This is a genomic window from Opitutales bacterium (genome assembly GCA_013215165.1).
Classification (GTDB): Bacteria; Verrucomicrobiota; Verrucomicrobiia; order Opitutales; family JABSRG01; genus JABSRG01.
The window spans coordinates 1-57671 of sequence record JABSRG010000007.1; the positions used below are offsets into that span (position 1 = coordinate 1).

General features: G+C 50.3%; 43 protein-coding genes, 1 tRNA gene and 1 pseudogene. 14 read left to right on the forward strand and 31 right to left on the reverse strand.

Annotation, left to right across the window (positions count from 1 at the left end; translation table 11 throughout):
- Positions 1–33 precede the first annotated feature (33 nt).
- The 10 genes from HRU10_01875 to HRU10_01920 form a co-directional block, all read right to left on the reverse strand.
- Positions 34–801, reverse strand: coding sequence for an RHS repeat-associated core domain-containing protein (locus HRU10_01875; protein NRA25980.1), 768 nt, complete (start codon positions 799–801; stop codon positions 34–36).
- A 21-nt stretch (positions 802–822) separates the two neighbouring features.
- Entirely contained in the window at positions 823–1041 is a 219-nt protein-coding gene (locus HRU10_01880; protein ID NRA25981.1) for a hypothetical protein, read from the reverse strand.
- Between the two features lie 241 nt (positions 1042–1282).
- The gene (locus HRU10_01885; GenBank protein ID NRA25982.1) at positions 1283–2914 is read right to left on the reverse strand and encodes a hypothetical protein; all 1632 of its coding nucleotides are present in this window, start codon (positions 2912–2914) and stop codon (positions 1283–1285) included.
- A gap of 757 nt (positions 2915–3671) precedes the next feature.
- Complete coding sequence (locus tag HRU10_01890) at positions 3672–5429, reverse strand: hypothetical protein (GenBank protein ID NRA25983.1); 1758 nt, start codon at positions 5427–5429, stop codon at positions 3672–3674.
- Positions 5430–5469: 40 nt separating this feature from the next.
- Positions 5470–12333, reverse strand: coding sequence for an RHS repeat protein (locus HRU10_01895; protein NRA25984.1), 6864 nt, complete (start codon positions 12331–12333; stop codon positions 5470–5472).
- 590 nt (positions 12334–12923) lie between these two features.
- On the reverse strand, positions 12924–15074 hold the full coding sequence (locus HRU10_01900) for a TonB-dependent receptor (protein NRA25985.1): 2151 nt from the start codon (positions 15072–15074) through the stop codon (positions 12924–12926).
- A 305-nt stretch (positions 15075–15379) separates the two neighbouring features.
- Positions 15380–16669, reverse strand: coding sequence for a citrate synthase (locus HRU10_01905; GenBank protein ID NRA25986.1), 1290 nt, complete (start codon positions 16667–16669; stop codon positions 15380–15382).
- A gap of 162 nt (positions 16670–16831) precedes the next feature.
- Positions 16832–17251: a YjbQ family protein gene (locus HRU10_01910; GenBank protein ID NRA25987.1), complete on the reverse strand. Its 420-nt coding sequence runs from the start codon at positions 17249–17251 to the stop codon at positions 16832–16834.
- 8 nt (positions 17252–17259) lie between these two features.
- Positions 17260–18336, reverse strand: coding sequence for a DNA polymerase IV (gene dinB, locus HRU10_01915; protein ID NRA25988.1), 1077 nt, complete (start codon positions 18334–18336; stop codon positions 17260–17262).
- Positions 18337–18460: 124 nt separating this feature from the next.
- Positions 18461–18841, reverse strand: coding sequence for a hypothetical protein (locus HRU10_01920; protein ID NRA25989.1), 381 nt, complete (start codon positions 18839–18841; stop codon positions 18461–18463).
- A gap of 174 nt (positions 18842–19015) precedes the next feature.
- Here HRU10_01920 and HRU10_01925 point away from each other — a divergent pair, with 174 nt between their 5' ends.
- The 3 genes from HRU10_01925 (at position 19016) to HRU10_01935 (ending at position 21291) form a co-directional block, all read left to right on the forward strand.
- On the forward strand, positions 19016–19528 hold the full coding sequence (locus HRU10_01925) for a CinA family protein (protein NRA25990.1): 513 nt from the start codon (positions 19016–19018) through the stop codon (positions 19526–19528).
- Complete coding sequence (locus HRU10_01930) at positions 19512–20666, forward strand: putative C-S lyase (GenBank protein ID NRA25991.1); 1155 nt, start codon at positions 19512–19514, stop codon at positions 20664–20666. The genes HRU10_01925 and HRU10_01930 overlap by 17 nt, the downstream gene beginning before the upstream one ends.
- Before the next feature lie 199 nt (positions 20667–20865).
- Entirely contained in the window at positions 20866–21291 is a 426-nt protein-coding gene (locus HRU10_01935; protein NRA25992.1) for a hypothetical protein, read from the forward strand.
- 220 nt (positions 21292–21511) lie between these two features.
- Here the strand turns inward: HRU10_01935 and ychF are convergent, their stop codons facing one another.
- The 3 genes from ychF to rpsB form a co-directional block, all read right to left on the reverse strand.
- Positions 21512–22615 (reverse strand): redox-regulated ATPase YchF, encoded by a 1104-nt coding sequence (gene ychF / locus HRU10_01940; GenBank protein NRA25993.1) that lies wholly within the window; start codon positions 22613–22615, stop codon positions 21512–21514.
- Between the two features lie 129 nt (positions 22616–22744).
- The gene (gene tsf / locus HRU10_01945; protein NRA25994.1) at positions 22745–23338 is read right to left on the reverse strand and encodes a translation elongation factor Ts; all 594 of its coding nucleotides are present in this window, start codon (positions 23336–23338) and stop codon (positions 22745–22747) included.
- Positions 23339–23374: 36 nt separating this feature from the next.
- On the reverse strand, positions 23375–24304 hold the full coding sequence (gene rpsB, locus HRU10_01950; GenBank protein NRA25995.1) for a 30S ribosomal protein S2: 930 nt from the start codon (positions 24302–24304) through the stop codon (positions 23375–23377).
- A gap of 584 nt (positions 24305–24888) precedes the next feature.
- On the opposite strand from rpsB, the gene HRU10_01955 reads away from it, so the two are divergent.
- Both HRU10_01955 and HRU10_01960 read left to right on the forward strand, forming a co-directional pair.
- A complete protein-coding gene (locus HRU10_01955) occupies positions 24889–26835 on the forward strand; it encodes a TonB-dependent receptor (protein NRA25996.1) in 1947 nt (648 codons plus the stop codon).
- A 64-nt stretch (positions 26836–26899) separates the two neighbouring features.
- Complete coding sequence (locus tag HRU10_01960; protein NRA25997.1) at positions 26900–28027, forward strand: PepSY domain-containing protein; 1128 nt, start codon at positions 26900–26902, stop codon at positions 28025–28027.
- 29 nt (positions 28028–28056) lie between these two features.
- Here HRU10_01960 and dnaE read toward each other — a convergent pair whose 3' ends face one another.
- Both dnaE and HRU10_01970 read right to left on the reverse strand, forming a co-directional pair.
- Positions 28057–31920: a DNA polymerase III subunit alpha gene (gene dnaE, locus HRU10_01965; protein NRA25998.1), complete on the reverse strand. Its 3864-nt coding sequence runs from the start codon at positions 31918–31920 to the stop codon at positions 28057–28059.
- Positions 31921–31951: 31 nt separating this feature from the next.
- On the reverse strand, positions 31952–32542 hold the full coding sequence (locus HRU10_01970; protein NRA25999.1) for a DNA-3-methyladenine glycosylase: 591 nt from the start codon (positions 32540–32542) through the stop codon (positions 31952–31954).
- Positions 32543–32666: 124 nt separating this feature from the next.
- Here HRU10_01970 and HRU10_01975 point away from each other — a divergent pair, with 124 nt between their 5' ends.
- Positions 32667–32924, forward strand: a complete 258-nt coding sequence (locus HRU10_01975; GenBank protein ID NRA26000.1) for a type II toxin-antitoxin system PrlF family antitoxin — start codon at positions 32667–32669, stop codon at positions 32922–32924.
- Positions 32921–33349: a PIN domain-containing protein gene (locus HRU10_01980; GenBank protein NRA26001.1), complete on the forward strand. Its 429-nt coding sequence runs from the start codon at positions 32921–32923 to the stop codon at positions 33347–33349. The genes HRU10_01975 and HRU10_01980 overlap by 4 nt, the downstream gene beginning before the upstream one ends.
- A 131-nt stretch (positions 33350–33480) precedes the next feature.
- Here the strand turns inward: HRU10_01980 and HRU10_01985 are convergent.
- The 4 genes from HRU10_01985 to pseB form a co-directional block, all read right to left on the reverse strand.
- A tRNA-Arg gene (locus HRU10_01985) sits at positions 33481–33557 on the reverse strand.
- 55 nt (positions 33558–33612) lie between these two features.
- Positions 33613–34689, reverse strand: coding sequence for a UDP-2,4-diacetamido-2,4,6-trideoxy-beta-L-altropyranose hydrolase (pseG, locus tag HRU10_01990; protein NRA26002.1), 1077 nt, complete (start codon positions 34687–34689; stop codon positions 33613–33615).
- Positions 34686–35849 carry a UDP-4-amino-4,6-dideoxy-N-acetyl-beta-L-altrosamine transaminase gene (pseC, locus tag HRU10_01995; GenBank protein NRA26003.1) on the reverse strand — a complete coding sequence of 388 codons (1164 nt, stop codon included), beginning with the start codon at positions 35847–35849 and terminating at the stop codon, positions 34686–34688. The genes pseG and pseC overlap by 4 nt, the downstream gene beginning before the upstream one ends.
- 12 nt (positions 35850–35861) lie before the next feature.
- The gene (gene pseB / locus HRU10_02000) at positions 35862–36860 is read right to left on the reverse strand and encodes a UDP-N-acetylglucosamine 4,6-dehydratase (inverting) (GenBank protein ID NRA26004.1); all 999 of its coding nucleotides are present in this window, start codon (positions 36858–36860) and stop codon (positions 35862–35864) included.
- A 29-nt stretch (positions 36861–36889) separates the two neighbouring features.
- On the opposite strand from pseB, the gene HRU10_02005 reads away from it, so the two are divergent.
- Positions 36890–37684, forward strand: coding sequence for a 5'/3'-nucleotidase SurE (locus HRU10_02005; protein ID NRA26005.1), 795 nt, complete (start codon positions 36890–36892; stop codon positions 37682–37684).
- A 10-nt stretch (positions 37685–37694) separates the two neighbouring features.
- Here HRU10_02005 and HRU10_02010 read toward each other — a convergent pair whose 3' ends face one another.
- From HRU10_02010 to greA, 6 genes are all read right to left on the reverse strand, one after another.
- Positions 37695–38630 (reverse strand): ADP-ribosylglycohydrolase family protein, encoded by a 936-nt coding sequence (locus HRU10_02010; protein NRA26006.1) that lies wholly within the window; start codon positions 38628–38630, stop codon positions 37695–37697.
- A 568-nt stretch (positions 38631–39198) separates the two neighbouring features.
- Positions 39199–40101 (reverse strand): polyprenyl synthetase family protein, encoded by a 903-nt coding sequence (locus HRU10_02015; protein NRA26007.1) that lies wholly within the window; start codon positions 40099–40101, stop codon positions 39199–39201.
- Complete coding sequence (locus HRU10_02020; protein NRA26008.1) at positions 40098–41624, reverse strand: AbgT family transporter; 1527 nt, start codon at positions 41622–41624, stop codon at positions 40098–40100. Before HRU10_02020 ends, HRU10_02015 begins: the two co-directional genes overlap by 4 nt.
- Before the next feature lie 218 nt (positions 41625–41842).
- Entirely contained in the window at positions 41843–43177 is a 1335-nt protein-coding gene (locus HRU10_02025) for a cytochrome P450 (GenBank protein ID NRA26009.1), read from the reverse strand.
- A gap of 549 nt (positions 43178–43726) precedes the next feature.
- On the reverse strand, positions 43727–44443 hold the full coding sequence (gene rph / locus HRU10_02030) for a ribonuclease PH (GenBank protein NRA26010.1): 717 nt from the start codon (positions 44441–44443) through the stop codon (positions 43727–43729).
- Between the two features lie 85 nt (positions 44444–44528).
- The gene (gene greA, locus HRU10_02035) at positions 44529–46394 is read right to left on the reverse strand and encodes a transcription elongation factor GreA (protein NRA26011.1); all 1866 of its coding nucleotides are present in this window, start codon (positions 46392–46394) and stop codon (positions 44529–44531) included.
- A 62-nt stretch (positions 46395–46456) separates the two neighbouring features.
- Between greA and HRU10_02040 the strand changes: the two genes are divergently transcribed.
- Complete coding sequence (locus HRU10_02040) at positions 46457–47776, forward strand: RsmB/NOP family class I SAM-dependent RNA methyltransferase (protein NRA26012.1); 1320 nt, start codon at positions 46457–46459, stop codon at positions 47774–47776.
- 2 nt (positions 47777–47778) lie between these two features.
- Here the strand turns inward: HRU10_02040 and mraW are convergent, their stop codons facing one another.
- The gene (gene mraW, locus HRU10_02045) at positions 47779–48366 is read right to left on the reverse strand and encodes a 16S rRNA (cytosine(1402)-N(4))-methyltransferase (protein ID NRA26013.1); all 588 of its coding nucleotides are present in this window, start codon (positions 48364–48366) and stop codon (positions 47779–47781) included.
- Positions 48367–48478: 112 nt separating this feature from the next.
- Between mraW and HRU10_02050 the strand changes: the two are divergent.
- From HRU10_02050 to HRU10_02070, 5 genes and pseudogenes are all read left to right on the forward strand, one after another.
- Positions 48479–48915, forward strand: a pseudogene (locus tag HRU10_02050) (diacylglycerol kinase).
- 91 nt (positions 48916–49006) lie between these two features.
- A complete protein-coding gene (locus HRU10_02055) occupies positions 49007–49459 on the forward strand; it encodes a response regulator transcription factor (protein ID NRA26014.1) in 453 nt (150 codons plus the stop codon).
- A gap of 4 nt (positions 49460–49463) precedes the next feature.
- Positions 49464–51032: an HDOD domain-containing protein gene (locus HRU10_02060; protein ID NRA26015.1), complete on the forward strand. Its 1569-nt coding sequence runs from the start codon at positions 49464–49466 to the stop codon at positions 51030–51032.
- Between the two features lie 64 nt (positions 51033–51096).
- Positions 51097–52266 (forward strand): type II secretion system F family protein, encoded by a 1170-nt coding sequence (locus HRU10_02065; protein ID NRA26016.1) that lies wholly within the window; start codon positions 51097–51099, stop codon positions 52264–52266.
- A 66-nt stretch (positions 52267–52332) separates the two neighbouring features.
- On the forward strand, positions 52333–53094 hold the full coding sequence (locus HRU10_02070) for a HAMP domain-containing histidine kinase (GenBank protein NRA26017.1): 762 nt from the start codon (positions 52333–52335) through the stop codon (positions 53092–53094).
- 53 nt (positions 53095–53147) lie between these two features.
- Here the strand turns inward: HRU10_02070 and HRU10_02075 are convergent, their stop codons facing one another.
- The 5 genes from HRU10_02075 to HRU10_02095 all read right to left on the reverse strand — a co-directional run bounded on the left by HRU10_02075 (position 53148) and on the right by HRU10_02095 (position 57669).
- Positions 53148–54527, reverse strand: a complete 1380-nt coding sequence (locus HRU10_02075) for an AAA family ATPase (protein ID NRA26018.1) — start codon at positions 54525–54527, stop codon at positions 53148–53150.
- On the reverse strand, positions 54524–54883 hold the full coding sequence (gene speD / locus HRU10_02080; GenBank protein ID NRA26019.1) for an adenosylmethionine decarboxylase: 360 nt from the start codon (positions 54881–54883) through the stop codon (positions 54524–54526). The genes HRU10_02075 and speD overlap by 4 nt, the downstream gene beginning before the upstream one ends.
- 23 nt (positions 54884–54906) lie before the next feature.
- The gene (locus HRU10_02085; protein ID NRA26020.1) at positions 54907–55596 is read right to left on the reverse strand and encodes a PspA/IM30 family protein; all 690 of its coding nucleotides are present in this window, start codon (positions 55594–55596) and stop codon (positions 54907–54909) included.
- Positions 55597–55614: 18 nt separating this feature from the next.
- On the reverse strand, positions 55615–56025 hold the full coding sequence (locus HRU10_02090) for a CesT family type III secretion system chaperone (protein ID NRA26021.1): 411 nt from the start codon (positions 56023–56025) through the stop codon (positions 55615–55617).
- 90 nt (positions 56026–56115) lie between these two features.
- On the reverse strand, positions 56116–57669 hold the full coding sequence (locus HRU10_02095; GenBank protein ID NRA26022.1) for a polyamine aminopropyltransferase: 1554 nt from the start codon (positions 57667–57669) through the stop codon (positions 56116–56118).
- Positions 57670–57671 lie beyond the last annotated feature (2 nt).

Below are 57671 nucleotides of genomic sequence, written 5' to 3' on the forward strand. Positions count from 1 at the left end.
TAGACACGATCAACCGCTACAGCCCATCAATACTCAGGTTTGATCTCCGCCATCAGGTCTTATGGGATGGCTGTGATAGTTTTTTTGAGCCTCATGGATGCGAGCATTCGCATTACTTGAATAAGCTGCACTCCTCATATCGCCTACTGGGCGTATCTCTTCTATTCGTTGTTGGGGGCCATAAGCCTCAGCCTGGGTCACTTGATTAAGCTCAATCTCTGCATTGATCGAGGTGATGGCACCGTAGAGTGCGAGCCCATGGCCGCCGACGAAGGCTGCTGCCGCTACTAAGGGTAGGATGGCAACGTTTCCACTCGGATCGATATTGTTAACTGGATCTCCCTCAGCATAGGTATAGCGATTTCGCGACTGGGGACGTTCGGGGAAGCCGGAAAAATCGTCCCGCTGCATCCATCGCCTCAATCTCGGATTATAATGCCGCGCGCGTATCCAGATGAGTCCGTCGGCCGTGCCTACGCGCTCACCGTTGTAGCCGAGTGTGGTCCAACCATTGCCTTCTTGATAGGTTATGTTGCCGTAGGCGTCATATTGGCGGTTGAGGATGGTTTCTCCGTCGCTGCGGACGAGGCTCATGATCGAGCCGTTGTGATCCGCCTGTGGGAAACTGATTTCTTCCGATTCAATCTCATCGAACGCATCTCCGCTGTAATGGGTAACTTTCTGCGCAGTCAGGCCGAGTGGGCCGTAAGCGTAGCGTATCTCTTTGCGCTCACGGAGCGTATCGGGGGTCAAGGTCTGATGCTCAGACTCATGCTGATATGTGTAGCGATCTTCTCCCACGACTCTGGGATACTCCGCAAGCTAATCGATGACTAGATGGCTGATGATCGTTGTAAACCCCGAAGCTTCTCCACCATATTTGACGACCTCTTTTGAAAGCCATCCCGAGCCATCGTATGAATAAGAGGTTTTTGCAAATCTATTAGTTTTTATAAGTCTTCCGGTCGCATCATATGTGGCTGTGATTCCATCTGAATCGTGAGATGAGGCATTGGCATCACCCAGTGATATGAATATCATGTTGGAGGCCAGAAATATCAAATTTAACTTCACGAATAGGGCTCTGTTTATTGTGCTCATTTAAAAGTGTTGTAAAACAAGTTCTGGTATCCTACTTTGATAAAAAATTATTCGATTGTTTCTAGAACTATAAGAAATTTATTAAAATACTAATTTAGAGATAATCATCATTCTTATTAAATTTTAAAATTGAAATTTAAGCAGCGTAAAAACATGAGTTAATTTAATAAATAAATGCAATTTATGGGTTACGTCTGAATTTTGGATTTATTACCGAATGAGGATAATAGGTGAATTGATTTATCTCCCAAGCATACCATCTTGTTTTCCCGAATGGATAAAAGGTGACTCCATAGATATCTTCGGGATAAACATGCCCCCATATCGCAACCTCATGCTCAAACGCACTTGGCGTTACGCCACGCATTGTTTGAACGACGTCGGCTCCATTTCGTGGACGTATAACAAAAACATGATCAGCTCTGCCGGCAACATATCTCAGGGCAATGTCGAGATCGTGTGTTGTCGGTACAAAAGCGCTTGGTGGATTCTGGTTTCCTTGAACATGTTTGAAAAGGTCATTTGAGTCGCCTCTGGGTTGAAAGCCCCTAGCCATACCTGTGAAGGCGTCTACTCCTGGATCGCCTCGATATACAATGTCGTCGAGTGAAGCATAGACAAAGTTACTCGGTGCTATGTATTGATAGGGAGCATCTTGCCAGGCATTGGGGTCGTTGTACGCGGGGTGTTGCGTCTTGGCGTCGTAGTATTTTAGTTTTGGGTTGGCAGGGAAGAGGAGCTTTGACCGATTGCCTGTTATTCCTCTTCCAGTTGTTCTAGGCACTGAGCGACCTGAAATTGGCTGGGCAACTCGCGTAGGTTTATCAGCCAAGGTGGTCATGATCTGGCTTAATTGGGCCGAAGCTGTTCTAAATTCCACCTCTCTACGTAGTTCATTTATTCTTTTTCGGATAGTCGGTGAATAATGGGCACTCCGCTCAATGCCATCTTCTCTCCTGAGATAGGTATTTTCCATCTCCGTGAGTTCCAGCTGGGCATCAAATCCTTCTCCGGCACTAATCCAGCCCCAAATTGATGCACCAGCAAATACTGCGGCAGCGACTCCATGCCCAATCGCATTTCCACTGGGATCGATATTGTTCACCGGATCTCCCTCAGCGTAAGCATAGCGATTGCGCGATTGTGGGCGTTCAAAAAAACCTGGAAAATCGTCACGCTGCATCCATCGTCTTAACATCGGATTGTAGTGCCGTGCTCGCATCCAGATGAGTCCGTCGGCCGTGCCTACGCGCTCACCGTTGTAGCCGAGTGTGGTCCAGCCATTGCCTTCTTGATAGGAGACATTGCCGTAGGCGTCATATTGGCGGCTGAGGATGGTTTTTCCGTCGCTGCGGACGAGGCTCATGATCGAGCCGTTGTGATCCGTCTGTGGGAAACTGATTTCTTCCGATTCAATCTCATCGAACGCATCTCCGCTGTAATGGATTACTTTCTGCGCAGTTAGACCGAGTGGGCCGTAGTTATAGAGAATTTCTCTGCGCTCACGGAGCGTATCTGGAGTCAAGGTCTGATGCTCGGACTCATGCTGATATGTGTAGCGATCTTCACCTACGACTCGGGGATACTCCGCAAGCTCATCGATGACTAGATGGCTGATGATGGTGGTGAACCCAGAGGCTTCTCCACCATATTTGACGACTTCTTTTGAAAGCCATCCGGAGCCGTCGTAGAGATAGTGAGTCTCTGCAAACCCGTTAGTTTGAATTAGTCGACCAGCTGCGTCGTATGTGGCAGTGAGGGGATCGTTGTTAGAAATCGAAGCATGTACTACAATCGACGGAAATGTGATCAAAATTGCGTATTTAAATGAACGTATGAAGAGTTCATTAACGATTTTTTCTATCCGAGTGAGCGTTCAAAAATGAGGTTTAATTTATTTATAAGTACGTTTGAGTAATAAGATGAATTATCTCCTCTCAAATATGTATTTGACGTTGCCATCAAATCTGGCCCAATGACGATTTATTTCCGGAATTTCTGTGGATTTCATTCTTAAATAAAGATTGGTTGCCAAGTGGGTGCACAATTCCAGTAAACGGTTAAGGCCTATATTCGATACTCTCTTTGGAGCTACTTGATATAGGTATTGATAGGAAATCTAATTTGTAGTTGTTGCTAGCTCTTTTATTTCGAGATAAAATAGAGCGTGGATTTGATTTTCCTGTGAAAATCTTGGCGACTGAACTAGTGGTAGTTAAAGCATTTAAATTTGTAATCCTGTTCTTATAGCAATCCAGGCCATCTCTGGCAGCCACCTTGTGTTTCGGCGAGTAAAGGTGATAGTCACTAATTGGAAATCGATCGCTTCCGATATCTAATAACTGAGTTTTTTTCGGGAAAGAGAAAGCATCCGTGTTACAATTTTCAATCTTATGCTGTATTTCGATTTTCCGGAGATCATTAAGGGCATCTGCTGAAATACTTGCTCCGACGGTTTCGACAAATCGGCCACAGCAATCCACATTGTCGACTGGATATCCTTCTGTGTTGGCATAGCGACTATCTGAGATTAATCCGAGAAACACGGTGTATAACACTAAAGCTGCGTCCTAATATGTTATATCATCGACGATACATTCCGATAAGCAGCCATAGAAACTTATGTGGCCTTGATTGCTGCGTATAAGTGCACTTAAGGAGGTGCGCTTTTGAACGGTCATGGGGTAGCCCCAGTCTCGCATATTCACCGGGTCGCCAGGTCTGAGTGGGCTTACTAGATAATCCGGCATCATTGAGCCAGAGAGGTATGTGCGTGAGCCAATATAACTGCTATCAAGATCTTCAACTCGTTCGGGGCTTTCAATGCGTATTTGATCAATGAGCGAGAATGGGATGGTATTTCCATGTTTTGTCATCACCGTCACCGTCGTGTTAGGCGGCACGCGGTATTGTCGATTATACGAATTTGACGGAAACCAATCTGAATCTGGATGGACTTGTCGGTTGAACTGTAATTCTTGTTTATTTACCAAGCCGTCTGTGATCAGCAACGGTAACCCTCCGTGACCGACAATTGCCTTTTTATCGACTGGATCGACCAGGGGTGGTGCTATCCCTTCATATGGAAGTAAGAACATGACCTCTCCTCCTCTGTTTGTCTCTCCAAACATACCAAAGATACCATCCTGTGAATTTAGTGGAAATTTTGGTCTGTCTCTTCCCGCTGCAGTTGGGCGGCGTATAGAACTTGATCTTACTTTATAAGGATGGATCGGAGTTCCTGTGCTTTTGCCGCGGTAATCTGCTAAGTCAGTTAGCGCGTTGCCTAACTGCATGGCTGCAACACCGACTTCAATATCACGGTTCGCTGCTCTCATAAAATCGTTTACAGGATAGACACGCTGCCCCAAATCGTTTTTCCCGCCGCCATAGGATTCCCGCTGTATGCTGGTAAGTTTCGCATGTCCGTTACTCGCACGAATGAATCCGTATGTGGATAAAGCACTTCCGCTCAGAAAGACTCCAAGGACCGCTAAGGGCACAATTGCAACGTTTCCACTGGGATCGATATTGTTTACCGGATCTCCCTCGGCGTAGGCGTATCGATTGCGAGACTGTGGGCGTCCGGGGATACCGGAAAAATCGTCTCGCTGCATCCATCGTCTCAATCTCGGATTATAGTGCCGTGCTCGCATCCAGATGAGTCCGTCGGCCGTTCCTACGCGCTCACCGTTGTAGCCGAGTGTGGTCCAGCCATTGCCTTCTTGATAGGAGACATTGCCGTAGGCGTCATATTGGCGGCTGAGGATGGTTTTTCCGTCGCTGCGGACGAGGCTCATGATCGAGCCGTTGTGATCCGTCTGTGGGAAACTGATTTCTTCCGATTCAATCTCATCGAACGCATCTCCGCTGTAGTGGATGACCTTCTGCGAAATTAGACCGAGTGGGCCGTAGTTATAGAGAATCTCTCTGCGCTCACTGAGCGTATCCGGAGTCAAGGTCTGATGCTCGGACTCGTGCTGATATGTGTAGCGATCTTCTCCTACGACTCGGGGATACTCCGCAAGCTCATCTATGACTAAATGGCTAATGATCGTGATGAACACCGAGGCCTCATTGCCATAGCGAACAGTTTCCTTTGAGAGTAATCCAAGACCATCATAGGTGTAAGCCGTATGAGCAAACCCCATCGTTTCTGTCAATCTGCCCGCTGCATCATAACTGCAAGTGAGAGGCTCGGAGTCTGCGAGACTTCCCCAGAGGTTCGCCAAATTCAGAACTAAAACAACGAGGAGTGATCGTGCTGAAGTACGAGTTGGCTTCATGGCTAAGGTCGGCCAGGCATGTAGACATCCTTTGATCTTCATTTCGTTCCTTTCTGTAAGGGAAAGATAGAAGTTGTTTAACTTACTCGCCCGGTTCTTCCTCCGGAGGCTCTGGCAATTCGGCGCGTGGATCTGCTACGTTGATGTAGAGGTTATTTATTTGAGGGGCATCACCAAAATCTTCCGCAATATATACAACATACCGGCCATCATGCGAAAGTGCGATAACCTGCGATCCCACATCGCCAAAAAATGGCCGTGTGCCGGCTCCGTAGTCGAGGTCTAGGTCTAGAGATACTGCCGTCGGTATCCATAAGTTGTCCCCAGCTCGGGTAAGGACATAGACGTCATCAGCGAAACCGTCATCACGGCCAAGCATATCAGGGTTTTCAATCCATGCTGTGCTCATGGCAATGTATTGTCCATCGGGAGTGCTAGTCATACTTAAATAGTCGAAATGCTCTATAGGTCCGCTCGGTGTTTGTAACACCTCTGCCTGAGTACCATTGCTGCTGTATCTTACCGCTTTGGTGAACATGTCGCCATAGAAACCAGAGTCGTCAAAGATATCGGTTTGCCCGAAGACTTCGCCTGAGTTGGTAACTGCCGATGCAACATAAAAGCGAACGTCAGTTTCAGGCACGGGGCGGCCGGCAATCTCTTTGGTGAGCGTGAACTGGTCTCCCGTGTCGAGATTGACGAGGAATCCGAAGTCTTTCTCTTTTCTGGACTGTGACCTATCCAAAAAGTCCGCGTGTGTGGTGAGCCACGTGCCATCTGAAGAAATACTGAAGTCGCTCAATTTGACAAGCGGGTCTACTTTAAAAGTGGTCTGAGTCGTGGGTGATCCGCCGAGAAGGTTGGCAACTTTCCGGTCCTCTGTGGTGTGCACTGCAATGTAGTCATTGACGAAGCCAGGTTGGACAAGGGATCGTTTACCATCGTCACTGGCATCGATTTCTGTTCGCAGCGAATATGTGTTTGGGAAGCGGGTGACGAGACCTGTGTGTCGGTCCCAACGATGGAGGCTGCCGCCGGGAGAACCTTCAGCGATGTTGAGGTTCGTTGCTTCTGAAATGAATGTGACATATCGTCCATCTGAGGAAACTCGGGCGTTTTTGCTATTTCCGTTCGGGGGCCTTCCGTCCCGTGTTGCCGACACGTGATAGTAACGGTTTTCAAGTTGATCCAAAAGATAGACTTGTTTTCTCCCCTGAGCATCGTAAGCGCTTTTGAAGAAGTATTCGCCTTCGATGGTCATTGCAATATATCTGCCGTCAGCGGAGATATCTGCGGAGGTCGCGCGTGCTTCGAGGCCTTCATAGGTTACATTTAACTGTCTGCTCAATGGGGCTTCTCCAGTGCTAGTTATTGCTCCAGCTCTGTCGTAAGTAACGCCTCCTGAAAGGATTCTACTTGAGCCTGAGCTGATATTCCAGCTCTCTCCGTTGGGTCCAACTGCGTATTCCACAGCAGTCATGTCGCCAGCTCCATTGTAGGTATACGTAATGTCGTTCGGGACGAGGGTGATTTCTGGTGTAAACTCCGTACTGAGACGGCTGAGGGCATCATAGATGTATGAGCTGGTGCCCATGTCGTTGGTCTTGGTGCTGATGCGACCATTGCCATCATAGGTGTAGTCTATGCTGAAATCGTCGCTGTCTTCTCTGTCTATGCTTTGTTCAATGGACTCTGTTTCGCCCTTTATATTTCTTTTATGATGCGTAACTAAGGCTGTCTCGACTTCGACCATCTCTGATTGCTCATTTTCAGTCTCGATAAGCAGGGTGCGCGTCATGACTGGCGTGCCGTAGTCGTCATAAGCGAAATGGGCGCTTTCTGAGGGAGATATTTCCTTGTCGTCGGGAGATGTGAATAAGGATAGTGTCTCTACTTTGCCGTCGTCGTAGCGACTGGTGACCGCGACTTCTTCTCCATTCCAATAACGAGTCCCTGTGTGTCGACCGAGGTCATCATAGAGGTAGGTGAGGGTCCTGCCGTCTCGCGTGCGTTCTGTAATCTGGCCGCGATGATTATAGACATACTCCGTTCGGCCAGTTTCTTGTCCCAGCGGGGGGAAGTCATTTACGGCAATGAGTGCGCCATTTTGTGAATATTCGTGGGTCGATCTCCATTCAGGCACTCCATCAACTAAAATCGTAGTTTCGATCAATTGGCCCCATTTGTCATAGGAATAGATCGTTTTACGACTGGCTTGGTCCGTGTATTCGGCGAGCTGTCCGTCGGGGCGCCTCAACCAGCGTTCGGTGCCTGTTGGGTCAGAGAGAACGACTTCTCGATTTTCCAAGTCGTAACTGTATGTCGTGCGTTGTCCCAGAGGTAGGTTGGCTTCTGCGAGCCATCCAAGCCCATCATATTCATATGTGGTGACTTGATTCAAAGCGTCGGTGATTTTAGAAATCTGACCTTCGATGTTATACTCAAATTTTGTGGTATGTCCGAAAGAGTCGGTGACCTCTGATGGCTTGTTTAAGCTGTTAGAATGGTCATAAGCCAGGCCTACCGCGGATTCTGGTGTCGTTGAGCCACCGCGCCAAACTTGGGTTTGACGGCCAAAGGTGTCATATTGAGTGTTTCCGACCACCTGGCTTTCGTTCTTGCCGGAGGTTTGGCGGATGGGATAAAGGGACTCAGGGTCGTAGCTGATGGTCGTCTTAATCTCATCTTGGCGAACGATTTCTTCGAGCGCTAGGTGCTCGTCATTGTAGGTGTAGCTGCGGCTCGTCCCATCAAAGTTGGAGACTTGATCGGGTCTATCCAGGAGATCGTGGGTTGTGGCTACTGAGTGAGACTCGATTACTTGATCGCTCCCATCGAGTACTTCTAAAATTTTTTCGGTGACGAGGCCAAGCGGATCTATAGTTACCCGAGTCATCAACCAGTGGTCATCTTGTGCACTGGCAACCCCACTTGCGACTAAGCGTCCAATTTCATCATATTCGAAGCGGGTGAGTTGGCGTTCAGAGTCATCTTCGGCCACTTGATATACACCTAAGACACGGCCTGCCTCGTCATATTCGGTGCGGGTTCCAATGAATTTGCCATCAGCACTGAGACTTTTTGATAGAAGCAGGTCTCCGAAGGCGTTGAACTCACGAATCTCCTTACTTCCATCTGGGTATTCCGTTTCGAGCGGGACGTATCCCCCTTGTATGCCTACCTGGGACCATTGTGAAAATGTGGTCGTGGCTGCGGCACCCTCGGGATCACTGATGATTTCGACGAGTCGGCCGAGGTCGTCATAGACATACTCTGTGCGCCGCTCTTCTTGGCCGCGCACAGAGGTTACGCTGAGTAGCTCATAAGTGGTGTCGTTATACTCCCATGTCGTTACTAGGCCCGTGGTGCTGGATTGCTGGAGCGGGCGTCCGAGGAAGTCGAATTCTGTCTCAACAACGACATCTTCAGTCCCAGGTGCTTCTACTTTTGATGAAATGGGGAACCCTAAGTCGTTATATTCGAATGTCGTTTTGATGCCATTTGGTGTCACCATGGTCTTGGGCAGTCCGCTACTCAGATAAGTATAGATCGTTTTTCTGCCATCATTACCCTCACGCTCGATGGGCAATCCACCAGCGTTGTAAGTATTATTTACCTGCCAGAGCTGTTGGTCATCTCCGCTGCGCGTCGACTGAGTGACTGCGCCGAAATTTCCGCGATTTAGATCGATCGTTCCTTTCGTATTACCATCGACGAAGCGCTCGACGCCGTCGAGATCGCCGTTGGCAAGATTATAGTCCATCTCCATGGATGCGCCTGTAAACACGTTAGAAATGGAAGAGAGCTGGAAATTCTCATTGTATGTGTTGAGCGACACCCTGCGCTCGGGTTGGAGGCCGCCCTTTGGAACGTAACGTTGAGCAACACGCCCCGTATTGAGTCCTGAGTCGTCGATGTCGAAAGCATACGTCATATCGCGTGTTTCTCCTTCTGACTCATAACTGACGACTAGTCTGCCGGCTGCATCCTGCCAGTCGTAAGAGATGGAATTTCCATTGGTGAGCGTCTCCTGGGAGACGCGACGAAACAGATCCTCTGAGGCCGTGAGATAAGTAATGTCGACACCGGTGTCCTCCTGGTCTCGGCGTCCGACTAGGAAGCCATCGGGGCCGTAAGTGAATGTAGTGAGCCGTCCAGATGCATCGGAGATGCCGGTGAGTTGTCCCGCTCCATTGTAGATGATGCGTGCTGAACGCAGTGGCGTGGGGTCGTCTGCTAGACGATTAGCTGTGGCATCGCATACTGTGCTCAGGCGCCAGGCGGAGGAGCCATCGGCTCGGGTGATTTTTTTGTGAACCAATTCGATAGCCTGGTCGGTTCTGTTGTTTTTGTAGGTCTTGATTCCAGTCAAAGGGTCGAATGAGATTTGAATCCGGTTGCCCAAGCGGTCTTCCACCTCGTAGAGCACACCTTCCTCATCAAACCTCAGGGTATTTCCATCGCGGAAATTCATGACCCACCTGTCCCCCAGATCTAGCAGAGTCACCATGGCTCCCCGGGGCTTAACATAGGTGCCGTTGTCATTTGAGTTGAAGCGGTAGACTTGGCCGTCTTCCTGCCAAAAGTCGACGTCTCCGAAATAATTTTCTTTAAGGCACATGTCGTAGGAGACAATCCAGCCCTCCTGGCCGATCGAATTGCTGGATTGACCATACACTTGTGAGCGCGAGGTATAACTGAGAACAATATTTATGGGAATGCCCGCTCCCCCGAGTGCCATGATGGGCTGTGCTGCCAGGAATGCGCCATCTTTTAGGCGGACGGGATCGCCCACCAGTTCACCGAAGTCCATGGGCTCTCTCAAGCGTCGATACGGTGTGGCTTCCATGCCCGGTGCTCCTTGGGCAAGTTCGGGGCGCAAGATCGTCATGCCAAAGGGATCCTCTGGTTCGCCGCTCACGGGTGCCTCGATGGTGATGCTAATACTTTCTTCGAAGACCTGCCCATTCGATAGGGTGGCTATCGTGGTGAGTGTGCGTTCACCGACTTGAGGGTCCCAATCAAAGCTATTAAATGGAGACGTGGCGCTCGCGACAAGCACCCCGTCTACACTCAGTGTAAGGGTATCAATTGAAACACCAGAGTCTGGGTCCAAGCCTGAAACCGATATGGCCAGTGGCGAAAGTTCCGTGGAAAGGTAGGTTTCCCCAGCTACGAGATCAACAAAATCCAGGTCTAATTCGATCGGAGGAACCACCGGAGGTCGGATAGAGAAAAGAACCTCATTAATATTAAATGCAGTGAGTGGTTGAGGGGTAGCTGAGGCGATGCTCAGCTTTACCCACATCAGTTCTCCTTCGCTCGTATCAACGTTGATGGGTATGTATAACCAATCATTTTCAACAGATAGTCGCACATCGGTTTCAGGTCCATATTCATCCAGCCGGGTAGAGTATTGAAAACTCACATCAAAGGCGCTTGGGCTATTTGGGTCAGTCTGAGAAGGTATATATAACCAAACGCCGTCGACGGGATGCCCTTGATGATTGGACAGCGCAAGGAATGCACTGCCATTATTAAAAGATTCTCCGGTTTCTGGAAATTGGTCTACGAGCTTCTCAACGCGGTGGTTGAGAGTCTGTAACTCTGTTTTGCTAGGATCAAACGATCTTCCATGCGATGTGAGTGTTCCTAGGGGCCAATCCGGATTGGTATCAGTCAATACCAACATGGGAACCACAGTATCCGTGACTATGTCTTCAAACTTGAATTCCTGCCGTTCACTTTCCGCGATAATTACTGTTTGTTCGAGCGTTTCGTCGTATACGCCTACCTCGAATTGGTAATACCATCCTTCGGGATTTTCATGATAGTTTTGGGCGTAGTCAGGACTGGAGGATGGGCTTTTATCCTGCCAATAGTATTGTGTGAAAAAGCTTTGTAATGTGGGGTCATTCTGAGCGTCAGAAAAGTTTGCTCTGTACCAGGCCATATACGCCTCCCGATAGAGGAAAGGGTCATCTGTAAAATTCCTTCCGTAATGAAATGACACCGTTCTATTTGCCTTAGGTGTTATAAGCCATTGATGATAAAATAGATCTTTTCCTAGATGCCCGATTTTAGCACGTATCCAGCTAGCTTTGTCGCCAGTATCTACGATTTCTGCGCGGGCTAAGAATGATCGTGCAGTCTTTGCTGATGGTGCATGGACTAAGATCTGCGGTTGTGTGGGAGCGTTATTTGAATGGAAAACCGCGGTCTCAAAGACGACTGGGCGCACTATAAAGTCCTCATAGTGGCTGCTGTGGTAGACGACTCTGAATTGTCCCGGAGCGCGTCCGCGGGTGCGGAGTCTTTTTATCTGCCTTGTTTCGCTGAGTGGATGCTCAAACATACCGGGCTTATCATTCCAGGCATTCAACTGAACAAACTTCAAAAAGTCTGTTGTATCATCTCCGACGCGCTGCCAGTCAGAGTTGCCCTGGGAAGTCGGGCTCGTTTCAATCTGGAATTCAATTCGATCTAACCAGCCTTGATAGCGGCCGATTGAAGCATTGAGAGAATAGCTATCCTTACTTAACGATTTCTTTTCATAACCCAACGCAAGTCGCAACCTGTCTGAGTTTATTCCATCAGGAAACTCTTGTACCAGCCAGGTAGACCATTGGTCAGAGCTTTGGCTGTCGCTGGTTACTGCATAACTGCCGCGTTGGTAGCGCTGAGCATTAAATTCTTCTCTTGATAGGTGTGCATAAGCCGCATGGATACCATCTGCCGATTTTTCTGGATGCTCCCATTTTCCACCCGGTGCCTCGGCTTGAATGGGGGAGACCCATTGAGATACCATAGGGTCAAATTCGTTGTTCTGGGACGATACCTGGCTGCCCATTATGAGTGAGGCGATCAAACACATTTTAAGTAACAAACCGATGAGCGGAGGCGCGGCGCGGGAAGCGATCGAATTAATAATAACGTTTATTTTCATAGGTTTTTTGAGGTCGGGTATCTATATAGTGCGTTGAGTTGGGTCAAAAATTGGGGTTTATTCTGTGAGCCTAGAGCTAGGCAGACGGGGACTTTATATAATCACATTCAATGCGTTAACATTATGCGCGCTGATGTTGATAAGCCTGAAGAATTTGCCCGTGAATTCGGCTGATTGGCGGCTCAAAGAATCAAAAGATGTCATATCCTTTATCTCCTTTTCAGGATAACGTTTCGTGACGTGAATAACGTGAGGTTTTAGTGTCGGTAGGATAACTATCGGTAAACCCTGTTAAATTTTTTCGATGTCAAATAAAAATAGAAAATACTTGCTAGATGTCATTGAGATGGCGGGGACTTCTAGTCTTTTCAGAGCGTGCCGCTTATTCAAAGACGCACGTTTCAAAGGACTGTTGGCTAACGTGTGACTGTTTTTTCAAGCGTGCTCGAAAATCGAGGCCGGGTTTTTTTTCTGGTTAGACTCAAAATGGCAAGCCGACGGGAAGGCTCCAACATAAGGGATTATTGATCAGTCTTCTATTGCTCGGCTCTAACTTTAATGGGATTATGTGTGGAGTGCTTGGGGAGAATCTAAAAATGCATCCGCGCGCTTACGAAGAAACTGCGCGGAAAACGGGGGCCATAGAAGTAGGTGGTGTCTCGGTCTGGACCTGAGGTAAGGTCGTCTTGGCGCTCATCGAATAGATTCCGCACTCCGACGGTTAGGTCTAGATGGAAGTCCTGGCCGGGTATGTTGATGTGTTTGGTGATGGAAAAGTCGACGACGAAGAAATGATCGGTCGATTCGTTGAGCCTGCCTTCCCCTTCTGCAAGCACGACCATGGGGCCGGTGTAGATGAGGCCTAAAAAGGCATCGAAAACCTCGTGATTGGTGTAGTTCAACTGAGCGACACCCGTCCATTCAGGATTCTCGAGAAAGCGATCTTCGACAATGCCATCGAGTACCTCTTGGCGCTCGTCAAATCGCGCATCGTTGTAGGCTACACCAGCATCGAACCAAAACTGGTCGTTGATTCGATACATGACATTAGCCTCGAATCCTTGGACTGCAGAACCTCCGGCATTTTCTCGCAGTTTGAACGCATCGCCGTTTGAGTCAGTAAATACGATATCGCTTACGTTAAAGGTGTCCTCAATTTCGGTGCGGTAGAACTCCACGTCGATTTGTAGCTTATTGTCGGCAGCGCTAGGTATCCACACGAATCCAGCGCCCCAAGAGGTGGATGACTCCTCCGTTAGCCCAGGGACATTTCGGGTGCGTGTGGGATCATCAAGGATTTCGATATGGAAGTCTTCATTGAAAATTTCTGGTGCACGAAAACCTGTGGCAACCGATGCTCGGAATGTGAGGTCTGATGTAGCGCGATAGCGCACGGCTGCTCGTGGCGATAGAATCCAATCATCGATGTCGGAATGTTTGTCTGCACGTACACCGGTGACGAGCGTCATGGCGTCAGTGGGGTCCCATTCATTTTGAATGTAGATTCCGAGGTTATCGAAATCCCCCTCGGCGATAGGATCTTCTCCCGAACGTTCAGCGATCGTCCCATCCGTGCGCAATGGCTGGCCTAGATCATCGCGCTTTTCGTCAAATACTTCATCTTCCAGATACTGCAGTCCCCAGATGAGGATGTGCTCACCAAAATCATAGCTAAACAGAGAGTCGAAGTAGATGCGCGTCGTCTCAGTAAACCCATAAAGAAGTTTAGCTTCTTCTACGGCAGCGGCATAGGACACGGGATCAAAACTCGGCTGACCAGGTAGAGATTCAACACCTACGCCCCCGTAGTAGCTGTCGCGGGAAATGTCACTGAACGATGCAGCGAGACGGTAGTTGAAATCTGGGTTCACTTGATGATCCCAAGCAATGCCACCGCGGTGCCATGCATGTTCTAAGGCTTCGGTGATTTGTGTTTCGTGAGGAACCAGATCGAAGCGGTCGCCTCCACGGCGATCCTCTTCGGTGTAGGCGTAATTCAGTGAAAGTTTTCCATCGTCGATGGGGTAGGCCCAGAGGTAACCTCCGACAGTAGTCAGCTCGCGGTCAGTGATGTCACTGAAACCGTCATCGTTGAGATCGGCGGCGTCACTTTGGCGATATTCGCTATAAAAACTTGCCGCGTAATTTTGATCGCTAGATACCCAATCCAGAACGCCTGAGCCGCGATAGGCGGGTTCTCCATCGTAAGACTCAAAGGATGCTTCGAAGTCTATTCGGCTTACCACAGGTTCGTGAGGTATAATATTGATAACACCTGCTACAGCCCCGGGTCCATAAAGGGTCGATGCCCCGCCTTTTACGACTTCGATGCGATCAATGAAGGCAGTAGGTATTTGTTCCAGACCGTAGACTGAAGCGAGCCCACCAAAGAGGGGCTGAGAGTCGAATAGGATTTGGTTGTAAGCCGCGCCGAGACCCTGGAGTTTTACCTCAGCAGTCCCGCAATTTTGGCAGTTGGCTTCTACGCGCGCTCCGGAGAGATACTCAATGGCAGCGGAAAGATCAGGTGTGCCCGCGGCGGCAAAAATTTCGGGCGAAAGTAGCTCGGTGCGTATAGGCACGTTATTGAGAAGCCGCTCAGAACGTGTTGCGGTGGTCACCGTCTGCATGGCTTCAAGTTCATCGGGGCCTCGTGTGTCTGGGATCGCCGGCTGAGCAGTGGCCAAGAGAGTGGAGAAATAGATAAATGATAGATATTTTGAGTAATCAAAATAATGCATATGCAAATATCAAAATTTATATGCGTTAAAAGTAAAACACATAAAGTTTATATCTCAAAATATGTAGCGGAGCTGTTTTGTCGGCCCGTTGGTATTTTTATAATTATGACTTCGGCGTGCGTGGACACAGTGCTTGCGAGTGCTCGGCTATATGAATAGGCCACGAGATTTTTGCGTAATCTGGGCTGTTCTGCGATGCTGGCTAACGCAAAACGCGTGCTCTCCAATTTTGGTGGGTATTGGAGTGGAGGTGGAGGGCGGTGCTTCGTCGCCGCCTTGTCTGTTGCTGCCCGAGCGAGCTGTGATTAGCGCACTTCTATGGACGGAAAGCTCTGAAGCGTAGCTCCGGTGTAAACTTGGCGCGGGCGGTGGATGCGGCCCTTTGGATTTGCCGCGATCTCTTTCCAGTGTGCAATCCAGCCCGGCATGCGCCCGATGGCGAACATGACGGTGAACATGTCGACGGGGATGCCGGCTGTTTTGAGGATGATACCCGAGTAGAAGTCTACATTGGGATAAAGTCTTCGTTTGATGAAATACTCGTCATGGAGTGCCGCTTCTTTGAGGCGGTTGGCAATGTCGAGGAGCGGGTCACTGACGCCGAGGCTGCTCAACATATTTTCACAAGCTTCGCCCAGGATTTTAGCTCGGGGATCAAAGTTTTTATAAACGCGGTGTCCAAAGCCCATCAGGCGAGCTCTGCCGTTTTTAGCATCTTCAATAAAGCGAGACCCATCGTCACCGGAGTTATGAATCTCAGTGAGCATGTCTATGACCGCCATGTTGGCTCCACCGTGTAAGGGACCCCAGAGTGCGCTCACACCAGCGGAAGCAGATGCAAACATGTTGGCTCCGCCGGATGCCACCATGCGAACCGTGGAGGTGGAACAGTTCTGTTCATGATCTGCATGCAGCATCATAAAGAGGTCGAGGGCTTTCACTACGCTTTCGTCGGCTACGAACTCTGCGTAGGGTTTCGAAAACATGAGATGGAGGAAGTTCTCTACATAGCGTAGGTTTGGATTTGGGAAATTGTAGGGGAGGCCGCGTTTGGCGCGGAAGGACATGGCTGCAAGCGTGGTAATCTTGGCCATGAGCACAGCTGCCGCGTCGTCAAAGTGTTCCAGATCTTGTTCGCGGTCGTTCGATGCCATGTCAGGATAATAGCATCCCAGCGAATTGAGCATGGCTGAGATGACCGCCATGGGGTGAGAGGAAGCTGGAAACCCGACATAGTGCGCTTCCATGTCAGTATGGATCGCGAGGTTATCGCGAATCTTCATTCGGAATGTGTCGAGTTGAGCAGGGGTGGGCAGCATTCCATATATGACAAGGTAGGCGACTTCTAGAAAGGTCGACTTCGCTGCGAGCTCTTCGATCGCGTAACCGCGGTATCGGAGGATGCCCTCCTCCCCATTGATAAATGTGACCTCGCTTTCGCAAGCCCCTGTGTTGCCGTATCCGTCATCGAAAGTAATGTATCCCGTGTCCTTCCTCAGAGCCCGCACGTCGACGGCTTTTTCGTTTTCAGTGCCCGTAATCACGGGCAACTCGTATTCTTTTCCAGATAGGGTCAGTTTGGCGGATTCTTCCATGACAAGGACAAGGGATGAGGCGGTCTCAGATCTAAATATTTAAACGGAATAGGCATGGTCAGATCCTGAGTATTGTCTACCAAAATGCGTAGTTTTACTGATTACGCTCGAATGAATCTACTCGGATTAGTTCGGCTAATCTTTATTTTGTTTATCCGGCACCTAGGAACCGATGGCCGTCAGCGTGAGTTTTCGCGTATGCGGTGCTGTCCGATGTTCCCAAAGGAAAATACCTTGCCAAGTGCCGCGTTCGATCCGTCCGTTGTGGATTGGAAGGGTCTCGCTCGTCCGCGTAAGGGCCATCTTTATATGGCTTGGCATGTCATCGGGCCCCTCATAGGTATGTGTGAACTGCGGGTCGTTTTGGGGAACCAGGCGATTGATAAAGGCTTCCAAATCTCGCCGTGCAGAGGCGTCGGCGTTTTCCATGATGACGAGGCTTGCACTGGTGTGCTGACAGTAAATTGAAACGAGGCCTTGTTTGATTTCTAACCCTGCGATGAACGTGTCGATGAGATCGCTAATTTCATACGTTCCCTGACCTCGGGTTGCGATAGTGAGTGTCGTTTGTTCTATCTGCATGGATTCAATCAATCATGAAGGAAAGTATCAAAGAAGTCTAATTGGTGATGGACTGCAGCCTTATCATCGAGGCGAATCCCAATGCCAATGAGTCTTACTGGCAGCGGGTTGCGGTGAAACGCTTGTTGCAGCAGGGATTGGTAGTGTTCCAGGCTGAAATCTGAGCCCGTGGTTTCTATGCTGGTTCTTGAGAAATCGGAAAACTTCAGCTTCAGAAACGCTTTATTGGCACGTTCGAAATAAGACTTGTTCTGCATGTCATCAAAGAACTCTGCGTGGAGATCTGCCAAAATGCCCGCAAGTATTTCCACTTCTGTGCAGTTTTCAGATAAGGTGCGCTCGGTGGATGCGGATTTGCGAGCACGGTCTGGATTTACTGGGCGTTCATCAATTCCACGACACATGTTATATAGGTCGTTTCCGTATTTCCCAAAACGCTGGATGAGCATAGCTAAATCAACAGCCTGCAGGTCTCCACAAGTATGGATGCCGTGATGCTGCATCCATTTTGCTGTTTTGGGACCAATACCCCATATTTTTTGAATAGGGAGACCCTTCATGAAGGCGTCGACATCTTGCGGCGAGATTGTGAATTGACCGTTGGGCTTATGCCAATCGCTCGCGATCTTGGCTAACATTTTATTGGGCGCTATCCCTGCAGATGCATTTAGGTCTAGCTCGTCGTGTATTTGTTTACGGATCGTATGGGCAATGCGTGTCGCAGTCGATGTGCTGTCAGTCACATCGAGGAATGCTTCATCGAGTGACAAAGGCTGGATCAGCTGAGTATGTCTGTGAAAGATCTCTCTTATTTGTTTCGATACTTCAGTATAAACTTCAAAACGCGGTCTGACTAAAATTAAATGAGGGCATAAATCGAGTGCTTTCCAAGTGGGTTGCGCAGATCTCACGCCATAGGCACGAGCAGGATAGTTTGCTGTCGTCAGTACGCCACGGCGGCCCGTGCCGCCCACTGCAATCGGCTTATTGTGCCATTCTGGGTGCTCTCTCATTTCCACTGATGCATAAAAGCAATCCATGTCGATATGGATTATTTTTCGGGCCTTTGGCTTGAGAGGGTTCACTACAATTGGGTGAAATAATGTTTATGTATATGGCAAGCGAACATGTATCAGCCGACTCGTGCAGGCATAAAAAAAGCGCAGTCAGTGGACTGCGCCTTTGGACTCTTTGAGAGAACCGTATAAATTAAAGGGCGTCGTAAGCTCCGTCTACGATTTTGTTTACGACAGCATAAGAGATCTCGAAGTTTTTTGATACTTGATTCTTTGAATATCCTTCGGCGACGGCACCTTTGACTTTATCGCGAAGATCAGCAGTGACCTTGGTGCGTTTGCGGCGTTTGCCACTGGTTGCAGAAGTGCTGATCAGGGATATGCGTACATTGAACTTTTGGACAAGGGCTTCTACCAGTTCTTTGGCTGTGCCGTATTCGCTTTCCTCAAGAAGTTTATCCAGCTTAGCTAAGCGTTCGGCCTCAAGCTTTTGTTGTTCAAGGAGCTCTTCTTTGCGTTTTGCGAGAAGCTCGAGTTTCTTTTCGAGATCGAGGAGTTCGTTATTGATTGTCATTATTTTTTGTAGGTTGGAATGCTTATTAGGAATTTAATGCGACTTAGTAGTCAATGGTAGAATAACAATAGTTTCTATATTTATTTGATCGCGTGGAGTTGTGAATATTTTTACTAAAATTCTGTATGATCTATTTTCAAAAGAACACAGACTAATCGAATTTTTTGACATGGCATGAAAACAAGCGGGCAGGCGGATTGGGGTGTGGAGTGGGTAAGGGCTCTACATAAACGGCTGGTGAGCGAAGGGCGCACGGTTATAACATGTGAGAGCTGCACAGGGGGGTTGATTGGAGACTGGATCACTAATTTTCCTGGCTCTTCTGAAGTATATTTGGGCGGTGTCCAGTCCTATTCAAATGAGTTGAAGATGAATTTGTTAGGGGTGCCGGAGGCAGTGCTGAACGAATCTGGTGCTGTGAGCGCAGTGTGTGCTCAAGCTATGGCCGAGGGCGGTCTTAAGTTGACGGGAGCAGATTATGCGATTGCTACCACGGGTATTGCTGGTCCAGGAGGTGGCTCAATTGAAAAGCCTGTGGGCCTAGTGTATTGTGCTGTAGCTGGGCCTAAAGGCACGGTGGTCGAAAAATCACTCTGGGAGGGGGATAGAATAGCAAACAAACATGCCTCTGCACTTGGCGCATTGAAGCTCGCAGTTCATTATCCCGAAAATGGTGAATTGCTATGATTTTGAGACGCTGCCGGATCGCACACAAACGGGTAGCTTAAAATGGGATAAATACGCGGGGCGTGACATCCTTCCGTTTTGGGTGGCGGATATGGATTTTCTGTCAGCTCCTGAAATAGTCTCTGCGTTGGAAGCGCGTGTAGGACAGGGTGTGTTTGGCTATACGAAACCTTATGCTTCTGTCGAATCTGCGGTAACGGAATACCTATCGACCTCGCATCAGGTCAAAGCTGCTGCGAATGATTTGGTGTGGTTGCCGGGCTTGGTGCCCGCTCTGAACGTAGCAGCCCGGGCATTTGGCAGTGATGTCTCCTCCATTCTTGCGTGCACTCCAGTTTATCCTCCGTTTTTGACGGCGCCGGGAAACCAACACAAACGTTTGGTCACGGCTCCGCTCTCTTGGAGTGGTACACGTTGGGAATTTGATTTTGACGCTATGGAGGCAGCGCTGACTCCGGATAGCTCGATGTTTATTCTCTGCAATCCACACAACCCGGTGGGGCGTGCTTTTTCCCGAAGCGAATTGATGAGTTTGGCAGATTTTTGTCTTAAGCATAATCTGGTGTTGTGTTCAGACGAGATCCACTGCGACTTGATTCTCGATGAGGGAGTGACTCATGTGGCTATGGGTTCGTTAGATCATCCAATCCGTGAGCGCCTTATTTCACTGTTTGCTCCTAGTAAGACTTATAATTTGCCTGGTTTAGCGTGTGCTTTTGCGCACATAGAAAATCGCAGTCTGCGCAATCAGTTCAAACGTGCGGCGATGGGTACCATCACTGAGGTAAATGCTTTTGGTTATGCAGGATGTGAGGCAGCTTATCGGTTTGGAGAGCCCTGGAGACAGGAGTTATTGACGGTGTTGCGTGAAAATAGAGATCGTCTCTACAAGGCTTTAGAACCTTATGCTGACAAGGTGTCCGTGTATCCGATGGAAGCGACATATTTGGCGTGGATGGATGTGAGGAGCCTGGGGGCAAAGGATGCTCCAGGTCATTTCGAAACACATGGAATCGGTCTTTCAGACGGTACACCTTTCGGAAATCCTGGTTTTCTCAGATTTAATTTCGGCTGTCCATTGTTGCACCTTGAAGAAGGGATTCGACGCTTGGTTTACGGGATCGAATCTGTCTCGTGAAACGCGTGGTAAAAGAACAGTGAATTGCGATACTGGGTTATTATCTGTCACTTTTTGAGGACGATGATTGGACCAAAGAAGTGGAGGTAAACTCTTAACTGAATGGAGGTTCAATATGACAATAAGCCCGCATCCCTTAGCAATCTGGTTCGAACATTATACTGAGCAGCAGAGACGACCGTGGATAGATTTGTTTGTCATGGAGCTTTCTTGCTCGGAGTTCCAAGCTCCTCATTTTCTTGATGCAGTCATCGAGAGGTTGGTCGATTCAATTAATGATCTTGAGGCTGACTATCATCCGTTCTTTGAAACAGAGTCTACCGCGTATGGTGAAGTCGACCCCGAGGCGCTCGTCTGGATATTGAGGCGTTTAGAATCTAGCTGTTTTGATCGATTGGTGCAAGATGTTGCACCTCTTCAGCATTTTGAACAGTGGAAGGAGATGCTAACACTGGCTTTCGAACGTGTGATACATCGAGAGTTGGACGCTTGTCTGCGGTCTTGTGCGGTTCAAGAGCGTTTTCATGGTTTTGGTTTGTTCGAAAACAATAGAACGACAAATCGGTCCGACTTGAGGCATCAATTTTATCGGGACCAGGCCTATCCGTGGATGACACGAGGTTAAGATCAATTTCTCGCAAACGAAACGAGGCCTATCCCATATCTGCTCTGGAATGAAGATGCGGTGGACCAGGTTTTACACCAAACATCCACGCCCGTTAAAGTTGGAGACTGGTATGAGGTTATGACCAGAAGTACGGGGCGCGTGGATGTTTTGAAGGGTGATCGCGAGAGCGATTGCCGTCGTCCGGATCAAAGCTCAAGCCAAGCAATGGCTGACTGGCTCAGCTATTAAAACGGAATTCAGTAACGTCACCGTCCTTGAAAAGATAGTCCTTGCCCTCAAGCCGTAATTTCCCGGCTTCTTTTGCGGATGTTTTTGAGCCAGCTGCGATCAAGTCTTCGTAGTGCACGACCTCAGCTTTAATAAAGCCCTTTTCGAAATCAGTATGGATTACTCCAGCGCACTGCGGTGCTGTCATGCCCTGAATAAATGTCCAGGCTCGGGCTTCTTTTTCTCCGGCGGTGAAATAACTGGCTAAGCCTAGTAGATCGTAGCTGGCGCGAATCAGCTGAGTGACCCCTGAATCTGTAATGCCTAAATCCCCTAGATATTCGGCGGCTTCTTCGTCATCAAAATCGATTAATTCTTCTTCTACGCGAGCAGAGATGACGCAAGATCCAGCGCCGTGATGTGTTGCAGCGTATTCGCGGACCTTCTGAACGTATGGATTGTCGTCGGGATGAGCTAAGTCGCTTTCTGCGACATTACAGGCGAATAGGGTCGGTTTAGCGGAGAGGAAAAAGAGGCGCTTCAGAATTTCCCGTTCATCATCGTCCATCTTTAGGGTGAGGGCGGGTTTCAACTCATTGAGATGGGGTAGCAGGCGCTCCATAAGGGTTACCGAGGCGGCGGCTTCCTTATCATTTCCTCGTGCCTTCTTCTTGGCCTTTTCCAACTGAGACTCAATGGAAGCGATGTCTGCCAACACGAGTTCTGTCGCTATCACCTCGATATCGCGAATAGGGTCTACACTACCCATGTTGTGGATGACATCCTCGTCTACGAAACAGCGCACTACATGAACAATGGCATCCACTTCCCGTATGTTTGCTAGGAACTTATTGCCCAGGCCTTCGCCTTTAGCCGCGCCCTCTACGAGGCCGGCTATATCCACAAATTCGATTGCAGCATGAATAATAGTAGATGTGCCGACAAGTTTGGCGAGTTTTTCGACACGCTTATCCGGTACTTGAACGACGCCAACATTAGGGTCGATCGTGCAAAAAGGATAATTTGCCGCCTCAGCCTTACGCGTTTTCGTAAGTGCATTAAAAAGCGTGCTTTTGCCCACATTGGGGAGTCCGACAATTCCAGCTTGAAGCATAAGCGATAGAGCGTGAGAACAAAGGTCACGAAGATCAACCCGTGAAGGGCTGGATTTTCATTTGGGTATCAAAAAGCCCGGACCAAATTGATCCAGGCTTATGATAATAAGATTTTGTTAGGCAGTAGCTTATGCTCCAATCTGGAAGCGGGCGAAACGGCGTATAATCAGGTTTTCCCCGATCGTGGCAATCTTCTCAGTGAGCAGGTCCTGGATAGTTTGATCCGGGTTTTTGACGTAAGGCTGCTCTAGGAGAGCGATGGTGCCGTAGTATTTATTAAGCTTACCTTCGACGATTTTCTGAATCGCCTGTGCTGGCTTACCCGCGGCTTGTTCTGTTGCGATTTCCTTCTCCTTCTCGACCAGAGCTGGGTCAACCTCGTCTCTGCTGACGCAGATGGGGCCAGCAGCTGCTATGTGCATGGCGATGTCGCGGACGAAAGCCTGAAAATCATCATTCTTGGCGACGAAGTCAGTCTCGCAGTTTACCTCTATCAATACACCGACCTTACCGCCCGTGTGGATATACGAAGTCACAATGCCTTCGGCGGCTTCGCGGGTTGCTTTCTTAGCTGCAGAAGCGACGCCTTTTTTGCGAAGAGAGTCGAGTGCTGCATCGACGTCGCCACCGGATTCAACCAGCGCTTTCTTACAGTCCATCATTCCGGCGCCAGACCGTTCGCGGAGGTCAGCTACCATTCTAGCAGTGATTTGAGTGCTCATCAGTAAATGTATGTGTGATTAGGATGAAAGGAATGCTTACTTCTCTTCTTCAGTTTCTTCGGGCGCTGGGGTTGTTTCTTCCGTAGCCGGAGCGACAGCTTCCTCAACTACAGGAGCGGCTTCTTCAACGACGGGTGCGGCTTCGACAGGTGCTTCTGGGGTTGGGATTGTCTGGCTGTCGTAACCTTCGGGAAGAGAAACCTCTGCCTCTTCGTCGGTGAAGAAGTTGGTCTCTTGCACGAGGGGTGTGATTGCTTGAGGTTTATTCGCAGTCGCGTTGAGATCGCGCTTTGCAAGTCCATTTTGGACAGCTTCAACAATGACGTCCACGATGATGCGGATCGACTTCACCGCGTCATCATTGCCAGGTATAGGGTAATCTATGAGTGTCGGATCACTGTTTGTATCAACAAGAGCAATGACCGGGATGCCCAGACGGCGTGCTTCAGCAACAGCGATATATTCACCTTTAGTGTCAATAACGAAGAGGGCGGCGGGACGGTCCTTGATTTCGAGTAGGCCTTCGAAATTACGATTCATTCGCGACATTTGGCGACGGATAGCAGCGCCTTCTTTTCCAGGAAGTTTGTCGAGTGAGCCGTCCGCTTCCATGGCCAGAAATTTCTTATACTTAGCTAGACTGGACTTGATGGTTTCGAAGTTGGTCAGTCCACCACCCATCCAGCGGTTAGCGCAGAAGGGCATGTTTACCGCAGTGGCGGCTTCGCGGACGACTTCCTGGGCTTGTTTTTTAGTTCCAACAAAAAGCACGTCTTTACCCTTAGAAACCAGATCTTCCAAGAAAGTGGTAGCCGTCTCTAGACACTGGTAGGTCTTCTCCAGGTCAATAATAGATACGCCGTGGCGATGGTCGTAGATAAAGGTCTTGGATTTTGGGTTCCAACGACGCGTTTGATGACCGAAATGCACGCCTGCGTCCAGCAGGTCTTTAGGAGTGATATTCATTTTGTGTTTAAAGCCCTAGCGCAGTGCCAGGGAGAAACCGGTAAAGGTTTCTTTTAGTGGTTTGAGTTTAGTGTGGATCGTGGCCTATCGGTAATGAAACTGAAAAGGACGAAGCACGGGAAAATGATTATCGTGCCAGCTGAGGCAAGCTTTTTAGCCGAGAGATTTCTGAAATGGAGTGAACAGACGTGGGGGGGGCGCTGATGTTTTACAGGACAATCGAGCGAACGATTGTTGTAGAGTGGATCAAAGCCCAAGAGCAGCAATGACTACCACCCTCACTCTGGGCATGTGATCTGAGCTCAAAATCACTTTTCAGTAAGATCGGTTATTCTAATCTATATGTCCATCATGCTTGACAATGAGTCTCAAAATCAAACTCATCAGCCAGGATGAAAACAAACGCAATCATGACAAAATTTTTAAATCCGCTAAAAATTGGGATGCTAGTATTCGGTATAGGTTCGATATTAGGTGGCCAAGAGCAGGCAAGTGAGGAATTGGGAGTCTTGGAAGAATTCCAAGTGACCGACTAACAACTGGGATACCACGCGGAGTCGGCGACCACGGCTTTGAAGCTGGATGTGCCGCTATTGAAGACGCCTCAGTCGGTATTTGTGATTAACGATGCATTGATTGCGGACCAGCAGGCTTTTCGTCTGGATCAGATCCTCCAGAATGATTCGAGTGTCCAAAAGCGAAATAACTTTCTCGGTGCTTATTCATCCTACTTTATCCGAGGATTTAATCTGTCCAATAGCTCAAACTATTTGCGGAATGGTCGGACGTTTTTCCATCTTGCTTCGGTTCCTGTAGAAATCTTAAACCGCGTTGAGGTTTTGAAAGGCCCGTCATCGGTACTATACGGTACGTCGACTCCTGGTGGTATGATCAATATGGTGACAAAGACACCATTGAACGAATTTGGGGGTTTTATAAAGGGCACTGTAGGCAGTGATGACCTGTATCATCTTCACGCTGACGTGAGTGGACCGCTCACCCAAGACGGTGAACTTAGCTATCGTGTCAATGCTGTGTATGAAGACAGCGGATATTTCCGCAAATTTGCAGATGGCTCTGATTTTGAAGCTGAACGGTATATTTTTTCCACCGCTCTGCGTTGGACTCCCTCGGAGGATACTACGATTGACCTGAGTTTTGATGTGACAGAGGATGATCGCCCTCAGGATACGGGCGTGGTCGCGATCGGTGATGGGGTGGCAGACATTCCGATCGAACGCATTCTGACTCAACCTTGGAGTAAGTATGACTCTGATAAATGGAATGTAAACTTGGATGTGGAGCACTTTATTTCGGATTCTTTTACAGTCGCTTCAGGATTTAGTTTTCAGGATTACAAGCGTGATCGTTATGATAATCAACCCGTGCAAATTGATGAGATTACGGGCGACGTTGCTTTTCGGTCACGTCGCCGAATCAACCGTTGGGAAGTCACGACTTTTTATTTCGAAGGTGTAATCGACCTCACAACCGGACCCTTTGAGCACAAAATTCTCGCTGGGGCCGATTATACAGAGATCGCCACCGACAGTAATGAGACAGCAAGGAGTGAGTTTTTTGTGACGAACATATTTTCTCCTTTGGTCATTCCTGATCCTCAAATTGGAGTGAGAGATGAAAAGGTTTTGGGCAACGAGGAGCGCATTGGTTTTTACATACAGGATTTAATTTCTTTCGGAGAGGACTGGTCTGTCTTGCTCGGCCTTCGTTACGATAATACTGAGAACGACTTTTCTATTGCCGGAAATATACTCCGTGAAGGAAAAGCAGATAACCTGACACCACGTGCAGGTGTTGTGTATCAGCCCTTGGATAATATATCCTTTTATGCATCGTATAGTGAGAGTTTCGAACCAAATCCAGTTGTCGCTGACCCGCGGTTGACCAATTTTGGCGAACAGCTGGACCCTACGACTGGCGAGCAGTTTGAGGTCGGCGTCAAGGCAGAGCTTTATGATGGGAATTTATTACTATCGTCTGCCTTGTTTCAAACGACTCGGTCGGACATCCCATTCAATGACCCCTTGGCAAACGCTTTGGTGTTGAGAGGGGAGCAGGAACATAAAGGAATCGAATTTACTGCGACTGGGCTAATAGGTGAGAGTCTCGGTATCGTGGGTTCCTTTGCTTATTTGGATGCTGAGTTCACTGAAGACGATGATCCCAGTATTGTGGGTAATACTCCATCAGGTGTCGCAGAGATCAGCGCGAGTCTGTGGGCAGAGTATGAGTTCTCCAGCGGACCATTGGCTGACCTGTCACTCCAGGCAGGTTGGTTCTATGAGGATGATCGTCCCGGGGATAACGCGAACACATTCACACTGGACAGCTATCATCGTGTAGACGTGGGTCTTAAGTATGTGTGGCGCGCAGATAGCGAAACGCCTGTCACCTTCCGCCTTACTGCGTCTAATTTATTCGACGAGGTATACTATAAGGGCGACACTCGTGGCACGGTAAATCCGGAGAGACCTCGGGAAGTACGTTTCTCGACGCAGCTGAGTTTCTGATAACAGCATAGATTTCTCATGCGCTCTTTGATCAACATCAAGAGCGTTTGAGCGTGTTTTTAAGATGCCCATTCTAAATAAAACACAGCTTCGAAAAATAAGGAAAGTCGCTTTGGACGGCCACAAGTGGGCCGGAATCTTGGCGGCTATTCCTATTTTAATCCTGGCGTCCACTGGGCTTATCTTGGTGTTTGAGTCTGAACTCAGGGCCTTCGAGGAGCGCGAAGCATTTTTTATTGATGTGCCGGAGGGCGCAAGTGAGGCGCGCCTTTCAATTCAGGAACAGGTCGACCGCGCATTGGAGGCTTACCCTGATTTAAAGGTCAGTTCATACAGTCTGCCGAAAGCACCTGATGAGGCTGCGATGATCAGGTTAAGCAATCGGCATACACTTTTTGTCGATCCCTATACGGGAGAGGTCAGAAAAGATACGCCGCGCCCAGCTCCGATCATGAGAGCCATTCGTGTCCTTCATACGAGTTTCTTTTTAGGCGATTTTGGGACCTGGATCGCGATTATAAGCTCTTTCGCCTTTATTTTGTTATCTGCCACGGGTGCAGTGTTGTTTTTCAAACGCCGCGGCAATCTTTTGCGTCAATCGAAAATCACCTTCGATAAGGGAGCGAATCGTCGTGATTTTGATTTACACGCCGTCATCGGCTTTTACGCGGCTGGTTTTCTTTCACTGATCGCTCTCAGTGGGGCATTGATCGGCATTGGTCAGCCGTGGCGTGAATTCATCCTCAACGTGACACAATCTGAATGGGCCGCGCGCCCGAAATTATCAGAGCCCTTGAGTGCCAGCACCCCTTTGTTGGCTATGGACGTCCTCTTAGAGGCAGTGAATGCTGTTGCACCGGAAAAGCTTGAGCCGACGACGATTTTCATGCCGCGCGAAGCAGATGCTCCAGTTTTGGTGCGATATACCTACCCTTGGGCGCGTCGACCTGCATCTCTGGGGTATATACATCCTGCTACCGGTGCGATCCTCGATTTCCATCATTTCCCAGAGTATGAAGCCGGTCATTTAATTCATCGACTGAATCGGGGCTTTCACAGTGGCGAGATATTCACCGTCGGCATGCGTTGGCTGTGGTGGGTTCTCATGCTTATTACCCTCATGTTTATCATCACCGGGTATTTTATTTGGCGGACACGAAGAAAGAAACAGCCGCAAGTTGCTCAGAGTTAGGAGTGGGTCGCGTAAGCTTCCATACCCTGCTACCCAGCTTTTTTAGCTCTCCATGGTTTGCGCTGCTCTCCCAGATTTGGCACGGGGTCTGTTTCGATCCAAACCCCGGCGCACGCTGGGTGTTTGTAAAGCGTTTGGAAGCGTTCTCCGGTGAGGGCCCAGGTGAGTGATGGAGCAATGTTCCCGACGAGGACAGTACCGTCGCGGTCTTTGAAGCCGATATCAACGGGGACCGAGCCTTGCTCAATATCCAGGCGCTGGCGAATTTGCTCAATCCATGCAGGCATTTTTGACGCGTGAGCATCGGCAATAAAGGTAATGCGTTTGATACTCCGGCCGATTTGTGACGCAAGGCCAAGTGCTTCATCAGCGCGCAGGGAGACTTCGCCATCGCGCTTGGAGGCGGTGGCATGGACTACCACGATGGCATTTTCCTGAAGCCGCATACCTGAGTCATCGAAAGCGTCGGCAAACATGAGTAATTCGTAGGTGTGTTGTTTCGTCACCAGGTTGAAAATCGCCCAGGGACGGTTGTCACGTTTTGATAGTTTTTTCTGTACATTCGTCACGATGCCGCAGAGCCTCAATGGAGTGCGGTCGCCGAGTTTACTTACGTCGTCAGGACTCTTCACACTATCGAGGGCCTGCGCCAGTCCATCAAAGTCGTCCATCGGGTGCCCTGAGATATAAAAACCGAGGAGTTCCTTTTCGTGAGCCAATTTCTCGTGGATGGGCATTTCCAGATTCGGGCCAGAGCGGTCGGCGTGAAGGGGTGGGGCAGCCTCGAGTTCGAAAATGTCAAACAGGGCGACTTGGCCACGTTCTTTGTCTTTCTGGTCGGCAGCGACTTTGCTCATGACATCATCGAGATCGTGCAGGAGTTGTGCGCGATCTTCGCCTAGTGAATCAAAGGCTCCCGAGCGAATGAGGCACTCCATGACACGTCGATTAACAGCTTTGCCATCGACCCGGCGCGCGAAGTCGGAGAAAGACTCAAAGGGACCACTGGCTTCACGCTCTTCGATGACGGCGTGTGCTGCAGCGTCCCCCACGCCTTTGATTGCCGCCATACCAAAACGCACCTGTCCGTATGGGTCTGATAAATCGCCATTCCATTCGTTGGGATTGGACAGCGTGATAGGAGTGAATGCCTCGCGTGATTCATTTACATCCGGTCCCAAAACGGGGATTTTCATGGCCCCGCACTCCTCGACGAAATTTTTGACTTTGTCAGAATTACCCAATTCCGACGAAAGCACAGCAGCCATAAACTCGATAGGGTAGTTGGCTTTTAGAAATGCCGTGCGGTATGAGAGCATGGCGTAGGCGGCAGAATGTGATTTGTTGAAACCATATTTGGCGAATTTCTCGAGGATCTCGAAAATTTTAAGTGCCTCTTTCTTGTCAATGTTGTTGGTCTTCTTAGCGCCTTCGACAAAGATGTCTTTTTGGGCGTCCATGACCGATTTAATCTTTTTACCCATGGCGCGTCGCAGGATGTCCGCACCGCCTAGAGTATATCCGGCAATGATCTGAGCCGATTCCATGACCTGCTCCTGATAAACAAGAACACCGTAGGTTTCAGAGACTAACTCTTTGAGCAGGGGGTGGGGGATCTCGATCGTCGATGGGTCCTTTTTGCCCTCGATAAATTGAGGGATGAACTGCATCGGTCCTGGGCGGTAGAGAGCGATCAACGCGATGATTTCTTCGAAAGATGAGAGTCCTAGCTGGCGACACAGGTTTTGCATGCCGCCCGACTCCAATTGGAAAACCGCCCGGGTTTTACCGGAATTGAGCAGATCAAACGTGCTCTGATCGTCGATACTGACTTTCTCGATATCAAATTCTCTATCCTGGGTGGTGCGTCGGACATTGTCGACTGCGTCAGAGATGATGGTGAGTGTCTTGAGCCCAAGGAAGTCCATCTTGAGCATGCCCAAATCTTCCACCGGTCCTTTGGCATATTGAGTGGTTAGGTCGCCTTCTTGTAGGGTCAGTGGGACGATGTTGGTCAGGGGCTGATCGCCGATAATGACGCCACAGGCATGCTTGCCAGTATTGCGCACCATGCCCTCGATAATCTGTCCTTCGTCGACGATTTTCTTGGCCACGGGGTTACGCTTAATCTCGGTCTGAAGCTCGCCTGATTTGTCGATGGAATCGGCTAGAGAGATATTAAGCTCGTCGGGGATCATTTTCGCCAACTTGTCAGCCTCGGCGTATTCGAGGTTGTTGACGCGGGCCAGGTCGCGGATGATCATTTTAGCGCCGAAGGTGCCGTAGGTGATGATGTTTGCGACGCGATCGCGGCCGTATTTGTCGCGGACAAAATTCACGACCTCATCGCGGCGGCGCATGCAGAAATCCACATCAAAGTCGGGGGGTGAAACGCGCTCAAGGTTGAGCATTCGTTCAAAGAGGAGCCCAAAACGCAGGGGATCGATATCTGTAATTTTGAGCACATACGCGACGACACAACCTGCTCCCGAGCCGCGGCCTGGGCCGACGGGTATATCCTGCTTCCGCGCCCAGTCGATGAAGTCCCAGACGATCAAGAAATAATCAATGAAACCCGTACCCATGATAATGGCCAACTCGTAGTCGAGCTGTTCACAGATTTGCTGTGCTCGGTCTCGGGTGATGACCTTGTTGTTGCTATCGTGAGTGGGGAGTGCGGAGCCACTTGGAGGATTCTCTGGGTCGGTCCAGCCGTTGTATTCTCCGCGCAGGTAGGCGTCATAATCGACGGAGTAACGCTCTACTAAGCCTGCTTTACACAGCTCGAACAGGTAGAGTCCATTGGCCATGAAGTCTTCTCGCTCAGCGACAGTCAGTGGGGCGGGATCGGGCTCGCCATTTTGGCGACAAACAGCCGTTTTCTTCTCAATGTAGATGTCGAGGATGCGATTAAAATTCTGCTGGTCCGCGTTGAATGTGATCTCCGCGGCACGCTCAAAAGTCGGGTAGTGGTTTTCTCCAAATTTGATATCTAGGTCCACCATCTCGGCGACATCGACGGTGTTGGACAAAGCTTCGGGAACTTCGCTGAAAACCTGGAGCATTTCCTCGTGGCTTTTGAGGTAGAACTCATTGCAGGGGTATTTCATGCGCTCAGTTTCTTCCAGCTTCCGTCCGGTCTGAATGCAGAGTAGAGCATCGTGTGGCTGCCAATCGTTCTTTTTAACGTAGTGTACGTCGTTTGCTGCTACGATAGGTAGGTCGAATTCGCGCGCCAGCTTTATGAGATGGGGCACAATGCGGCGCTGGGCGTTGAGCCCGTGATCTTGTAGCTCGATGAAGTAGTTTTCTTTGCCGAAGATATCGATAAAGTCGGCAGTCACCTGACGTGCCATGGCGTAGTTGTTGTAGATCAGGTGCTGGGAAGCCACGCCATTAATGCAGCCAGAGAGACCGATCAGACCTTCGGAATACTGTGCTAGTTTTTCCATATCCGTCCGCGGACGGTAATACTGGCCATGGATGTGGGCATCCGAGACCAGTTTAGAGAGGTTTTGGTAGCCCTTGAAATTTTTCGCCAAAATCGTCTTGTGATGGATTTGGTTGCGAGGAAAGTCTTCAGGTGAAAGTGCGTCCTCGGGCACGTCGTTGATGTCGTCAGATCGCTTCTTGTCGCGTTTTGGACGTTCGCTTTGCTTGTGATCGTGGACCAGATAAATCTCGCAACCGATGATCGGTTTGACGCCGTTTTTCTTACAGTTTTTGACGAAATCCATAGCCCCGAAAAGGTTACCATGATCAGTCATGGCTAGAGCCGGCATTTCGAGCTCGGCGGCGCGTTGCGTGAGACGGTCGCAACGCGCGCAACCGTCGAGGAGGGAATAGTCAGTGTGGACGTGGAGATGGACGAAAGGAGGCACTAAAAGAAAGATGGAAGATGAGTGTTTAAGGATGAACCGGGGCTCATCGATAATGTGAAGAAATGGCGGGTTGGGATTCCTTTGTAAATTGTGGGAAGGCGGCTTTGAAGTCTTTGGGGCGGATCCAAAAACGATAAGACTTGGATGCCCATTCTTGCCCCACGGAATCTATGCCGATACGTGGCGTTTGCACGATAAAGTTGTCCACAAGCTGTTCACCAGGAGGTTCTAGCCAAAGATTTGATTCGGCTGTGGCAGATAGGGTGTTGAAGCTGCGACCTATCTGAAGCGCTTTGGTAACTCTTCCGGGTCCATAAATGCCGCCCGCACCGCGTATCAATACAGCAGCCGGGTAGTCGACAGGTCCAGTGACAATATTGAGCAACTCATGTACACCATAGCAAAGATACACATACCAACGATTAGCTGAGCCAAACATAATCTCATTGCGCGGTGTGCGCCCTCGATGGGCATGACATGCTTTATCTTCCTGGCCGTCGTAAGCTTCAAGCTCACACAAGGGCCATTTCAAGGTCGACCCATCCGGGAGCCGCCGACAGAGCAGGTGTCCCAAAAGCTGACGAGATAGTGCGACGGTATCGGTTGATTCGAGCAAGCAAGTTTTGGAACCCATCGCTAGACTGTCTATGGAGTGATGAAAATTGTCGAATTAACTTCGATGAACCTGGATGATATGTAGGATTCAATAAGTAAGGCAAATAATTGACGCTTTACTTTTTTAAAAATAAAGATGTTTCATGATCACATCAACAATCAGTCAGCGTGGACAGACGACAGTCCCTAAGCAAGTGAGAGATGCCTTATCTGTAGGCCCTGGGAAGCAGCTCATCTATGACATAGAAGGAGATCATGTTATTATCCGTGCCCATCCCGGAGTTTCCTCTTCGATTGGAGTTTTCAAGAAATACTGCCCAGAACAATCATGGGATGAGGTCCGCGGAGCTTCTCGTGCCGAATGGATAGAGCATATAGCTGAAGAGGGTTCTGGCTCATGAAATCCTACCTTATAGACGCGAATGTGATATTGCGTGTCCTGACTGGGTCGCCTGAAAGTCAGGCAGATCAGGCAGCACGATTTCTGGTCGCCGCTGAGAATGGCGACCATGAGGTCATTATTCCGTCTATGGTCATAGCCGAAGTGGTTTTTGTGCTATCAGGGAGTGTCTACCAGATACCTAGGCCGCTATTGGTGGAACAGTTATTGCATTTTCTAAGCAATCCGGCTCTTCATGTCGTCGAGCGCGATATCATTCATCGGGCTTTGAGTCTATTCTCCAAGAGCAATGTCGATTTTGTGGATTGCTACCTTGCTGCCGCTGCTAGCAGCGAAGGGCGTCATATCGCAACGTTCGACAAGGACTTTAAAAAATTGGGTGATTCCAACCAATGTCTCACTCTTCTTCAGGAAAATATAAGCTGAAGAATGCAAGGGCGGAGGGATGGGTCGCTATCGCAATCGCCTGCGCGACCACCTGAGGTGTCCCATCTACGGTCGCTACGCTACTTCCGTCGAATCGAGGTTCTCATCCCACGCTTCGCCATTCTTCGAAATGGCAAGGGCGGAGGGATTCGAACCCCCGACCGCCAGATTAGAAATCTGATGCTCTATCCAACTGAGCTACGCCCTCATCCTGGGCGCAATTAATCAGCACCGTATGCTTAAAGCGCAAGACAATATGTTGGTTAGGAGCGAGCCATGACTTCCGACGGTTGGTAAGCTTCAATGGTTTCGATTACGCGGTAAACTCCGTTGCCATCGACGAGCTGAGAGCATTTTTCCGACAGAATCTGTCGGAGGTCGGGGTCTGTCATGAGTCGGTTAAAATTATCGATCAATGGCCCATTTTCGAGCGATTCGATGCGTCCGCCATCCAGGCTCGTTTTCCAGCGATTGATGGCTGCCAGCGCGTTGCTGATTTGATTATTAACGAGAGTAATGACTAGGGTAGGAATGCTGCGTTGATAGAGTTCGTAAAGGGTGGTGCCCGCACCGACGATAGCGATATCTGCCCAATCCATCATGGTGGGCATATCCTCTACGTTTGAAGCCGTCTCTAGTTTTATCGGCGAATGGTTGCGCCGTAATTCTTCGGATAGGAAGTCTAGGCGTCGTTTATTGGGGTGCAGGCTGCCAATGATGATCCGCAGTGTAATAGGCTTGGAGGTTTCTATTTTTGTTAAGCAGCGAACGATATGCAGCGATGCGTCGGATGGGTCGGTGCCTCCAGTGGTGACCAAGACATTTTGCGGGCGACTGCGATCGAAGGGTTTCCGAGGAAGTTCGCGAAATTGGCTCCGCAGGATGGTGTAATCAAAACCAAGTAGTAACTTTTGTTGCGAGCCGAGTCCTTCATACCAGGCTTCGCATGCAGAAGCGTTCTGGTTGATGATGATACTGGCTCGGTTTTGGAGGCAGTGCCCATAGTCATCAATTGCTGTGAATCTGATATCTAGATCGAGCAAGGTGCGCTGATAGCCTTCACCAAAGTGATGCCCATCCAGGATAACCCAGTCTGCTTCGAGTTCCTTTGCGACGCGTGCGGTTGCTTTGGCTTCGGCGAGCGTTCCGGAAATACCATCTACTTGAGTATGAGCGACTCCAAGCATCTGCCATCGGTCTAGTAGGGGCTGAGGGCATTCATTGTAGAGCAGATGACATGGGTGCCCTCGCTCCAGAGCGGCCTCAGCAAGGGCCCACGAACGCATGATATGGCCCGTGCCAATCACTGGTGAAGCATCAACGCGGAAAACGAAATTCATGATAGGGTATGAGCAGCGATAGAGTTGAGGGTCTCCACAGACTTAGAATATTCATCGGCACTCAATCCGGGAAAGCAAGGGATAGATATTGCGGTGCGCGCCCAGCGTGACGATCCGGGAAAAGCCGCGTCGTCGCCGCAGTTTTGGTAGATAGGTTGGCGGTGCAGTGGGATGTAGTGGAGATTAATATGCAAGCCTGCATTGCGGAGTTGCTCAAAAACGCTGCGGTAATGGTGTGGAGCAGTGTCGTGAGAAAGTCGAGCTACGCATAAATGAAGGGAAGCCTGCGTGCCGTCGGGGTCGCTTGCGATTTCCCAAAAGCAGCTGTCTAGGTCTTCGGCATAGGCATCCCGAATCTGTCGCCGCTCTTCGACAAAAGCATCGAGGCGTTTCAATTGGCTCAATGCCAGAGCCGCTTGAATGTCGGAGAGGCGAAAATTGAATCCTGTGTTATGCACTTCATAATGCCAGGGGCCACGCATGTTCGAGGGTGCTAAAAATGCATCCTTGTCTCTTACAATCCCATGTTCGCGTAGTTGTCGGGCCTTTCGCGCGATTTCAGGATCGTTGGTCACGAGCAGGCCCCCTTCACCCGCGGTGATCATTTTAACGGGGTGTAGGCTGAATACTGCCGCATCGGAATGCCCACAGCTCCCCACTTTTTTACCCCAGTAGTCTGCGCCCAGCGCGTGTGAAGCATCCTCAAGGATTTTGAACCCGTATGTCTTTCTCAGGCTGTCGAGGCGAGCCATGTCCACACTGGCACCTGCGAGGTGGACGGGTATGACTAAGTCAGGGCAGGTTTCTTTGCAGAGTTGTTCGAGGTGATCCAGATCCATCAGCCCGGTAACTGGATCTACATCGGTGAGCCTTATTGAAGCACCGCAATGCCTTGGAGCATTGGCGGAAGCGACAAACGTCACCGTGCTTGTAATCGCGGAGTCTTCTGGCTCGATACCTAAAGCAGCGCAGCCGAGGTGGAGGGCTGCCGTAGCATTGTTCGTTGCAACGGCAAAGCGGCACCCGCAATACGCAGCGACCGCCTCCTCAAAAGCCGTGACAGTAGGTCCTTGTGTGAGCCAGTCTGACCGCAACACATCCACAACGGCCGCGATGTCTTCTTCGCTAATTTGATGACGGCTGTAGGGCAGGTTAGCCATAAGCGTCGTGTATCAGTTTCCCACCAAAGTGCGAATCTCTTCTATAGTTAGAAAATGTGGATTGGTGTCAGAGCGGTATTCGAAATCAAGGTCGCACGGTTGCCCGGTTTGACCGACAGCATTCACGGTATAGACCGGGTCGTGATTGAGGGCAATCGTCGGCTGGATCACGTAGTGGTCTTCAAATTCCAAAGTCCGGTGCGCGATATCGCCGGGACACATCAGCTCGTGTAGTTTCTCGCCGGGCCGGATGCCGATGTCGCGGGTGGGTAGATCCGGGGCCATTGCCTTGGCGAGATCAGTGATGCGCACACTGGGTATTTTAGGCACGAAGATTTCACCGCCCGTCATCCGTTGAATCGATGAAACGACAAACTGAATCCCATCCTTGAGGGTGATCCAAAAGCGCGTCATCCGGGGATCGGTAATGGGAATGCTTTCTGCACCGTCTCTCAAGAGCTTTTCAAAGACGGGAACGACTGACCCGCGCGAGCCCATAACATTTCCGTAGCGGACTACCGAAAACCGCGTCTTGTGTTGCCCTGCGAAATTGTTGGCTGCGACAAAGAGTTTATCCGATGCGAGCTTAGTAGCGCCGTAGAGGTTGATGGGGTTGGCCGCTTTATCCGTCGAGAGCGCGAGCACCTTTTCGACATTATTCTCAAGGGCAGCTCTGATAACGTTTTCTGCGCCATGTATGTTCGTTTTGATGCATTCCATGGGATTGTATTCGGCGGCAGGTACCTGCTTCATCGCGGCCGCGTGGATGACAATGTCAATATTGCGCATCGCCTCGCAAAGGCGCTGATCATCGCGAACGTCTCCAATAAAATAACGCAGATTTGGCCCTGAGAGGTGTTCTTGCATCTCAAATTGCTTCAGTTCATCCCTGGAGAAAATCACAACGCGACGCGGATTGTGATGATCGAGTAGCATGCGAGTGAATGACTGGCCGAACGATCCGGTGCCCCCGGTGATCAACACGGCTTTATCATTGAAGAGTGCGGAGATGCTTGATGATTGATTTTGTAGCACAAGAAATGGAAAGTTACGCAATGGATGACGACAGACCGCTGATCTTAATAACCAATGATGATGGTATTGAGAGCGTATTATTAAGGTCCATGGCCGCTAGACTGTCGGCAAAATTTTACTGCGCTGTAGCCGTGCCGGACCAGGAACACAGTTTCTGTGGACGAAAGATTACTCAGGACCGCGAGATTAAGGTCACGAGAGTCGATGATTTCGGATGCCTGGCCTATGCGGTTAACGGTAGCCCGGTGGATTCAGTGAATATTGCTCTGGAACACTATCTGCCTCGTCCAGCCGACTTGGTCCTTTCGGGTCCTAACATCGGGCGAAACTGCGGCGTGTGGACTGTATTGAGCTCGGGGACCGTAGCAGGTGCGGTGGAGGCTGCACTCTGTGGTGTGCGCGGATTAGCAGTCTCTCAGTCGGTCGACGGGCTGGAAATGCTCCGAAGAATTAAAGCAGCTGGAAGCATACCTGCGGATTTTGAAGGAGTCTGGGCGCGCAGTTTGGATTGGATTGAGGGGGTCGTTGTTCAAACACTGAGTCACCCGGACTGGCAGCGAGAATCGCTGGGGATTTGGAATATAAATCTCCCCCATAAATACGCCGGGGACGCGTTGCCAGAAACCTATGCTCTATCGGAAAATCCGTTGGCACAAACGCGCTACGGGTCTGTTTTCGAGAGGCTAAGTGATCACACATTTCGCTATGCACACGCTCGTCCGAAGCGGATGGATCCAACGGGCTCGGCGGACATCGATCGAATTATCAACGGCTATCCGAGTCGAACCTGGCTGGGTTAAACCCGGATTATTACATTGCCGCGATCTGATCAATGAGTGCGGCCGCCTCATCGTAGTCAGCGATCTTTTGTTTCCAGTCGTCAGGTATATAGCCCTCGCCGAAGTGGGCGCCCAACCATGCGCCTACAAGCATGGAGCGTCCTGCCGATTCACCACCAGCGCCTATAATAGCCAAAATGGCATCTTCATAGCTTTCTTCTTTCAGTTCGAGAAAGCTGTATACCGAAGCGGGTAAACTACCAGGCAGGGGACAACTATAGCCCAGATCTTTTGTGGTTGCGATGAAATCAGATGCCCCCAAAGCCTCCATAGCAGCAATCATACGGGTATCTAAAATCACACCCGTTGCATCATCATTCTGTGCGTCGGCGCGCGCTTGCTCAATTGCCTGTTCAGGCGATTCGCCAGAAAGGAGGTGTTTGAGGATGGACGCGTGAAGCTGGCTGGAGGCAACGGCCTCGTCGTTATTCTGTCGGATGCGGACAAATTCTTCTATCCGCTCTAATAACGAAGAGTCATCGTGAAAGAGGGCGACGAGAGGCATCAGGCTTGTCGCCCCAGCGAGTTGATTATCATCCGCCCCCTGTTGGAAATCAAAGGGTGTATCTGGATGTTCTGCCAGGTGAGTGAGGTAGATAGAATGGCTTTCTTTGGTCGCGTGATCTAGATACCCTGCATAGCTTCCGGGTGTCAGCGTCGTCATAAAGCGTTTGCCAAAGTCGTCGCGAGAGAATGTCCCCGTTTCTGAGATCGATTGCATGAGCAACATGAGCGCATCGCCATACATCGTGAACTCACCGGATTGTTTACCCGCGTGGTAGTGATCATCAGTGGGAGTCTCAAAACCCTTAATGCCATCGGGGAATCGAGCCTTTAGGTCCTCTTGTCGATAATACCAATGGGCCCCCAAAGCCGCGGCATCTCCAACGAGAGCCCCCCAAAGCATACCTCGAATACGCGATTGCGTGTCGGGAGCGTCAGCTACAAGAGAAGCGGCAGCAAAAAGTAAAAGCAGTAGCGCTTTGAAGATCCGTTTTATTACGACCTTCCAAGCAGATACGAAGCCGAACCCATCCGGGGAGCACCGAGACCCAGCTCGACACCTGACGCATTCAACCTTCTTACTGGGCAGAATAGGCTACCAGCCCATGGGAGCAGACTGAGCGTTGTCATCTGACGATTTGGGCATATTCAGCAGTTTCTTTCTACGTATAAAAATCACTGTGCGCCAGTCGATTGCCCCATCTGGTCTAGCTCCTCAGAATTCTTAAAATCCGTTTCGGAAACTTGGCGCTCGCCTACGGGCCCAGACTCATAATAGCTTTGTAAGCGCTGAGATGCGCAGCCGGCAAAGAGCGAAACGCTACAAGCGACAAAGACAAATCTTCGCAAAATTCCTAAAATGAGTGTGTGGATGGAAGCTTTACGTTGTTGCATAACTGTTCAATTCATTGAGTGAAGAGACTAGATTTTCAAGAATAAGAATCGGAGCTGGGTTTCGACGCACCCGAGTATCAACTGAGTCGCTTGCGCATGTGCTCGACGAGCAGAAGGACAAATGAGGCTTCTCCGAACAAATCGTTGGATATGCGCCTGGCTTTATCCGAAAAGCGTTCTGCTGCGTCGCGTGCAGCGTTGAGGCCGTGCATTGAAATATAGGTTGTTTTCTCTCGTTCGGCATCAAGGCCGGCGGGCTTACCCAAGTTTTCAGTGGATTGGGTGGCATCGAGAATATCGTCGATGACCTGGAAAGCCATGCCGAGGGCGAGGCCTAGTTTCTCAGCTTGTTGTAGTTCACTGTCATCAGCTCCACCCAGCCTGCATCCGATGATGAGGGCTGCTTGGATCATTGCGGCAGTTTTATTGCGGTGAATAAAATCAAGATCGTCTGGACTGAGTATAAGGCATTGTTTTTCACCCAATACATCTTCCATTTGCCCGCCGATCAGCTTTTGTGATCCACCGGCGATGGCGAGGTCGCGGATTAAGGCGAGCCCTAGTTCTGCAGGTGTTCCGTATGACTGAGATAACAATTCGTAGGAGAAATTGAGCAAGGCATCACCCGCCAAGAGCGCTGTTGGCTCGTCAAATTGGATATGGCTCGTTGGTTTGCCTCGGCGTAAATCACTATTGTCGATGGTTGGCAGGTCGTCGTGGATCAGTGAGTAGGTGTGCAAACATTCGATAGCTACAGCTGCAGGCATGGGGTCTGCATCATTGCGCCCAAGGCCTTCTGCGGCAGCGATGAGCAATGCGGGTCTGAGTCGCTTACCGCCTATTTGCATGCTGTAGCGCATGGCTTGATGGATGCGTGTGGGACGAGTGTCGGCAGAGGGCAGGTGTTGGTCGATGGCAGACTCAGTGCGCTCGATCAATGCCGCCAGTGCATCGTTGAAACCTAGAGTATTTGAGATCATGGGATAAGGTGAATAGGAGCGCCTGGGCCAAGCGGAAGCCCCAAGCCATACCAGACAGAAAAGAGGATACACCAGCCAATTGCAAAGGCGATGGAGTAAGGGAGCATCGTCGCTACCAATGTGCCCATTTTTAACTTAGGGTCGTATTTTAAAGCGAAGGACAAAATAATCGGAAAATAGGGGTTCAAGGGTGTAATCATATTGGTGATCGAGTCGCCGACGCGATAGGCTGCCTGGGTGGTTTCTGGTGTGATTCCCAGGATCATGAACATCGGGACAAATACGGTGGCCATGATTCCCCACTTGGCCGATGCGGAGCCGATCACCAGATTGATCGCTGCAGCCATCCATACGAAGGTCAGCAATACAGGAAGGCTGCCCAGATCAAGTTTCTGTAAGAAGGCCGCTCCTTCGAGCGCTGTGAGGAGTCCCAAATTTGACCAGCCAAACCAGGCAATAAATTGGGCTGCTGCGAACGCTAAAACAACGTAGCCACCCATCGTAGCCATCGAATCTGCCAGCATGTCAGCGAGGTCCTTTGTGCTTGTGATACTCCGGCTGACTATGCCGTAGACGGTCCCGGGGATGAGAAAGCTGATTGCAATGATAGGAACGAGGCTACCTACAAAGGGAACCAGATTCTCCTCTTCATCGCGCAATAAGGCATTTTCTGGGAGCGTCATGAAGAGTAACCCCGTGATGCAGGCGAAAACTGCCACCAAGGAAGCGGTTAGGGCACGTATCTGCTGGGGCTGTGTGGTCGACGTTTCCTCTTTCTCTTCAGTTAGAGCATTTGCCGGGTTCCATTTTCCTAAACGCGGTTCAACGATCCACTCGGTAATGGCCCACCCGAGCAAGGTAATGAGGACCGTCGAGGCGATCATAAAAAAGTAGTTGGCGTCGGGGGTGACGGCGTAGTCGGTGAGATATAAACGGGCCGCTTCGTCGGTAAACCCAGACAGCAAGGGGTCAAGCGAGGTGATGAGGAGATTTGCAGAGAATCCTCCTGCCACTCCGGCGAACGCTGCTGCTAGGCCGGCGAGAGGGTGCCGCCCGAGACCAGCAAAAACGACAGCTCCTAAGGGCGTGAGTACGACATAACCGCTATCCGCCGCCATCGAGCTCATGATCCCGGCAAAAACGATGATAACAGTCACAAGGCTCCGGGGCGCTTTTTGAACGGTGAGCCGCAAGACGTGATCGATAAGGCCCGAGCGTTCTGCGACTCCGATGCCCATGACGGTGACCAAGACTGCTCCAAGCGGGGCGAAGCTGGTAAAGTTGTCGACAGCCTCAGTCCACATGCGCTGCATCTGCTCTTTATCTAGCAAGTTGATCGCTCGTACCATATCGCCAGTCACAGGATGCTCACGCGCCCAACCAATGCCAACCGCCAAGGCACTCATAAAGGGCACGGCGGCAGCGAGGAGTGCATATAATACGATCGGATCTGGCAGGCGATTTCCTAACCATTCAATGCTGGAGAGTGCCCGATTGAGTAGGCGGGAGGTGAGTCTTTTCATGTCTGTGCAGCTTACATTCCTGGCTTATGAAGCGATATGGGCAGGTGTGCGGCGTAAAACTGAAAATCGCGATCTTTAATCAAGATCGAATAATTTCATCAATAAGAACAGGCACAGAACAAGAAGTCGGTATGGCTCTCCTGAATCCCTTTGCTGCGACAGGTCCTGTAAAATCGAGCAGCAGTAACGCAGAGTGAGACCTCTAACACGGTCCGTAATTAATCTCTATTTCTTGGCTCGATATTCGCCAGCCAGGGCTTCTCAATCCGTCCACCGCTGTAGCTTGCCGAGAGGTGGAGGTTGATAGGCTCGGGGATATTTAGGTCGAAATTTTTCAGAAGCACGGCGATGGCGACGGGGGTTTGCATCATGCTATGGTTGCGTCCAAGACAGGCGTGCGACCCACCGCCAAAAAATCCAAATGTTTTGGGAACGAAACGCTGCTTTTCGATGAAGCGCTCAGGATTATAAGTTGTTGGATCTGGGTAGAACTCTTCAAGGAAGTGGCCGAGATTGTTAAAGTGGATCACGTCCGAATTTGTCGGCACAGTCATGCCTTCAAAAGTGAAACTTTCTTTGGCATATTTATAGAGTTGAAGCGCGCCGGGACGGATGCGTTGCGTCTCCATGATGACAGCCTTCAGGCGCGACATCTGAGAGATGGCTGAAATATCTGAACCGTCCCATGCATCGAGATCTTCCCTGAGCCAATCGATCCACTTGGGTTCGGTGTAGAGCTGCATCAGGGCGTAGTCGATCAGTGCCGAGGTATTATCAGTTCCAGCAATGAGAATGAAGTAGAGATCATTAACGAGGTTATCTACTGAGGGCTCGGGACCCTCGATTTCGATGCGTTGGCGGAGCACATCGGTGAAATTATCTTCGATAGCATTGGGGTCGGCTAAGCGGTCTTCCACAATTTTACGGAGCCACTGAAACGTCTCTTCTTTGAGTTCTTGATACTCCTTCCGCTCGTAAAAAGAAGCTTTAGACGCGTCCAAGAACAGACCACGGAGCATCAATACTTCCCAACGCGCCATGCGGCGAATGACATCGCGCGGAATATCCGCCTGGGCCACAGACTGAGCATTCGCAAGGGTGATCAATTCTGCCCAAAAGGTAACGAGATCGACCGGCTCGTTGAGCTCGGAGGCACGCTGGATTTCATCGCTAAATACGTTGTGGTAAATCCCTAAAAAGCGCATTGCGGAGCTCATTGTGAAGGCAGGTTTCAGGATGGCGCGTTTCTGTTTGTGGTGATCACCATCCAACCCAGTCACATGATCGTGCCCCATCTCTTCCAAGAAACTCTCGTTGGCCTTAGCATATTTCCAGATCTGCGGGTTTTGCCAGACGTAGTTATTCGCCTCTGGGCCTGAGAGCACGTACCAGTAGCGGTTTCGGATATAGGTTCTATATAGACCGCCGTGCTGGCGATAGCCTTCTATTTGGAAGGTTAGCGGATCGTTTTGATAGGCTTCAGCGCAAGAGGCTTTGCTACCTCCCGGAAGGTAAAGTGGAATGTCCGTTGTTTCGACGAGAGTGGTAGGCATGACCCATCAAAGCATCCCCAGTGCCGACCTGTGGTCAACTGCATGGAAGTGTTTTGTGGGGTTGTTCTGAGGAAACAGACCTGCACATTAAGCTGGGTGGCTTCTTTTATCGACCTGTTAAAACGGCTTAGCACCCATAGTTTTGACTATGTCGTCGTTGGTGAGCTAGCTGCGGAAATTCAGGGGCAACGTTACATAGGAGGCGATGGGGCGTCCGCGTGATCTTGAGAATGTCAAAATCCTTAGATCGATCTATGAACAGCGAAAATGACCTAGCTGAGGCTCATGCGGCCAAAATTGACGCTTCGCTTGCGAGGGAAAACCTCAGGCTCACTCCATTGCACCGTCTTCAAAATCTGGAGCGCCGGGTAGCGGATCTACAACGACTACTCGCGATGAGGAGGGTTAAGCCGGATGCAGTGTCTCCAAGACTTCAGAGTGATTCAGAATGATGTGCGTCTCCAGGGATCATTGGACGGGACGCTTTGGCAGAATGCCCCTTCCGATCCTTCTTTGGTGAAGTCGTCGGCCGCCATTCAATTTATTTCGCTAGATTGCCGTTTTCTGGATGGCGCTGATGCTGTGGATGCCCTGTTTGGCAAGAGCGAGCATTTTGGCGAGTTCGTCATCGCTGAATGTGGCTTCTTCGCCCGAACTTTGTAGCTCTACAAAGCGTCCCCCTGTCGTCATGACGATATTTGCGTCGACCGATGCGTCTTTATCTTCGATGTAGTTAAGGTCGAGGACGGGTGTCTCTTGATAGACGCCGACACTGATTGCGGCCACGCCATCGATGAATGGATCTTCTTTTAGTTTATTCGCAGCGAGGAGTTTATTGACTGCGCGTTTTGCGGCAATGTAGGCACCTGTTATGGAGGCTGTTCGTGTACCGCCGTCCGCTTGAAGGACGTCGCAGTCGATCCACAGGGTTTTTCCGGGAAGCTTTTGCAGATCTACCACAGCGCGTAGACTACGTCCAATGAGCCGCTGTATTTCCACGGTGCGTCCATCCATTTTACCTTTGGAAATGTCTCGGTCTTTGCGGTCTAAGGTCGAGTAGGGCAGCATGGAATACTCAGCTGTGATCCAGCCACCGCTGACACCCTGATGGTGCATCCAGCGCGGGACTCGATCTTCTATGGTCGCGGCGCAAATGACTTGGGTGTCTCCAAAGCTAATAAGGGCCGATCCACTGGCATTGGGTGCAAAATCCGTTTTTACGGAGATTGGACGGAGTTCGTTGGTGGCACGACCATCGGGGCGAATGACTTCAAGCATGATAATGAGGGTTTTGGGAAATAAAAAAGGGACCGGATGGAGTCCGGTCCCTTAAGCAAAAAAGTCTTGAGGCTTATTTGCCAGCCGTGTCTACCCAACGCTTTATCTTTTGGATCGTCCACTCTTCGGACTCGCCATCGATCTGGGTCGACGCGGATTCTCCCACCTTCTTTGACAGGAGGGCCTTTCCAAGCGGAGTTTTGTAAGAAAGGATGTTCTTATCTGGATCAGAATCCCAAGCTCCGAGAAGTGAATATGTGATTTCGCGCCCGGTGGATCCTTCGGTCAGCGTCACTGTAGTACCCACGCTGATCGTAGTGTCGGTGGCTTCGGTGAAATCGGTGACGCGCGCTTTGTTCAGATCGGACTCCAGCTGACTCTTGCGAGCGAGTAGGGTGTCCTGGTCTTGGCGGGCCATTTTATATTCCGAGTTTTCCTTTAGGTCACCGTGCTCGCGGGCTGTGGCGATGGCTTCTTTATTCTCAGGGATCTTAACTTGGATGATTTCTTCGAGCTCTGACTTGGCGCGCTCAAAGCTGTCTTTTGAGACAATCAGTAGATCTTGCTCACGGGTTTCCACTTCTTGAGAGATGAGAGACTGGAGTGATCCGTGTACTTTAATGAAGCGAGCAAAGATAGATTTCTTGGTCAGCTCTTCAAAACCTTGGTTCATGAGGAGGGTCTGACCGAGGTCGCGCGATTCTTCGAGTGATGCGGATTGCAAGAGGTCGGCGATCAAGGTGGAGTCTTCATTCACCAATTCGGCCAGTGGGATGCGGCGGCTGCCGGTCATCTGGAGGGCTTCGTTATCAATCGCATCGAAGACGCATTTGAGGAAGCTTGGGTCGAGTAGTGGGTCGATCATGCGGCTGTATTTACGTGCCGGACGGTTTTTGATGATCCAAAACAGGATCGGTGCTTTGATCGATTTGTCGTTGAGCCAGCGTTGGAAGCAGTCAGACACGACGTCTTGCTTTTCGCGTTCGAAGAGGAAGTTGATACACTCGTTGGTGAACTTGCCCTCGCTGTTGAAGAGAAGTTCTTCGAGGATTTCAACCCAGCGCTCGGGGAACGTCCGAGAAATAAGATCCAGATAGCGCTTGTAGTATTGGTGGGGGAGGTCCACCGCGAGTTGTGAAAGATCGTCAGTGGCTTCGAGGATGGATCCAGAAGTGGGAATGAGCGATTCGACGTCTTCGTGCAGGTCGCGGGCAAGGTTGTTGCGAACCCAGACGCCGTAAAGACGGTCTGCCATGGTCAGGCTCTTGGCTTCTTGGATTGTTTGGGTCAGGTCGTCGAGAACGTCGGGTAAGTCGTCTTTCAGCTCAGGCTTGCCATCCGACATGACGAACAGCTCATCAGCAAAAAGGATCTTTTGCTTGGCGTTCTTGGTATTTCGATACTTCTCAAGAATCTCGACCTCTGGACGGATGGGTTCGTCGCGTAAGACATAGGGCTCAGTCTTTTTGACCGGCACACCGATCCGTGGGTCTTTTGCGAGGAGCTTCTTTGTCGCGGTCCACCACTTTTTGTATTTAATCGGCCCAATTACTCGGGCGAGGACGCGCTCGATCTCGGCAGCGGTTGCGCTAAGTGACTCGTTGGACTCAAGAATGTTAACAATCATTGCTACCGGCTCTTCCTTGATCATTCGGTTGATTTCGGCGGGGTTGGTATGCTTGATGACGAGGAGGTCGTTTTCTGCGAGAATCTCTAATTTATCGACGCAGAATGCGGGGTCCATGGAATGGCCTTCTTTGCCTTCCTCTGTAAAATCGATGATGAGGCGGTTATTTTCCCCATCATAGTCGCTGATATGTCCGAATCCCCAACTTCGGTGTAGGCAATAGCTGCCGGGTTGCATGGATGCTAGTTTTGCTCGGGCGGATTTGAGCTTTGGCTTTTTCTGGATCAGGATGTCGATGACCGCTTCGTTCATATGCTGGAGAGAATTAAGTTGAGTCCCTGAGGACCCAAATCACGTTGCTGGGTATTTTCTTTATGAAGCTTAGGAATGATTTCGCCGACGATCCGCAAGGCTGGTGGTCAGCAGTGCGACTCGTATGCGACTATTTGGATGCGCCCGGGAAGGCAGATGACTTTCTTCGTCGAGCACAAAGCCAACACTCAACATTGGAGGCGAAGGTTTGCCAATCTCTTTTTTTAGGTGTGCTCAGGCATGCGTCATTACTTGACTCGCTTATAAATGACTCTGTATCGAAAAAGCCGCGTCGATTACTCGACGGTGTTTTGCGCGTAGCTGGTTTTCAGCTGATCGATGCGATTCATATAGGACGACCGGTAGCTCCAGTGATTCATTATGCTGTGGATCGCGTGAAAAGAAAGATGAGCCGACCGGAATCGAGCCTCGTGAATGCAGTTTTGCGACGTTGGCAGGAGCCCATCGAAGCAACGCGCGAGCGCGCTCAGGCGGGCGAAGTCGATGCGATGGCTCGTTTCTACAGCCATCCACGCTGGTTGGTGAAGCGTTGGGTCGATCGGTGGGGGGAGGCAGGTGTCCTGCGTTTGCTCGATTTTAACCAGCGGCCTGCACCTGTATTCGTCAGGGTGTTTCGTGAGCCAGATCGCGGATTGAGCGAGGGCTTCGAAGCGACAGATATAGTCGGCGTTTACAGACATATTAGTTCCGATTGGTCGGAGGTTTTAAAGCTTTTGGAACGCGGATGGGCAATCATCCAGGACCCGGCGACTCGACTTGCAATCGAGATACTCGACCCTCAACCCGGTGAAACTGTGCTAGATTTGTGTTCCGCTCCAGGTGGAAAAGCGATCACCGTAGCTGCGGCTGTGGGACCTGAGGGACGCGTGTATACTATCGATTTACCGAGGGAACGTCTGGGACCACGGTTTCATCAATGGGAGGTCAATGCAGGCCGCGCGCTCCACCGAAATGTTGCAGTTTTTGAAGCCGATTTGCTTGAGGTCAGTGATCAAGCTCTGAAAAAAGCACAGTATCCCCTTGCTGTGGATAAGGTGATGCTGGATGTGCCCTGTTCGAACACGGGGGTACTCAACCGCCGCCCGGATGCGCGTTATCGTCTGAAAAAGGGAGATCCCGATGCGATGGTGAAGATCCAATCACAACTTCTGTCACGAGCGGCGCAGTTTGTGGCCGCAGGGGGACGTTTGGTTTATTCGACCTGTAGTCTTGAACCGGAAGAAAACGAAGGCGTGGTTGGGGCCTTTCTCGAGTCTGACTTGGGGAGTGCGTTTCGTTTGGAAATTGCGAAAGAGTCTTGGCCGCACCGAGATGGATTCGATGGGGCTGCCGTATTCGGCCTCCGGCGTAGCAAGGTCTAAGGCTAGATTTTCTCAATAAGGAGCCATACGGGGGGGCGTCGTGCCTCATCGAATCCACTTTTCCAATGCGCTCGAGCTTCACTTCCAAGTGAATCAGCCCAGCGAACGATTGCCTTATACTCATCTAAGCCTGTGTTATGTCCGGTGTAAATGAGCACGGAGATGATTCCGCCTCGCTGTAGGCATTTAATCGCGCTTTGAAGGGATCGAAGTGTGGACTGGGCCTGTGTCGTTATGGACTTATCTGTGCCGGGCAGATAACCCAAGTTGTAGACGATAGCGTGGATTTGGCCGACTTGTCCCTGGGGAATGAGACTGTCGAGTTGTTCATGTGAGGCGTGACAGAGTCGAATGCTCTGGTCGATTTGGTCTAAGAAGCCGACTGCCTCTAATCGTTCACGTGTGTGTTCGATGGCGTCTTGTTGAATGTCAACGGCAATGACACGCCCTTTTGTTCCCACGCATTCAGCGAGAAAGCGGGTGTCATAGCCTTTTCCCATCGTAGCGTCTATGACAGCGTCGCCTTTCTTTAGGAATGATTTGAGAAACAGGTGAACTTGTTCAGTTAAGCGTGGGGTGGTCGAATTCATATGAGTGAGAACAGCTTCATCGATTGCCTAGGCGCTAATCAGGAAGGTGTTATCAAAATAAAGTTTCCAGTTTTCCGCTTAGTTACCGTTATCTAGGATTTAACAACAGAGTATGAGCCAGGAGTCACTGCCAGAACAATATCGAGCCACCGGATCAAAACGGATGTTTAACGCGTTTTTATACTCGATGGAGGGTATCGGGTCGACCTTGAAACATGAGGAGGCGTTTCGCCAGGAGGCTATCTTAGCGCTCATCCTGATCCCGAGTGCCCTAATTTTGCCAGTTGGCTTCTTTGCCAAAGCGCTTTTGATCGCCAGTGTCTTGTTTGTATTGATCGTGGAGCTTCTTAACTCGGCAATTGAAGCCACGATCGACTATATCTCCACCGCGAACCACTACCTGGCCAAGCGAGCGAAAGATAGGGAAGTGCTGCGGTATTATTGAGTCTGATCCAAATGGTATCGGTCTGGACTCTAGTGATTATCCATAAGTGGAACGAGATCGGAATCTTCTTTACGGCACAGCTGGGTAGGATTGGCCTCTCTTGATGCCTGCTGATTATAGTTGATAATCAATTAGCGTTGCGGCGGTAAAGATGGGGCTTGGCTCGTCGAATTATGAGCATGAATAAGCTTATCCATGCCGCAGACCGTCTATATTCTTGAGGACGAATCCATAACACGTGACCTGTGTGTCGAATACGTCCAAGTCGCCTTGCCAGAATTTGAGCTGGCGGGTTCCTCCGCGGACGGCAACCAGGCGTTAGAGGACTGTCTGCGCATGGAGCCCGATTTGGTTATCATTGATATCCGACTTCCGGGTATGAGCGGTCTGGAGTTTCTCCAAAAGTATAAGAAGCATGTGCCATCCAGTAAGGTATTGATCTACTCGGGAACCGATTGTTCTGAAGTGGTGAAATCTGCTTGGGTCGGTAACGCCGATGGTTTTGTCGAAAAACGCTCGGGTATGCAGCAAATCAAAGCTGCTGTGGATTCGATCATGAATGGGCGTCCGTATTTTTCAGAGAGTGTGGCAGGGAAGATTATAGACTTATCCACATCTCGGCGAATCCCTGGAGGGAAGGGGAGTTAGGGCGATGTCTGGGTCTGAAGAGAACACGTCTATTTCGCAAGAGTCCCTCGCGGAGCACACTATAGAGACTATTCGTGGATCCCTATCTGGGCGGGATTCAATGGGGCTCAACGGTATTATTCGTCTGGTTCAAGACCTCTCGTCTCGCGCTCTTTCACTTTCCGTCGATGAATTATCGAACATGATAGGCAGTGATCCTAAGGTCGCTAGTAAAGTCATCAGTGCGGCAAATACCTTGTCCTACAATCCCTTTGGCGTATCAATTAAAAGCGTAACTCAAGCCATTCACCTCCTCGGTTTTGATCAGATCAGCAACCTGACTCTATCACTTCTCCTGATGAGCAAGGCGGATTCGAAGCGCAACCCCATGGAGCAGCGCGAGATCTCAGCTAAAACGTTAGTGAGTGCTTATATGGCGAAGGAATTGGCCCTTGAGATTGGGATGGATCCCTTTCAATCCCTTGCGTGCACCGCATTGCGCAGTTTCGCCAAACTGTTGATGTCATCCTTCATGATCGACGCCTATCGCGAGGCGAATGCTGAGGCAAAGTATATGAGCGAAGATGCAGCTTACAGTAAAGTATTTGGCCTCACTCCGCTCCAGCTGGGTCACAATTTACTCCTCAGTGATCAGCTGCCCAAAACGGTGAAGCGTTGTCTGGACGAAGCGCCCGATGTGATCACCCGAGAATTGGCAAAGGATCCAGACAACCAGCTCTTAGCTCTCTCTGAAACGGCGATCCGTATCGTCCAAATCTCGGAAGATGAGGATTTGGGCCCCGAGGAGCTTAATATGCGAGTTCAGAAGATGATCACGCGCCTGCCTGGAGGGGAAAGTATTTCTGAAGCGCACATCAAACTTTTGTTTTCACGCACCTATGGCCGGATCTCAGAGTTTGAAAAAGAGAACAAATTCGACTTCTCTCAGTCAGCTTCCATCGAAGCGTGGAAAGCGCGCTCGCGGCAACGGGTGCCCAATGCGAAAGTACGGCCGCAAGAGGAAAAAAGGAGCAACGCAGCGGTCATAGAAAAGGAGGAATTGTCGCGGAATTCTGTGATGTTAACCCAGTCACCTTTCCCGGGGATCACCAGCCCGCTCTCTCGGGCTCTGACGATTCAACCTCCTGATATCCACTCAGCCTATAAAGCCCTTATCGACTATTTTTACACCGTGAAACAAATTGAAGAGGTCCTCATTTTCCTTCCGGACGAAGAGGACGCTTACTCTTGGTATGCCCAATGGGGGCGGGGAGTCCTGTTTCGCGGTGTCGGTAATCGCCCGATTGTGAAAGCCCAGCAGCGCGACCTTATAGGCTTGGCGATCCAAAGCGGACGCGATGTCTTCATACCACACGCAGATACGGTGAAAATACAAAGCCTCATTCCTAAATGGATGCATATCCCTTTTCGCGTGAAATCGTTGGGTATTTGGCCAATGTCATTGGATGAGGACATCCAAGCGCTTTTGGTCATGGCTCATATAGGAGACGGGTTTATGAGTCTTGAAATGACCGACATGAAGATCATTCAGGCATTGCGGAAGGAAATAGAATTTGCCTATCGGAGTATTTAGAACTTTTGATTAGGCTTTAGCACCAGTGACAAAGGTCGTTTTTTAAGGACCTCTCTTTTTCCCCATGGCACTTTTAACCGCAGCCCAACAAAACGCTTCTAAATCACGAGATAACGCTTCCGGCAAAAAGAAGATGACCTTCGCTGAGTCTCAGCGCTTAGCGAAACTGAAGGCTTATGAAAAGAAGTCGAAGCGGGCGAAGATTAAGACCGAGAATCTCGCGGTATTCACCGAACAGATTGCGAGTATGTTGGAGGCTGGCCTGCCGCTGGTTTCAGCTTTGGAAGCCCTGCAAGACCAAACTGAGAATCCAGTTTTTCAAATCATTATCCGCGATGTGCGCAATGATGTATCGAGTGGCATCGCCTTTTCGGAAGCCTGTGCGAAATTTCCTCGTGCGTTTCCCAACCTCTTTCTCTCGATGGTAGAGGCCGGTGAGGCCAGCGGTGGTCTGGCTGAAATCCTAGCCAAGACGGCGGTTTACTTTAATGACAGCGTGAAATTAGCCAAGCAAGTCAAAGGTGCGATGACTTATCCGATCGCTGTCATCAGTATCGCCATTATCCTAGTGGCAGTCTTGTTGATCAAAGTGATTCCGGTCTTCGCCGATATGTTTACGGGGTTCGGTGCTGAGTTGCCTAAGCCTACCCAGTTCGTCATCGATCTGAGTAATTTTTTGGTTGCATGGTGGTGGGTGATCCTCCTGTCCGGCTTCACCTTTTGGAAAGTGATGAGTAAAATCGTGAGCACTCCTAAAGGTCGGGTAGGAAAGGATAATGTAATATTTCGACTCCCGGTAATAGGGGCTCTGACACAAAGGATTAACCTGTCTCGATTCTGCCGTACATATGCGATTCTGCTTCGTTCAGGTGTCCCTATTTTACGAACCTTGGAGATCGTGTCTAGAGCGTCGAACAATGTCTTTGTGGAGGACGCAGTTAAGGAAATTTCCCGAAATATCAGCCAGGGTGGACAGGTTTCGGAAAGTATTGCAAGCATCGATTATTTCCCTCCTATGGTGAAACACATGAGTAAGGCTGGAGAGCAGACAGGAAACGTCGATGGGATGCTCAACAAGGTTGCAGATTTCTATGACGCTGAAATCGATACACTGGTTTCATCGCTGACTTCGCTGATGGAGCCTTTACTCATCGTCTTCCTTGGAACCGTTGTGGGGGGAATAGTGATGGCCATGTTCATGCCGATCTTCGAGCTTTCTTCCGTGGTTGGCTAGGTTTCCATCTGATCGGACAAATCTCGCTCAACTGGGGCCCTGCTGTGCCGAATTGGTTCATTGATAATGGCATCGCAAGACGACAAACACCCCGAGTCGCTTCATCGGCTTTCGCTAATCATCAATCAACTCGATGACTTTAGCGTCGTGCTTGGGCACATTTCTCACGATCTCAGCTCGCCCATTGGTGCCATACGGTTGTTTCTCGACATAGAAAAGGCGCGCCAGCCCGAGAACACTACGCCACGCAGTCTGGAGACATTTTCTCGACTCGCTGACGAGGCCGACGCAGCGAAGGAACTGATTGATCGCCTCGTCGAGTTTAAAGACAGCTTGGCATTGCTAGCATCTCCCATTGTCGCGCCCTGTCCTATAGGCGATCTGGTCGAGTCCTTTGTTCATTTTTGCCAGGACCAGGATCTGTTTCGCAACAATGCGTTGGAGTATCAGGATAAGTCCGAAGGGCTGCTTACCCCAGATTGGGATGCTAGTATGTTGCGGCATTCCTTACTTATAATTTGCCGAGATTTCGCACGCCTAGTTCCCCCCGAAAATAAGTTTTTTCTAGAAGTCTCCTCAGGACTATACTCCTATCAGATATCGATCTTCGCCAGCGGGCTCGAGGTGCCGAATCATCTCCTTGGCATTAGGCCCCAGCAACTCCGCCACAAACTCTTAGTCGAGCACGATAAGAAATGGCATCCGACAGCTCAGGTCTGGACAGAAGTCAACGCCATGGCTCGCCTCTTTGACGCCTCCTGGTCACTCAATTGGGACGCCGAAGGCCACGCCAGTTGGTCACTGAAACCACTTTCCCCAAAGGAATAAGTCTTGGGAGACCGAGAAGACGATAAAGCGCAGCAAAATGCGACAAACTCTGGCTACTCGGGAATATCGTTTGCCTGGATCTCCATGAGCTCAGCTCGGGTGACTTCGGTAGACGTCTTGTTGGAGAGGCGCAGGGCTTGGCTACGGATAGCTTGTTCGAAGAGGTTACGGCAGGTACGTCCATTACCAAAATCTTGGCCTTTGTGGGCTATGCGCCCGGTAAAGACTACCTTTAGCTTCTCGAGTCCTGTGTCGGATAATTCGTAGTGATTAGCCTGGCAGATGAGTTGGAAAATCTGCACCAACTCCTCCACATCATAGTCTTCGAAGATAATATATGCATTGAAGCGTGAGCGGAGTCCGGGGTTGGCGTGGATGAAGGTCTCCATTTCATTTTGGTAGCCGGCGACGATTACAACGAGTCGCTCGCGGTGGTCTTCCAAGGCTTTGACAAGGGCGTCGATTGCGTCGGCGCCGAAGTCATTGGCGGCGCCCTCCTTTTGGAGTGCGTAGGCTTCATCAATAAAGAGGATGCCGTCGAGCGCAGATTGAATAACTTCGCCTGTCTTTTGCTCGGTATGACCCACGTATTGGCCGACGAGTCCCGTGCGATCAACTTCGACGAGATGACCTTTTTTTAAAATGCCTAGGGCTTTGAAGATACGTGCGACAAGGCGAGCCACAGTGGTTTTTCCGGTGCCGGGATTCCCTGTAAATACCATGTGGAGCGAAAGCGGGGCCTGGGAGAGGTCGTGCCGGGCACGTTGCTCCTGGATTTTCAGAAAGCTCGTCAATTTGCGTATCTCAGCTTTTACGCCTTCGAGACCCACCAAAGCTTCCAGCTCTTCAAGCACAGCTTCGGCGCTTTCTGAAGATTTCGCCGTGGTTGCAGTCGCTCCTATGGCCGCTGAGGAAGCGCTGCTTGTGGGTTCTACCGCCTGATCTGATAAGCTCTCACGTGGAGGTAAGCTATCTCCGACGACGATAGCATCCACCTCTGCGATCAGTTGAGTGAGCTGTGTGGTCGCTGGGACTGGAAAGGTGCTCATCACTGTATTGAGAAGCATCGATTCTTCGCTGTTGATGCGCCCGTCCACACGGCTGGTTACAATTGCGAATCGCAGCAGGGCCTCTGCGAGTTCTGAGCTTTGTTTGGCCAGAGTAAAGTGGTCGAGAGAGAACGAGGGCTGGCTATCAATTCGGGTTTGGAGGAGGTCTTGATACATCCCGCTCCAATTGAGTGAGCGCGCTACGGTGTCGCGCCAGTGCCTTTCCGTTGCGCTGAAATCTCCGTCGAAATGAGCTGCGATGTAGATCAGGTAGGCGATTTCGAAATCGATTTCGAACGAAGAGAAGTGTTGTTTGCGCAAGAGTTCCCGGCGCTGCTGCGAAAATGTGTCGTAGCAGAAACGAAAGAGCGCGGCCGTATTCATGCCTGCGTGAGCTGCGCTCCGGGTCCGCGCTGTATGTGTTGGGCGCTCGTGTGTGCTGCCCCAACACAGGCCTCGATTTTTTTGAGGATCCGCTCGCACAAAGCGGCATCACCACAAGTGAAAATGTCGAACGAGGCATAGGCGCGATCTGGCCAGGTATGGACCGCGACATGGCTTTCTGAGATCACGACAACGCCACTGACGCCATGAGGTGAGAAGTGGTGAAAGGCACTCGTTACGACAGTAGCCCCGGCTTCAGAACAGGCCGCACGCAATGCACTTTCCAGTTGATCGGGATCGTTGAGTCGCGAGGGATCGCACCCCTCGAGCTCCGCGATGATCTGGTGACCTACCACGGTGAAGACACTCTCTCAGGCGACTAAGCGCCTTGGTTGAGTTTTGCTTTCATAGCCGCCAGTTTGTCTTGCACGGCTGGATTAGCGCTCGAGCTATCGAGCTCATCAAATTGCTTTTCAAGTGTATCCTCACCCATGCCGGCAATTTCCTGGGCCGCCTCTGCTTCCACTTCACTGCGTTCAGCTTTAGCCTTCATGCGGGCCATAAGGTCGTCGGCGTTGTTCGACTTCTTTGCAATGCGAGCTTTGGCTTCATAGATGCCTTTTTTGACTTCTGCGGCCTTGGCTTGCGCGATGATAAAGTCCTTATTCCGCTTATACTCGGCCAGTTGTTCCTCCATGCCGTGGATATCACGCTTGAGGTCTTCGACGCCCGTTTTTTGGGTCTCCCAATTTTGCTGCAAGCCTCCGACTTTCTGCTCGTGCTCCGTCGCGCGCTGCAGCGCCTTTACGGCGAGATCTTCTTTGCCGGATTTCAGGGCGGCTTGAGCGCGCTGTTCCCAGGCGAGTTGCTCAGCTTTCTCTGTATCCAGGAGTTTTTTGGTCTGGCGCTCGGTAGCAATGCAGCTCTGGACTGACTTTTTGGCATCGCGGATTTGCACCTCTTTGTCGCGGATCGCCTGTTCCAGCATCAGCTCCGGCTTTTCCATTTTATCCAGTGCCTTGTTTACTGAGGCCTGGCCAATCTTGAAGAAACGACTGAAAATACTCATGATCTGAAAATCTGTGGATTATTTGAGGTAAGAGCTGAGGAGGGCTTCGGCTTGGTCCGTCGCCAATTCAAGTGCGCTGAAAACGCTGAGTAATTCTTCGTCGCTCAAATCGCCCGAAATACGGCTTTCCACTAGAACGAGGCGCGGGTCTTCTGCGTTGGTGCTGTCGATACCGAAGCTCACCGGCTGAATCTCGGTGTTGAGATCGAGGAGAGCCTGATACAGCTCTGCGCTGGCGACGTCGGAGATGTTGCCGAGATCGACTGAAAAGTAGAGGCTGGAGTCCGTGATGCTGAGAAACACGGGGAGTTCGTCATCGCGGATAACGCGGTAGACTTGGGTGTCGACTTCCTCGACTTCGAAGCCGTTAAGCGAGAGAAACTCGTCAAGGCTGTGGTGACGCGTGCTGTGGACAGATATGGTGTTCATAAATGGTAAAATTGATCTAGGATGGGGCAAACCTTTGGGCGATATGTGGTGTTACGGGCTCTTCGAGGAGCGGGAAAGGTTATTTTGAGTTCAGCGCCATTTGCGCACGCTTTTGAGATAGCGGTTGAGGATTTTGGGTCTGTCTAAAGTACTTGCAGTTTGCGGATTTTTTGGAAGCTCGTCAGGCGGAAAAATTTTGGCCTGAGTCCAAACTTCGTGATTCAGATAACGCGTATGGTCCGGAAGTTCCAAAGTTTGGAAATCCCGAGTCGCATCCGTGGCTATGACAAACCCCCAGCGACCGAATGACGGCACATCGGCGTGATAGGGCAGCACCGTGCCGAATCCGGACGCCTGCATGCTGGCTTCAATGGTCCAGAAGCTTTCGGTAGCGTGGAATGGGCTGGTAGCTTGAGTTACGAAAATGCCACCCTGGGCGAGACGATTGCGGACGAGGCGGTAGAACTCGACACTGTAGAAACGAGCCAGGGCGATGTTGTTGGGGTCGGGTAAGTCCGAATAGATAATATCGAAGGGTGTATTGGCCTCATCGAGCCATCTGAAGGCGTCGTCATGGATCACCTCAACTTTGGGGTCTTGGAGGCTGCGCGCGTTAAGTTCAACTAAACGTTCAAACTCGTTAGCGAGTCGCGTGACCGCCTGGTCGAGATCTACTAAGATGACCTGAGCTTCTGGGGCATGGTTTAGAATTTCCCTTACGAGTAAACCGTCGCCGCCGCCCAGCACTAAAATGCGTTGGGCTGCGGGGTGGGCACTCAAGGCAGGCAGGGCGAGGCTTTCGTGGTAGCGGTATTCGTCCAAGGAGGAAAATTGTAAGTTCCCATTCAGGAAGAGACGGAAGTCGTCGCGGCGGGAGGTGATGACTAAGCGCTGGTAGGCAGTCTGTTCTTCGTAGACGACCCGGTCGTCATAGAGCGCCTGAGACCAGATGCCTGTCAAAGTGTTGGCGTAAGCGAATAAGCCTACGAACGTCACAGCGATGCACAGATTCAGGCCCAGCCAAAACGTCCAGATCGGTTGTACGAACTTGTGGCGGAATTTGAATAACACGATGAAGCCGATTCCCAGGTTAATCATGCCGATCACCAGTGAGCTGCGAAAAGGCCCTAAGCCAGGTAATAAGAAGAAGGGGAAAAGGATCGTCGCCAGAAGTGCGCCGGCGTAGTCGATGCTGAGCACATTGGAGATGTTTACTTTGAGCTGATAAAAACGCTCGAGCAAGCGCGTCAAAATGGGGATCTCAAACCCGATTAAGGTCCCGATGGCAAAGGTCAGAACAAAGGCGGTCCACTGGAAAGCTCCGGGCTGCATGGCATAAACTAAATAGAGGATTGGCACACTGAGTCCACCGATCGCCCCGAGCAGCGTCTCGAGCTTTAGAAAGAAGAGGTAAATATCATCTGGGATAAAGCGCGATAGCCAAGCACCGACCCCGAGTGCGGCCATGTAAATGCCGATCGTAAGCGAGAATTGAACGACGCTATCCCCTTTGAAGTAGGAGGATACCGTTCCAATGAGCAGCTCGTATACGATGGAACACAGCCCCGCGATAAAGATGGCCGCGATCAGGGCTACTGTGGTGCGCTGGTCCGGGGCCTCGTATTCCGCTGTAGAAGGGTCCATCC

Excerpts from the sequence above, each read along its gene's own strand:
- HRU10_01880 (NRA25981.1), bottom strand. The coding sequence starts at position 1,041 with ATGATATTCATATCACTGGGTGATGCCAATGCCTCATCTCACGATTCA.
- HRU10_01890 (NRA25983.1), bottom strand. The coding sequence starts at position 5,429 with ATGAAGATCAAAGGATGTCTACATGCCTGGCCGACCTTAGCCATGAAG.
- HRU10_01895 (NRA25984.1), bottom strand. The coding sequence starts at position 12,333 with ATGAAAATAAACGTTATTATTAATTCGATCGCTTCCCGCGCCGCGCCT.
- HRU10_01900 (NRA25985.1), bottom strand. The coding sequence starts at position 15,074 with ATGCATTATTTTGATTACTCAAAATATCTATCATTTATCTATTTCTCC.
- HRU10_01905 (NRA25986.1), bottom strand. The coding sequence starts at position 16,669 with ATGGAAGAATCCGCCAAACTGACCCTATCTGGAAAAGAATACGAGTTG.
- HRU10_01910 (NRA25987.1), bottom strand. The coding sequence starts at position 17,251 with ATGCAGATAGAACAAACGACACTCACTATCGCAACCCGAGGTCAGGGA.
- HRU10_01920 (NRA25989.1), bottom strand. The coding sequence starts at position 18,841 with ATGACAATCAATAACGAACTCCTCGATCTCGAAAAGAAACTCGAGCTT.
- HRU10_01925 (NRA25990.1), top strand. The coding sequence starts at position 19,016 with ATGAAAACAAGCGGGCAGGCGGATTGGGGTGTGGAGTGGGTAAGGGCT.
- HRU10_01930 (NRA25991.1), top strand. The coding sequence starts at position 19,512 with ATGGTGAATTGCTATGATTTTGAGACGCTGCCGGATCGCACACAAACG.
- HRU10_01935 (NRA25992.1), top strand. The coding sequence starts at position 20,866 with ATGGAGCTTTCTTGCTCGGAGTTCCAAGCTCCTCATTTTCTTGATGCA.
- ychF (NRA25993.1), bottom strand. The coding sequence starts at position 22,615 with ATGCTTCAAGCTGGAATTGTCGGACTCCCCAATGTGGGCAAAAGCACG.
- tsf (NRA25994.1), bottom strand. The coding sequence starts at position 23,338 with ATGAGCACTCAAATCACTGCTAGAATGGTAGCTGACCTCCGCGAACGG.
- rpsB (NRA25995.1), bottom strand. The coding sequence starts at position 24,304 with ATGAATATCACTCCTAAAGACCTGCTGGACGCAGGCGTGCATTTCGGT.
- HRU10_01960 (NRA25997.1), top strand. The coding sequence starts at position 26,900 with ATGCCCATTCTAAATAAAACACAGCTTCGAAAAATAAGGAAAGTCGCT.
- HRU10_01970 (NRA25999.1), bottom strand. The coding sequence starts at position 32,542 with ATGGGTTCCAAAACTTGCTTGCTCGAATCAACCGATACCGTCGCACTA.
- HRU10_01975 (NRA26000.1), top strand. The coding sequence starts at position 32,667 with ATGATCACATCAACAATCAGTCAGCGTGGACAGACGACAGTCCCTAAG.
- HRU10_01980 (NRA26001.1), top strand. The coding sequence starts at position 32,921 with ATGAAATCCTACCTTATAGACGCGAATGTGATATTGCGTGTCCTGACT.
- pseG (NRA26002.1), bottom strand. The coding sequence starts at position 34,689 with ATGAATTTCGTTTTCCGCGTTGATGCTTCACCAGTGATTGGCACGGGC.
- pseC (NRA26003.1), bottom strand. The coding sequence starts at position 35,849 with ATGGCTAACCTGCCCTACAGCCGTCATCAAATTAGCGAAGAAGACATC.
- HRU10_02005 (NRA26005.1), top strand. The coding sequence starts at position 36,890 with ATGGAAAGTTACGCAATGGATGACGACAGACCGCTGATCTTAATAACC.
- HRU10_02010 (NRA26006.1), bottom strand. The coding sequence starts at position 38,630 with ATGCTTTGGGGGGCTCTCGTTGGAGATGCCGCGGCTTTGGGGGCCCAT.
- HRU10_02015 (NRA26007.1), bottom strand. The coding sequence starts at position 40,101 with ATGATCTCAAATACTCTAGGTTTCAACGATGCACTGGCGGCATTGATC.
- HRU10_02020 (NRA26008.1), bottom strand. The coding sequence starts at position 41,624 with ATGAAAAGACTCACCTCCCGCCTACTCAATCGGGCACTCTCCAGCATT.
- HRU10_02025 (NRA26009.1), bottom strand. The coding sequence starts at position 43,177 with ATGCCTACCACTCTCGTCGAAACAACGGACATTCCACTTTACCTTCCG.
- greA (NRA26011.1), bottom strand. The coding sequence starts at position 46,394 with ATGAACGAAGCGGTCATCGACATCCTGATCCAGAAAAAGCCAAAGCTC.
- HRU10_02040 (NRA26012.1), top strand. The coding sequence starts at position 46,457 with ATGAAGCTTAGGAATGATTTCGCCGACGATCCGCAAGGCTGGTGGTCA.
- mraW (NRA26013.1), bottom strand. The coding sequence starts at position 48,366 with ATGAATTCGACCACCCCACGCTTAACTGAACAAGTTCACCTGTTTCTC.
- HRU10_02055 (NRA26014.1), top strand. The coding sequence starts at position 49,007 with ATGCCGCAGACCGTCTATATTCTTGAGGACGAATCCATAACACGTGAC.
- HRU10_02060 (NRA26015.1), top strand. The coding sequence starts at position 49,464 with ATGTCTGGGTCTGAAGAGAACACGTCTATTTCGCAAGAGTCCCTCGCG.
- HRU10_02065 (NRA26016.1), top strand. The coding sequence starts at position 51,097 with ATGGCACTTTTAACCGCAGCCCAACAAAACGCTTCTAAATCACGAGAT.
- HRU10_02070 (NRA26017.1), top strand. The coding sequence starts at position 52,333 with ATGGCATCGCAAGACGACAAACACCCCGAGTCGCTTCATCGGCTTTCG.
- HRU10_02075 (NRA26018.1), bottom strand. The coding sequence starts at position 54,527 with ATGAATACGGCCGCGCTCTTTCGTTTCTGCTACGACACATTTTCGCAG.
- HRU10_02085 (NRA26020.1), bottom strand. The coding sequence starts at position 55,596 with ATGAGTATTTTCAGTCGTTTCTTCAAGATTGGCCAGGCCTCAGTAAAC.
- HRU10_02090 (NRA26021.1), bottom strand. The coding sequence starts at position 56,025 with ATGAACACCATATCTGTCCACAGCACGCGTCACCACAGCCTTGACGAG.
- HRU10_02095 (NRA26022.1), bottom strand. The coding sequence starts at position 57,669 with ATGGACCCTTCTACAGCGGAATACGAGGCCCCGGACCAGCGCACCACA.